A 55361-nucleotide genomic window follows, 5' to 3' on the forward strand; every position below is an offset into this window, starting at 1 on the left:
CGCGTCCTCACCAATCGCGAGCGGTCCGGCCATTTTTACCTCCAATGAACGTTAATTTTGTAATTTTACCGCGCCGAAAGGTCGATGTCATCAGGAGCCTTGTCGCAAGGTGGCCTGTCACCTCGTTGACACAAGCTAGGCGCGACCCGATGATGCGCGCGTCTTGCCGGGGTGCCCGAACGGGGCTGAGAGGCGCGTCAGCGTCAACCCGACGAACCTGATCCGGGTCATGCCGGCGGAGGGAGCGCGAGACGACGCCTCAGGCATCGGCACGTCCCTCTCCCGTCCCGCTTCGACCCTGCGGAGGATATGTGATGCGCCTGATTGCCGCCGTCCTGCTGACGGCCCTGACCTCCGCCGTCGCCGGGCCGGCCGCGGCCGAGACCCCTGTGCTGAGGGTCTACACCTATGAATCCTTCACTGCCGACTGGGCCCCCGGCCCGCAGGTGAAGAAGGCCTTCGAGGCTGAGTGCGGCTGCACGATCGAGTTTACCTCGGTCGAGGACGGCGTCGCCCTGCTGTCGCGGCTGAAGCTGGAAGGCAAGTCGAGCCAGGCGGACATCGTGCTCGGCCTCGACACCAATCTGACCGCCGAGGCGACCGCGACCGGCCTGTTCGCGCCGCACGGCCAGAAGCTGGACGGCCTGTCGCTGCCGGTCGCCTGGACCGACCCGGTCTTCGTGCCCTTCGACTGGAGCTATTTCGCCTTCGTCTATGACAAGACCAAGGTGCCGAACCCGCCCAAGAGCCTGCACGACCTGGTGGAGAACAGCGACCTGGAGCTGACCATCCAGGATCCGCGCACCAGCACGCCGGGCCTCGGCCTGCTGCTCTGGGTCAAGCAGGTCTACGGAGACAAGGCGCCGGAGGCCTGGGCCAGGCTGAAGCCACGGATCCTCACCGTCACCCCGGGCTGGAGCGAGAGCTACGGCCTGTTCCGCAAGGGCGAGGTGCCGATGACCTTCAGCTACATCACCTCGCCGCCCTATCACGTGATCGCTGAGAACGACAGCAATGTCGGCGCCGCGGTGTTCAGCGAGGGCAACTACCTGCAGGTCGAGGTCGCGGCCAAGCTGGCGTCGTCCCAGCACCCCGAGCTGGCCGACAAGTTCCTCGCCTTCATGCTGACCCCGGCCTTCCAGGACCTGCTGCCGACGACCCAGTGGATGTATCCGGCGGTGACGCCGAAGGCCGGGCTGCCCGACGCCTACAAGGCCCTGCCGGCCCCGGCCAAGGCGCTGCTGTACCCGCCGGAGGAGGTCGCCGCCAACCGCGCCGCCTGGATCGCCGAATGGCTGCAGGCGACCAGCAAGTAAGACAGAGCCTTTGGGCCGAGCATCCCCCTCACCCTCCCGGCCTAAGCGGGCCGGGCCCCTCCCTCTCCCCGAGGAGAGGGGAAGCGCGGCGCGGTCTCACCTCTCCTTGGGGAGAGGTCGAAATCGCATCGCGATTTCGGGTGAGGGGGAAGCCGGACATGTCCGTCCCCCTATCCGGATGAGCTCCCTCCCCGGCCTGCTGGCGCTGCTCGCCATCCTGGCGCTGATCGGCACCGCGGCGACCGGCCTCCTCCGCGCCGCGTCGGAGCTGGACCTGCTGTCCGTCTGGGCCGATCCCTATCTGTGGTCGGTGCTGCGCTTCACCGCGCTGCAGGCCGGGCTGTCGGCGCTGATCAGCGTCGCCATCGCCATCCCGGTGGCCCGCGCCCTGTCGCGCCGCCGCTTCCCCGGCCGCACCCTGCTGCTGCGCCTGTTCGGCCTGCCGATGATCGTCCCGGCGGTGGCCGGCGCCTTCGGGATTCTCACCGTGTTCGGCCGCTCCGGCCTGCTCGCCGACCTGTTCGCGGCGCTGGGGTTGACGATCCGGCCCAACATCTACGGGCTGACCGGCATCCTGCTGGCGCATGTGTTCTTCAACATGCCCTTCGCCGTGCGCGTGCTGCTCGCGGCCTGGGGCACGATCCCAGCCGAGAGCTGGCGCCTGGCCTCGATGCTGGGGCTGCGCGGCGCCGACCTGTTCCGGCTGGTCGAATGGCCGATGCTGCGGCACCAGCTGCCGGGCCTGGCCGCCCTCGTATTCCTGCTCTGCTTCACCAGCTTCGCCGTGGTGCTGACGCTCGGCGGCGGTCCGGCCTCGGCCACCATCGAGATCGCGATCTACCAGGCGCTGCGCTTCGATTTCGATCCCGGCCGCGCCGTCGCCCTGTCGCTGCTGCAGGTCGCCCTCTGCGCCCTGCTGGTGCTGGCGGCGATGCGGCTGACCGGCCGTGTCGCCGATGAGGGTGGCCTCGGCCGCCCGGTGCTGCGCGGCGATGGCCAGACCACGGCTGCCCGCACGATCGACACGGTGGTGCTGGTCCTGGCCGGGGGCTTCGTGCTGCTGCCGCTGGTCGCGATCCTGGTCGAAGGCCTGGGCGGCATCGGCAAGCCGATTCTGCTCAGCGCCGCTTTGTGGCACGCCGCCGGGCGCAGCCTGGCCGTGGCCCTCGGCGCCGCGACGCTCGCCCTGGTGCTGGGCTGGGCCCTGGCGCACAGCATCGCCGCGCTGCGCATCGGCCGCCGGAGGAGGCGGCTGGCGCGGCTGTTCGAGCTGAGCGGCACGGTGGTGCTGGTGGTGCCGCCGCTGGCGCTCGGCGCCGGCCTGTTCGTCACGCTGCTCGGCACCGCCGACCTGCGGCGCTGGGCGCTGCCGATCGTCGCCATGGTCAACGCGCTGATGGCCCTGCCCTTCGTGCTGCGCCTGCTGGTCGGGGCCGCCGAGCTGGCGCAGCACCGCCACGGCCGGCTGGCCGACAGCCTGGGCCTGTCCGGCTGGGCCCGGCTGCGGCTGGTGGAATGGCCGCTGCTGCGCCGCCCGGCCGGCTTCGCCCTGGCGATCGCGGCGGGGCTGGCCTTCGGCGATCTCGGCGCCGCCGCGCTGTTCGGCGGCGACGGCAACCAGACCCTGCCGGTGCTGGTGGCGCAGCTGCTCGGCGCCTACCGGCTGCAGGAGGCGTCGACCGTCGTGCTGCTGCTGGTGCTGATGGGGCTGGCCCTGTTCGGCCTGATCGAGAGGATCTTCGGTGGCCACACGCGCGATTGAGATCGAGGCCCTGGCCTATCGCTACGAGGCGATGGAGATGCGCTTCGACCTGGCGGTCGAGGCCGGCGCCTTCGTCGTGCTGTTCGGGCCCAGCGGCGCCGGCAAGAGCACGCTCTTGAACCTGATCGCCGGCTTCGAGGTGCCGCTGTCCGGCACTTTGCGCCTGCTCGGCCGCGACGCGCTGGGCCTGTCGCCGGCCGCGCGGCCTGTCACCACCCTGTTCCAGGACCACAACCTGTTCCCGCATCTCACTGCGGCGAAGAACGTGGCACTGGGCCTGCATCCCGGGCGGCTGAGCCCGTCCGAGGCGGCGCGAGTGCAAGAGGCGCTGGCCCATGTCGGCCTGGACGGGCTAGAGGCACGCCGGCCGGCGGAGCTGTCCGGGGGCGAGCGCCAGCGCGTCGCTTTGGCCCGCAGCCTGGTGCGCGAACGCCCGATCCTGCTGCTGGACGAGCCTTTCGCCGCGCTCGGCCCGGCGCAGCGGCGCGAGATGGTCGGGCTGGTCGACCGGCTGCGGCGGGAGCGCGGCCTGACCGTGCTGATGGTCAGCCACCAGCTCGACGCCCTGCCCGGCATCGACGCGCAGGCCGCCTTCATCGCGGATGGCCGCGTCGCCGCCACCGGCCCGGCCACCGAGCTGCTGACCCGCCCGCCCCTGCCGGAGATCGCCGACTATCTCGGCTATGTCGGGCCGAGTTCCTAGCCTGCCCGGTCGCAGACCAGCGTGGCGTGATCCCACCACGGGTTGACCGCGACACGGCAATCCCGGGCGGCGAAGCCCGCTCCGGCCAGCTCCGCTTGCAACGCCGCCAGGGGCTTCAAGGTGCGGTAGGGATAGCCGTCCCGCATCAGACAGTGGTTCTGCGGGTCGAAACTGGCCCGGTCGTCGGCGGAGCTTGGCTCGCCGCACATGCTGCTGACCACAAACACGCCGCCAGGCTGGAGGATGCGGCGAACCTCGGCAAGGCAGGCCTCCCGATCGCCACCGATCAGGCAATGCAGGCAGCTGCCGTCGAACACGATGTCGAAGCTGTCGTCGGCGAAGCCGAACATCCGGCAGACGGTGCCCTGATGGAACGTCCCGCGCAGCCCGGCTGCCGCGAAGCGCTCTCGCGCCCAGGTCACGGCGGTGCCGGAGATGTCGATGCCGTGGACCTCATAGCCCTTCCCGGCCAGCAGAAACGACGACAGGCCGTTGCCGCAGCCGAGCTCGAGCATCCGGGCCGGAGGCTTCGGCAGGGCGCCATCGCGCTCCAGCTGATCGAGCGCTTCCTTCACCCCGGCCATCGCGCGATCATACTGGTCGCCAGCCCACCCGGCGTGGCCCGCATCGCGCAGGCGCCGGTATTTGGTCTCATAGTCATAGGCAGGCACCGGCCGCCCTCCGTCAGCCGCCGGCGTAGAACAGCAGCGACACCACGACGAACAGCGGCAGCAGGATGCCGCAGGACCAGGCCATGTAGCCGAAGAAGCTGGGCATGGCGACGCCGCGCTCCTGTGCGATCGACCGCACCATGAAGTTCGGCGCGTTGCCGATATAAGTGTTGGCGCCCATGAACACGGCGCCGGCGGAGATGGCGCCCAGCGTCGTGGCCAGCGGCCCCATCAGGTGCTGCGCGTCGGCCCCGGCCATGTTGAAGAAGACGAGATAGGTCGGCGCGTTGTCGAGGAAGCTGGACAGCGCCCCGGTCAGCCAGAAATAGGCCAGGTTGTTCGGCGCGCCGGTGCCGCCGACGAGATCGACCAGCGGGGCCAGCGCCCCGTCGCGGCCGGCGCGCAGGATGGCGATGGCCGGCACGATGGTGACGAAGATCGCCGCGAACAGCTTGCCGACCTCGATGATCGGGAACCAGTTGAAGTCGTTGAGCCGCCGGCTGTCCTGCGACGTCAGCACCCAGGACAGGCCGATGATCGCCACCAGGGCCAGGTCGCGGACCAGGTTCTCCAGCGCCACCGGCACGTGATAGACGGTCAGCTCGACGCCCGGCTTCCACACCCCGCTGAGCAGGACGGCACCGATGACGCCGACGAGCAGCAGCAGGTTGATCCCGCCCTCCAGCCCGAACGGCATGCGCGGCTCCGGCGGCACCTCGCGCAGCCCGTGCTCGCGCCGGAACAGCACGATATCGATGACCAGGTACAGCGCCAGCAGGATCGCCGAGCACACCAGCATCGGCAGCAACAGGTGCTGCGTCGGCCAGAAGAACGACACGCCCTGCAGGAAGCCGAGGAACAGCGGCGGGTCGCCCAGCGGCGTCAGCGCGCCGCCGATATTGCCGACCAGGAAGATGAAGAACACCACGGTGTGCACGCGGTAGCGCCGGTTCTCATTGGCGCGCAGCAGCGGCCGGATCAGCAGCATGCAGGCGCCGGTGGTGCCCATCCAGCTGGCGATGGCGGTGCCGACGAACAGGATGCCGAGATTGACCGCCGGCGTGCCGACCAGCGTGCCCTTCAGCCGCACCCCGCCGGCGACGACGAACAGGGCCGCCAGCAGGATGATGAAGGGCAGGTACTCGGTCAGCGCCACGGTCAGCACCTCGTACAAAGCGAGGTCGGCGCCGTGGATCGCGGCGAACGGCACCAGGAACGCCAGGCCCCAGAAGGCGGCGACCTTGCCGAAGTGATGATGCCAGAACTGCGGCCGGACCAGCGGGAACAGCGCGATCGACAGCAGGATGCCGATGAAGGGGATGATCCAGGCCAGACCGAGCTGGGATCCGTCGAGATGTGGCGCCCCCTCGGTGGCGGCCCGGGCCGGTACGATCGACATGACGAGCGTGGTTCCGACCGCAGGTCCGAGGCGGCGGGCATGTCGAATGACCGGCATGAGCATCCTTTCAGGATCTGCGATTTCGGGCGGCCGGAGTATGGCGATCGAAGCGAAGCCGGCCAACCTTTTCCGGGCAGCCCTCACGCCCATTGCACTTGCCCGACCCAAGGTAGGGTTGTCGCATCCCGCGGCGCACACTAGCTTCCAATGAATCGCGCCTGCCGGCGCAGGACGGAGGGACCGTGCCATGGAGATGACGGGCGAGCATCGGATCGCGGCGCCGCGGTCGGTGGTCTGGGAGGGGCTGAACGACCCCGAGGTGCTGCGCCGGTCGATTCCCGGCTGCGACACCCTGGAGAAGACCTCACCGACCGAGATGACGGCGACCGTCACCGCCAAGGTCGGTCCGGTCAAGGCCAGCTTCGGCGGCCAGGTCACCCTGTCCAACCTGAACCCGCCCGAGAGCTACACCATCTCCGGCGAGGGCAAGGGCGGTGCGGCCGGATTCGCCAAAGGCGGCGCCGACGTCAAGCTGGTCGAGGACGGCGACGGCACCCTGCTGCAATACGCGGTGAAGGCCAATATCGGCGGCAAGCTGGCGCAGCTCGGCGCCCGGCTGATCGACGGCACCGCCAAGAAGATGGCCGACGACTTCTTCACCCGCTTTGCCGCCGAGATGGAGCAGCGCGCTGCCGCCGCCCCCGTGCCGGCCCCGACTCCGGCAGCCGAGCCCGTGGCACCGGCCGCGGCCGAGATCCCGGTGCCGACTCCGGTCCCGGCCGAGACGGTGGTGACGCCGCCGAGCCCGGCCGAGGCCCCGAGCTTCGCCACCGCCGAGCCGATTCCCGCCCCCCAGCCGGTGCCCGCAGCCGAGCCGGCGCCGAAGCCCGCGCCGGCGGTCGCGCCATCGCCTCGCCCCGCCCCGCCACCCGTGACCGAGGAGCGCCGCGGAGGCCTGAGCCCGGCGGTCTGGATCACGGCCCTGGTCGTGATCGTGCTGGTGCTCCTGTACCTCTATTTGTGACTGCGTTTGTAACGCAGGCGGGACCGTACTCTCGGCCCGCTTGACCGATCGTCAGACCAAACCTAGCCTTCCTTCCGGGTGGCCTGATCGGGCACTGCAAGCGGTGTGCAACAGCCGCAGCCGGTGCCCGGCGGCCCGACGCCAGCTTGGGAGGATTCCATGACCACCACCGTGACCCTGACGGTGAACGGGAGGTCGGTGACGCGGCAGGTCGAACCGCGCACACTGCTCGTACAGCTTCTGCGCGAACACCTGCAGCTGACCGGGACGCATGTCGGCTGCGACACCAGCCAGTGCGGCGCCTGCGTCGTCCATGTCGACGGCCGGTCGGTCAAGTCCTGCACCCTGCTGGCCGTCCAGGCCGAGGGCAGCACGGTGACCACGATCGAGGGCTTGGCCGCGGCCGACGGCACGCTGCACCCGATGCAGGAAGCCTTCCGCGAGAATCACGCCCTGCAATGCGGCTTCTGCACGCCCGGCATGGTGATGAGCGCGGTCGACCTGCTGCAGAATAATCCGAACCCGACCGAGCACGAGGTCCGTGACTGGCTGGAAGGCAACATCTGCCGCTGCACCGGCTACCACAACATCGTCAAGGCCGTCCTCGACTGCGCCGCCAAGTCCGGCGGCCAGCGCGTCGCGGCCGAATGAGGGGGGCGCGGTCATGGCACAAGACGGCATCGGCGCCCCGCTGCGCCGCAAGGAGGATTATCGTTTCCTGACCGGCAACGGTCACTACACCGACGACATCGATCGCCCCGGCCAGGCCTATGCCTATTTCCTGCGCTCGCCGGTGGCGCATGCCCGGATCCGCGGCATCGACACCAGCGCGGCCGCGGCGGCGCCCGGCGTCATCGCCGTGTTCACCGGCGACGACCTGGCGAAGGACAAGGTCGGCGGGCTGATCTGCGGCTGGCTGGTCAAGTCGAAGAACGGCGACCCGATGAAGGCCGGGCCGCACCCGGCCCTGGCCCAGGGCAAGGTCCGCTATGTCGGCGACCATGTCGCGGTGGTGATCGCCGAGACCAAGGACCAGGCCAAGGACGCGGCCGAGAAGATCAATGTCGACTATGAGGAGCTGCCGGCGGTCGTCGCCACCGACACGGCCCGCAGCGCGTCCTCTCTGGTCCATGACGACATCCCGGCCAACACCGTGTACGAGTGGGAGCTGGGCAACACGGCCGATGTCGAGGCCGCCTTCGCCCGCGCCGCCCATGTCACCAAGCTGGACCTGCAGAACAACCGGCTGATCCCGAACGCGATGGAGCCGCGGGCGGCGATCGGCGAATACGATCGCGGCTCGGACAGCTTCACCCTCTACACCACCAGCCAGAACCCGCATGTGGCGCGGCTGGTGCTGTCGGCCTTCATCGGCATCGCGCCGGAGCACAAGCTGCGGGTCATCGCGCCCGATGTCGGCGGCGGCTTCGGCTCGAAGATCTTCATCTATGCCGAGGAGACGGTCTGCGTCTGGGCGGCGAAGAAGGTCCGCCGGCCGGTGAAGTGGACCGGTGAGCGCAGCGAGAGCTTCCTGGCCGACGCGCATGGCCGCGACCACGTCACCCATGCCGAGCTGGCGATGGACCAGGACGGCAAGTTCCTGGCGCTGCGCGTGCACACCACCGCCAATCTCGGCGCCTATCTCTCGACCTTCGCCAGCTGCGTGCCGACCTTCCTCTACGCGCCGCTGCTGTCGGGGCAGTACGCCATCCCGGCGATCTACTGCGAGGTCGACGGGGTCTACACCAACACCGCGCCCGTCGACGCCTATCGCGGCGCCGGGCGGCCGGAGGCGACCTACGTCATCGAGCACATCGTCGAGCTGGCGGCGCGCGAGCTGAAGCTGGACCCGGCGGAACTGCGCCGCCGCAACTTCGTCCAGCCGACCCAGTACCCGTACCAGACGCCGGTGATCATGACCTATGATTGCGGCGACTATCCAAAGGCGCTGGATGAGGCGCTGAAGCTGGCGGATTACAGCGGCTTCCAGGCCCGCAAGGCCGACAGCCAGGGCCGCGGCAAGCTGCGCGGCATCGGCTTCTCCAGCTACATCGAGGCCTGCGGCATCGCGCCCTCGGCCGCGGTAGGGTCTCTGGGCGCCGGCGTGGGCTTGTGGGAATCGGCGAAGATCCGGTTCAACCCGACCGGCAACGTCACCGTCCACACCGGCAGCCACAGCCACGGCCAGGGTCACGAGACGACCTTCGCCCAGCTGATGTCGAGCTATCTCGGCGTGCCGGCCGACCAGGTCGAGGTCGTGCACGGCGACACCGACAAGACGCCCTTCGGCATGGGCACCTATGGCTCGCGCTCGCTGGCCGTCGGCGGCTCCGCCATCGTCAAGGCGGCGGAGAAGATCATCGCCAAGGGCAAGAAGATCGCAGCCCACCAGCTCGAGGCGGCCGAGGCCGATATCGAGTTCAAGGATGGCAAGTTCACCGTCGCCGGCACCGACCGGGCCAAGACGATCCAGGAAGTCGCCTTCGCCGCCTATGTCCCGCACAACTATCCCGCGGGGGTCGAGCCAGGGCTGGAAGAAAGCGCCTTCTACGACCCGATCAACTTCACCTTCCCGGCCGGCACCCAGATCTGCGAGGTCGAGATCGATCCCGACACCGGCGTCGTCACCGTCGCCAACTACACGGCGGTGGACGATTTCGGCCGGGTGATCAACCCGATGATCGTCGAGGGCCAGGTGCATGGCGGCGTGGCCCAAGGCCTGGGCCAGGCGATGCTGGAGAACTGCACCTATGATCCGGAGAGCGGGCAGCTCCTGACCGGATCCTTCATGGATTACTGCATGCCGCGGGCCGACGACCTGCCGAGCTTCAAGATCGGCATGATCGAGACCGTCAACCCCTCCAACCCGCTCGGGGTGAAGGGCTGCGGCGAGGCCGGGGCGATCGCGGCGCCGGCGGCGCTGATGAACGCGATCACCGATGCGATCGGCCGAGACATGAACATGCCGGCGACGCCGGAGCGGGTGTGGCGGGCGATCCACACGCCCGTCCTGGCGGCCGAGTGAGGAGATAACGACGATGTATGCCTTCAACTACCACAAGGCCTCCTCCGCGGCCGACGCGGTGGCCAAGCTGACCGCCGCCTCCGACGGCAAGTTCCTGGCCGGCGGCATGACCCTGATCCCGACGCTGAAGCAGCGCCTGGCCTCGCCCTCCGACGTCGTCGACCTCGGCGGCGCGGCCGAGCTGAAGGGGATCAAGGAGGAGAATGGCGGCCTGACCATCGGCGCCATGACCACTCATGCGACGGTCGCGGCCTCCGATGTGGTGCAGCGGGTGATCCCCGCCCTTGCCGCCCTGGCCGGCGACATCGGCGACGCCCAGGTCCGCAACCGCGGCACCATCGGCGGCTCGGTCGCCAACAACGACCCCAGCGCCGACTATCCCGCGGCGGTGCTGGCGCTCGGCGCCACCGTGCGCACCACCAAGCGCGAGATCGCGGCGGACGACTACTTCCAGGGCCTGTTCACCACGGTGCTGGACGAGGACGAGCTGATCACCGCGATCCACTTCCCGAAGCCGGAGAAGGCCGCCTACATCAAGTTCGACAACCCGGCCAGCCGCTACGCCATGGTCGGGGTGTTCGTGGCGAAGACCGCCGGCGGCATCCGCGTCGCCGTCACCGGCGCCGGCTCGGACGGGGCGTTCCGCTGGGCCGAGGCCGAGCAGGCGCTGTCCGGCAACTTCTCCGCCGCGGCGCTGGACGGGCTGTCGGTCGATCCCGGCGGCATGAACGGCGACATCCACGGCTCGGCCGAATACCGGGCCCATCTGGTCAAGGTGATGGCCAAGCGGGCGGTCCAGGCCGCCGGCTGACCTGCTGCTCCCGATGGACGGCCTGTCTCCGGGAGACTGGGGGCAGGCCGTTGTCATATCCTGGCGGGGACTCCGCGAGAGAGCGCCATGGCCACAATGAATGTGTCCCTGCCGGACGCCGTGAAGGCATGGTCTGAAAGACAGGCCGAGAGCGGCCGCTATGGGAATGTCAGCGATTACATCCGGAACCTGATCCGCAAGGATCAGGAGCGGACGGAAGCGGTCGCCGCAATGCAAACCGCAATCACGGAGGGTGTCGAAAGCGGGGAGCCCGAACCCCTCGACGCTGCAGCCTTCAAGCGTCGGATGCGCCGACAGCATAACATGGGGTAAGGCACCCAGACAGCGGCCGGCAGGACTGGATCGCCATCCTGAAGGCAACGGATATTTGAGATCCTCGCGTCGCCCCTTCCCGAAACCTCGCCGACATTCCATCCTGGGACCATGCTCGATCCCGACGAGATCATCGGCTGGCTGCTCGGGCCGGCACGGGCCCTGCCCTCGCCGGCCCCGCTGCTGCAGGCGCTGGCGGAGCGGCTGGTCCGGGCCGGCTATCCGCTGTGGCGGCTGTCCTTCCACCTGCCGCAGTTCCAGCCGCAGGTCAGCGCCGCCGCCTATGAGTGGCGCCCGGCGCTGGACGCGGTGCGCGAGATCCGGTTCGAGCGCGCGCTGTCGGAGACGCCGACCTACCACCACAGTCCGATGGGAGAGATGCACCGCACCGGGCAAATGGTGCGCCGGCGCCTGGTCGGGCCGCAGGCCGATCTCGCCTTCCCCGTCCTGCAGGAACTGCGCGACCAGGGTGCCACCGACTATACGTTGCTGCCGATGCGCTTCGGCACCGACCGTTGGACCACCGGCTTCGGCCTGGCCTCGGACGCCCCGGAGGGGTTCTCGGATGAGCAGATCGCCTGTGTCGAGAAATTGCTGCCCGCGCTCGGCGCCGTCTGCGAGATCATGGTCGACCGGCAGAAGATGGGGCAATTGCTGGAGACCTATGTCGGGCGCGAGGCCAGCCGGCGGATCCTGGACGGCGAGATGGTGCGCGGCGGCGCCCGGTCGCTGGAGGCGGTGATCCTGTTCTGCGACATGCGCGGCTTCACCGCCCGGGCCGAGGCGACGCCGCGCGACGCGCTGCTGCAGCTGATGAACGAGTACTTCACCATCGTCGTCGGTGCGGTGCATGGCGCCGGCGGAGAGGTGCTGAAGTTCATGGGCGACGGCATCCTCGCCATCTTCCGCCTCGGCGAGGGCGAGGCCGCGGAGGAGGCCTGCGCCCGCGGCCTGATCGGCGCGCTGGATGCCTTCGCCGGCCTCGACGCCATGAACGACCGCCGCCGCGCCGAGGGGCTGGACGCGATCGATGCCGGCATCGCCCTCCATGTCGGCGAGGTGATCTTCGGCAATATCGGCGCGCCTGACCGGCTGGACTTCACCGTGGTCGGGCCGGAGGTGAATCGGGCGGCGCGGATCGAGCAGATGACCAAGCTGGTCGGCCGCCGCATCCTGACCTCGTCCCGCTTCGCCGAGCTGAGCCCGGTGCGCCTGGTCTCCGCCGGCACCCGCCGGCTGCGGGGTGTGGCGCAGCCGCAGGAGCTGTTCACCCCGGCCCCCGAGCTGCGTGGCGAGACCATCCCGGACGCCGCATAGCCTCAGGAGAACAGCGAGCCGCCGTTGACCGCGACCGTCTGGCCGGTGATGTAGCCATTGTCCACGAGCAGCATGACCGCCCGGGCGATCTCGTCCGCCGTGCCGCTGCGCCCGACCGGAATGCGGGCGGCGACACCAGCCTCGATCAGCGGCTGACCCATCTCCGTGTCGACCAGTCCCGGCGCCACGGCGTTGACCGTCACGCCTTCGGGCGCGAGCCGCAGCGCATAGCCGCGCGTCAGGCCCTCCAGCCCGGCCTTGGAGGCGGCATAGGCGATGCTGACCGAGCCGGAGCCGATGCGGGCGCCGATCGAGGAGATGGCGACGATCCGGCCCCAGCGCCGCGCCCGCATGCCCGGCAGAACGGCCTGGGTGCAGAGGAAAGCGGATTTCAGATTGACCGCGATGGCACGGTCGAAGTCTTCCTCCGTGATGTCGTCGAGGCCGCGTATCGCCGCCATGCCGGCATTGTTGACCAGGATGTCGATCGGGCCGAGGCGTTCTTCCACATCGTGGACCATGCCGGCCACGGCGGCGCGGAGCGAGACGTCGGCACCGAAAGCGGCGGCGCGGCCGCCGCTTTCGCGTATGGCTTCGGCGACAGCCTCCGCCTCCCCGCCGCGCTCGCGATAGTTCACGGCCACGGCCGCGCCCGCCTCGCCCAACGCCAGGGCGACCGCCCGGCCGATGCCACGCGAGCCGCCGGTGACCAGGGCCACCCGGTTCTTCAAGTCGGTCATGCCGTATCTAACACCCAAAGTTACCCAGCGGTCGACCCGGTCACCGCCGCCAGAGCCCGCACCAGCTTGTCCAGGTCGGCCTCCTGGGTAAACAGGCTGGGCGTCACCCGGATGCACTGGCCGGCCGCGACGCCGGCGCGCCGCACGGTCAGCACGCCATGGGTGTCGCGCAGCGTCGCCACGATCGCATCGTTCGCCGCCTTGTCGGTCCGCCCCGCCAGCCGGAACGAGGTGATCGCGCCATAGCTGCCGGCCTCGTCCGGGGTCAGGATCTGCAGGTCCTTGAAGCCCTTCACCCGGGACACCCAATAATCGCGCATGTAGCGCAGCCGCGTCTGCTTGCGCGCGGCGCCGATCTCCTGGTGCAGTGCGATCGCCTGCGGCACCGCCAGAACGGCGGCGAAGTTCACCGTGCCGGTGTGGACGCGGGAGCGGACATCGGCCTCCGGCCAGTCCTCGTCGCCCATATCGCGGTCGATGTCGACTATCCGGTCCTTGCGGATGTACAGGAAGCCGACGCCCAGCGGCGCACCGATCCATTTGTGCAGGTTGAAGCCGACGAAATCGGCGCCCAGGTCGGTCACCCGGAAATCCATCTGGCCCCAGGAATGGGCGGCATCGACGATCACGTCCACGCCGCGCGCCTTCGCCATCGCCGCGACCTCGGCCACCGGGATCACCAGGCCGGTGCGGTGGCTGATATGGGTCAACAGCAGCAGACGGGCCTTGGGGTTCGCGGCCAGCACCTGGGCATAGGCGTCGAGCACGGCCTGGCGCATCGCCGGCTCCGGCAGCGCGAACTTCACCACCTCGACGCCGCGCCGGGCCTTCAGCGCGTTCATCGCATACTGCATCGAATCATAGTCGAGATCGGAATAGATCACCGTGTCGCCCGGCTGCAGCCGGTTGTAGTTGCCGATCAGCAGCTGCAGCGCCTCGGTGGCGCCGCGGGTCAGGGCGATCTCCTCCGGCGCCGCGCCGACCGCGGCCGCCACGGCCTGGCGCACGGCCTCGAGGTCCGGGCCGGATTTGGCGCGGGCGTAGAAGGAGTTGTCGCGGTTCACCATGTCGGTCAGGCGCTGATACTCGCGCCGCACCGGCTCGGCCATGATGCCCCAGTAGCCGTTCTCCAGATTGGTGATGTCGCCGGTCACCGCGTAGAGCTTGCGCACCTCGTCCCAATAGCCGGTGTTGCGGGCCAGGTCGGCCCCTTCGGGCGCGGCCGGCAGCACGGCGGCGCCCGCGGTTCCGGCGCGGGCCAGCGCGGCCGCGGCGACCAGGCCGCCGACCAGCGTCCGCCGGCGGATCGCGAAGGCAATGTCGATCATCGGTCTCTCCCCCTCTTCGAGCGCGCGGAAAGAACCATGCCGATGGCGACGGATTGACGACGGGGCAGTGACAGCTCGGTGAAGGGCCCGCGGCAGCGGTGGCACTGGCCCCTGCCCGTCCATGCCCGTATCCTGCCGGAAAACTGGGATTCGTCCGATGAACGCTCTGCCGTCCTCCGTCGAGGAGACCCTCGCTCTGCTGTCGCGCGGCGACTATGTCGCCGACCGGCCGCTGGCGACCGCACTGTTCCTGGCCCTGCGCTTGAAGCGGCCGCTGTTCCTGGAGGGCGAGGCCGGGGTCGGCAAGACCGAGATCGCCAAGGTGCTGGCGGCGACGCTGGGCCGCCGCCTGGTGCGGCTGCAATGTTACGAAGGGCTCGACATCGCCGCCGCGGTCTATGAGTGGAATTACCAGCGCCAGATGCTGGAGATCCGCCTGGCCGAGGCCGGCGGCGTGCAGGACCGCGACCAGCTGGCCAGCGACATCTTCGCCGAGCGCTTCCTGATCCGCCGGCCGCTGCTGCAGGCACTGGAGCCGGACGTCGCCGGCCCGGCCGTGCTGCTGATCGACGAGCTGGACCGCACCGACGAACCGTTCGAGGCCTTCCTGCTGGAGGTGCTGTCCGACTTCCAGGTGACGATCCCGGAGCTCGGCACCATCAAGGCGGCCGAGCCGCCGATCGTGATCGTCACCTCGAACCGCACCCGCGAGATCCATGACGCGCTGAAGCGCCGCTGCTTCTACCACTGGGTCGACTACCCGAATGCCGAGCGCGAGCGCGCCATCCTGCACGCCAAGGCGCCGGGCACGCCGGAGGCGCTGAGCGCCCAGATCGTCGCCTTCGTGCAGAAGCTGCGCCGCATGGACCTGTTCAAGCACCCGGGCGTGGCCGAGACGCTGGACTGGGCTCAGGCCCTGACCGAGCTGGACGTGCTGGAGCTCGACCCCGACGTGGTGCGCGACACACTGGGCACGATCCTGAAATACCAGGACGACATCGAGCGCATCCAGGGTGCCGAGGCGGCGCGCCTGCTGTCCGAGATGCGGGCGGAGATCAACGCCGCGGCCGCCGCCGCGCTGACGATGCCGGTCTGAGCGGCCCAGAGGACATCGATTGATGGACGCGGTAGAGGCGAGGCGCACGACATTCCAATTCAACGAGGATGACCTGGTCGCCGCGGCAAGACTGCATGTGTGGACAGCCCTCACCACCTGGAAGGCGTTGTTCTTTCTGGTGGTTGTCGTCATCGGCGCCGGCCTGATCGTCAGCACCCTTCTATCCGAGTCCGGAACACCCGATATCTCGGGGATTGTTGCCACAGCGGTGGTCGGCGTCCCTGCCGTCCTCGCCATCCTCCACTACATGGCCCTGCCGCAGAATGCGCGGCGCATGTATCGCCAGCAGAAGTCGCTGCAGGAAACGCTGGCGGTCGAGTGGTCCGACGACGGGATGAGTTGGGATGGGCAGACCGGGCATAGTCGGACCCCTTGGAGCCACTATGTGAAATGGTGCGAGGATCGTCGGCTGTTCCTGCTCTATCACTCGGATCGCCTGCACCAGATCCTTCCGAAACGCGTCCTGTCGTCTGCCGACATCGACTCGATCCGATCGAATCTGGTTCAAGCCGGCGTTCCGCAATTCCGCCGGTTCGGCTGATGATCGACGATTTCGCCCCGATCCGGACCGACCGCCTGGTCCTGCGGCGCTTCGCGGCGCGGGATGCCGGTGCGTTCCGCGCCTATCGCGACGATCCCGAGATCGCGCGCTGGCAGGGCTGGGACGGCTGCAGCCGCGAGGAGGCAGAGGGCTTCGTGGCCGGAATGGCCGTCGCCCCCTACGGCCTGCCGGGCCAGTGGTTCCAGGTCGCCGTGGCCGACCGGGCGGACGACCGGCTGCTCGGCGACATCGGCATCCATGTCCTGGCCGGTGAGCCGCGGCTGGAGGAGCTGGGCGTCACCTTCGCCGGCGCCGCCCAGGGGCGCGGCCTCGCCACCGAGGCGCTGGACGCCCTGATCCGCCGCCTGTTCACGGAGGAGGCCAAGCACCGCCTGCAGGCCTCGATCGACCCGCGCAACACCCGCTCCGTCGCTCTGTTCGAACGGCTGGGATTTCGCCGCGAAGCGCATTTCCGACGTTCGGTCTGGGCCAAGGGCAAATGGTGCGACGACGTCGTCTACGCCTTGCTGGCCGAGGAGTGGACCGGTGCCGCCTGATCCCGCCCCGGCCGAGAAGGGCCGCCTCGCCCTCAACGTCATGCAGTTCTGCCGCGCCCTGCGCGCCGCCGGCCTGCCGGTCGGGCCTGGCCGCACCCTGGCGGCGCTGGAGGCGCTGGAGACGGTCGGCATCGCCAGCCGGCAGGACGTCTACTGGGCGCTGCACGCCACCCTGGTGAACCGGCGCGACCAGCGCGAGATCTTCGACCAGGCCTTCCACCTGTTCTGGCGCAACCCGGACATGCTGAAGCGCGCCATGACGCTGATGCTGCCCCAGATCCGCACCGGAAAGGAAGAGGAGCGCGCGGTCAACCGCCGCGTCGCCGAGGCCTTCGCCGACCGCAACCAGCCCGGCCGCGGCGAGGCGCCCGACGACGCCGAGGAACCGCCGGAGCTGGAGGTCGATGCCAGCCTGACCTTCTCCGAGCGCGAGAAGCTGCAGCACAAGGATTTCGAGCAGATGAGCGCCGAGGAGTTGGCCCGCGCCCGGGCAGCGATCGCGCGCTTCCGCCTGCCGGTGCGCGACGTGCCGACCCGGCGCTATGCCCCGCATCATTCGGCGCCGCTGGTCGACATGCGCCAGACGCTGCGGCAGTCCCTCCGTGCCGGCGGCCATTCTATCGACCTCGCCCGTCGCATCCGCCGCAAACGGCCGCCGCCGCTGGTGGTGCTTTGCGACATCTCCGGCTCGATGAGCCAGTATTCGCGCATGCTGCTGCATTTCCTGCATGCCGTGACCACAGAGCGCGACCGGGTGCACAGCTTCGTCTTCGGCACCCGGCTGACCAACATCACGCGTCAGCTGCGCCGCCGCGACGTCGACGATGCGCTCGACCGCGTCGGCCGGGCCGCCCAGGACTGGGGCGGCGGCACCCGCATCGGCGCCTGCCTGGCCGAGTTCAACCGGGTCTGGGGCCGCCGCGTTCTGGGCCAGGGCGCGGTGGTGATCCTGATCACCGACGGGCTCGACCGCGACGCCGGCGACCGGCTGGAGGACGAGATCGACCGGCTGCATCGCAGCAGCCGCCGGCTGATCTGGCTGAACCCCCTGTTGCGTTGGGACGGCTATGCGCCAAGATCTATGGGGGCGCGTGCCCTGATGCCGCATGTCGACGAGTTCCGACCGGTCCACAGCCTGGCCAGCCTGGCCGCGCTGGTGGATGTGCTGGCCGAGGACCCGATGCGTGGCGATCGGCGCATGGCCAGGTGGCGGCATTTGGCTGCCGCCCAGCAGGAGAGCGTGCAATGACCGATCATGACGATGTGCTGGCCCTGGCCTCGGCCTGGGCCGCCGAGGGGCGTCCGGTGGCGCTGGCCACCGTGGTCTCGACCTGGGGCTCCTCGCCCCGCCCGGCCGGCAGCCAGCTGGTGATCGACGGCGACGGCCGGATGCAGGGCTCGGTCTCCGGCGGCTGCATCGAGGGCGCTGTGGTGCGCGAGGCGCTGGAGGTGATGGAAGACGGCAAGCCGCGCCTGCTCGATTTCGGTGTCACCGACGAGCAGGCCTGGGATGTCGGCCTGGCCTGTGGCGGCAAGGTCCAGGTCTTCGTCGAGCGGTTGTCGTGAAGCGCGAGATCCTCGACGCGCTGCAAGCGGCCCGGGCCGGGCACCGGACCGCCGCCCTGGTCACCGACCTGGCCAGCGGCGCCCAGTCCCTTGTGGTCGAGGGCGCCGTGACCGGCGACTTGCCGGTCGACGCGGCACTGCAGGGCGCCATCGCGGAGGCGCTTCGCCATAACCGCAGCCGCACGGCCGCGGACGGCAAGCTGTTCATCCAGGCCTTCGTGCCGCCGCTGCGGCTGGCGATCATCGGCGCCGTCCACATCGCCCAGGCCCTGGCGCCGATCGCGGCACTCGCCGGCTACGACGTCACCGTGATCGACCCGCGCCGGGCCTTCGCCTCGGATGAGCGCTTCCCGGGCGTCAAGGTCAGCACCGAATGGCCGGATGACGGCCTCACGGCGCTGAAGCCGGACAGCCGTACCGCCGTCGTCACCCTGACCCATGACCCGAAGCTGGACGACCCGGCGCTCGACGTGGCGCTGCGCTCCCCGGCCTTCTACATCGCCGCGCTCGGCAGCCGGAAGACCCATGCCGGGCGGATCGAGCGGCTGACCGCGCGCGGCCACGGGGCCAGCGCGCTGGCCCGGATCCACGGGCCGGCCGGCCTCGCCCTCGGCGCCGTGTCCCCGGCCGAGATCGCGATCTCGGTGATGGCGCAGATGACCGCGGTGCTGCACGGCGCCGAACCGCTCGGAAAGGCCCCCGCGTGATCTTCGGCTCCCTGCCTGTCGCCGAGGCCGCCGGCGCCATCCTGGCCCACACCGTCGCCGCCGCCGGCACGCTGTTCCGCAAGGGCCGGCGGTTGAGCGAGGCCGACATCGCGGCGCTCAAGGCCGCCGGTGTCGAGGAGGTGCAGGCGGCGCGGCTGGAGCGCGGCGACATCCATGAGGACCAGGCGGCGGAGCGCGTGGCGGCCGCCGTGCAGGGGCCGGGGCTGAGCGCCAGCGCCGCCTTCACCGGCCGGGTCAACCTCTATGCCGAGGCCGCCGGCGTGGTCGTGATCGACCGCGAGCGGATCGACCGGCTGAACCGGCTGGACGAATCGATCACCATCGCCACCCTGCCGGAATGGGCCGAGGTCGCGCCGAAGCAGATGGTGGCGACGATCAAGATCATCCCCTTCGCTGCGCCGACCGACGCGGTGTCGCTGGTCGAGGTCATGGCGGTGCTGCCCGAGCGCGGGCCGGCGCTGCGCCTCGCGCGCTACCGCCCGCTGAAGGTCGGGCTGATCCAGACCAAGCTGCCGACCACCAAGCCGAGCGTGCTGGACAAGACCGCCCAGGTGACGGCGGAACGGCTGGCGCGGCTGGGCGGCACGCTGGTGCGCGAGCGCCGGTCGGACCACAAGGCGCCGGCGCTGACCAGCGAGATCCGCATGGTGCAGAATCTCGGCCTCGACCTGCTGCTGATCGCCGGCGCCTCGGCCATCACCGACCGGCGTGACGCGCTGCCGGCGGCGATCGAGGCCTCGGGCGGCATCGTCGAGCATTTCGGCATGCCGGTCGACCCCGGCAACCTGATCCTGATGGGCCGCATCGGCGCCATGCCGGTGCTGGGCCTGCCCGGCTGTGCCCGGTCGCCCAAGCTGAACGGCTTCGACTGGGTGCTGCAGCGCATCGCCGCAGGGCTGACCGTCACCCGCCTCGACGTCATGGCGATGGGCGTCGGCGGCCTCTTGGCCGAGATCCCCAGCCGCCCCCTGCCCCGCGACCGCGCCGCCGACGGCAACGGCATGCCGCATGCGCCGAATGTCGGGGTGGTGGTGCTGGCCGCCGGCCAGTCGCGCCGCATGGGCGAGCTGAACAAGCTGCTGGCCCCGGTCGAGGGCAAGCCGATGCTGGCGCATGCGGTCGACGCCGTGCTGGGCACCAAGGGCATCGGCCCGGTCGTCGTCGTCACCGGGCATGAGCGCGAGCAGGTCGAGGCGGCGCTGGCCGACCGGCCGGTCACCTTCGCCAGCAACCCGCGCTATGCCGAGGGGCTCAGCACCTCGCTGGCCGCCGGCCTGGCAGCGCTGCCGCACGAGACCGATGCCGCGCTGGTCTGCCTCGGCGACATGCCGCGGATCAGCCCGAAGCTGATCGAACGGCTGGTCGCCGCCTATGCGCCGACGGAGGGCCGTTCGATCGTGGTGCCGACGCATCAGGGCAAGCGCGGCAACCCGGTGCTGTGGGACCGCCGCTTCTTCCCGGCCATGGCCGCGGTCGCCGGCGATGTCGGCGCCCGCCACCTGATCGGCGAGCATGCCGACGAGGTGGTCGAGATCGAGGCCGGCGACACCGCCGTGCTGTTCGACGTCGACACGCCCGAGACGCTGTCGACCCTCACCAAGGCCCCGGCACGATGATCGATGCGCTGTACGACCAGGCGATCCTGCAGAAGGCGCGGGAGGCAACCGGCGCCGGCCGGCTGGCCGAGCCGGACGGGTCGGCGATGATCGACAACCCGCTCTGCGGTGACCGGGTCACCATCGACCTGACCCTCGCCGACGGCAAGGTGGCGACGCTCGGCCATCTGGTGCGCGGCTGCGTGCTGTGCGAGGCGTCGGCAGCGCTGATCGCCGAGCAGGCGATCGGCCAGGCCCCGGCGGCGCTGCGCCAGGCGGCGGCCGCGATCAGGCCGATGCTGCGCGAAGGCGCCGCCCCGCCCTGGCCGGAGCTGGAGATCTTCACCCCGGTCCGCGCCGTGCGCAGCCGGCACGACTGCGTCGAGCTGCCGTTCCGGGCGCTGACCGCGGCGCTGGACAAGGCCGGGGCCTGACGGCCGGCCACCGCCGCCCATCCTGATTTTCGAGCCTGCGTCCGCCGGTGGTCCGTCCGTGCTTTACACTTAATACGTCCGTACGTATTGTAAATGCATGGCTAGACCCTCCCTCCGCGACTCGATACTCGACGCCGGCCTCAAGGTCATGTTCCGCAAGGGCTATGTCGGCGCCAGCGTGCGCGACATCGTAGCCGAGGCGCCGGCGCCGCAGGGCTCCTTCACCAACCACTTCCAGTCGAAGGAGGCATTCGCCCAGGAGGTGCTCGACCGCTACTTCGATGACGTCAAGCGGCTCGTCGCCAGGACGCTCGGGGATGGCGGCCTCGCGCCGCACCAGCGCCTCCGGCGCTATCTCGACGCCGTCACCGACCGCCTCGCAGGGGACGGGTTCATCCGCGGCTGCCTGATCGGCGATCTCAGCCTCGAGGCAGCGCCGCAAAGTGAGCCGCTGCGCGCTCGGCTGGGCGAGATCTTCGCCGAGTGGCGCGGATCCTTCGCTGCCTGCATCGCCGAGGGCCAGGCGGTCGGCGAGATCGCGACAGAATTCGCGCCCGACGATCTTGCCGAGTTCCTCCTCTCCTCCTGGGAGGGGGCGATCCTCCGCATGAAGGTCACGCGCGACGCCGAACCGCTCGAGCGCTTCAAGCGCATCGCTTTCGCCACGGTGTTCAAGGAGTCGTCACCATGATCCCGGACATCACATTGCCGAAGCTCCGGGTGCTGGAGTCGGAGATGGCCTATTGCGAGGCGGCCAGGGGCGGCGCCCCGGTCGCGCTGTTCCTGCACGGCAACCCGACCTCCTCCTATATCTGGCGCAACATCATCCCGCATGTCGCCGGGGTGGCGCATTGCATCGCCCCGGACCTGATCGGCTTCGGCCAGTCGGGCAAGCCCGACATCGCCTATCGTTTCGAGGACCATGTGCGGTACCTCGACGCCTTCATCGCAAAGGCCGGGATCGGCTCGGCCTATATCGTCGCGCAGGATTGGGGAACGGCGCTCGCCTTCCACCTCGCCGCCCGCCGCCCGGACTTTGTCCGCGGCCTGGCCTTCATGGAGTTCATCCGGCCGATCCCGAGCTGGGAGGAGTTCGTGAGGGGCGTTCCGGCCCGCGAGATCTTCCGCCGGTTCCGGACGCCCGGCGAAGGGGAGAGCCTGATCCTGGAAGGCAACGCCTTCGTCGAGCGGGTGCTGCCCGGCTCGGTCCAGCGCAAGCTTACCGACGGCGAGATGGCCGTCTACCGCACCCCCTTCCCGACGCCGCAGTCGCGGCGGCCCACCTGGCGCTTTCCGAACGAGCTGCCGATCGCCGGAGAGCCCGCCGACGTCACTGCGATGATCGAGAGGGCGCATGCGGCGCTCGCCTCCTCGACCTATCCGAAGCTGCTCTTCGCCGCCGACCCGGGCGCCCTCGTTTCTCCGGCCCAGGCTGAGGACCTTGCCGGCAGGTTGCATGACTGCAGGCTGGTCAGGCTCGGCTCGGGCCTGCACTATCTGCAGGAAGATCACCCCGAAACCATCGGCCGGTCCGTCGCCGCCTTCATCGCCGAGGTGGAGGGCCGCCGCGCATCGCCGATGCCGTGAACCAGGTCGCCCTGGCCTTGCCAAGGCCGGCGCTTGACCCGGGGCAGCGGTGGGCACACTTAGGTCTATCTCCGCTCGGCACCCGATCAGGCTCATGAAATCCTCCGACGCCCATATCCTCATGGTCCCCGGCCTGGCCTCGCCGGACGAGGGCCATTGGCAGTCGCGCTGGCAGTCGCGGCTGAAGACCGCGCGCTGGGTCGGCAGTGCCGATGACCCTGCCGACCGGGACAGCCGGGTCGAGGCCCTGGTCGCCGCGGCCGACGCCGGCGACAAGCCGGTGGTGCTGATCGCCCATGGCCTGGGCGTGCTGGCCGTGGCCTTCGCCGCCGCGCGGCTGAATGGCCGCGTCGCCGGAGCGCTGCTGGTGGCGCCGGCAGACCAGGCCGGCGCGCCCGGCTACGAGGCGGTGCCGCGCGACCCGCTGCCCTTCCCGTCCCTGCTGGTCGCCAGCGCCAGCGATCCGCGCTGCGCCCTGGCCGTGGCCGATGATCTCGCGGCGGCCTGGGGCAGCCATTTCGTCGATGCCGGCGACGCCGGCGGCCTCGACAGTGCCAGCGGCCACGGCCCCTGGCCGGAGGGCCTGACCCGCTTCGCCATGCTGATGGCGCGGCTGTGACGCGCCGCTGCGTCGAATTGTCTTACTTAATGATCGCATCCCCGCTGGCTGTATAGGCGAACAGGCTCGGAGGCCCAGGGCCTACCTCAGACACAGCCACGAGCAACCAGATGACGATCCTGCCGGCCGCCGCAACCGCGGCGCAGACCGACCAGACGGCGAGCCGCTACGACCGGACCACCATCGCCCTGCACTGGCTGACCGCCGGGCTGGTGGTCACGCTCTTCCTGCTGGCGGAGGGCTGGGGCTTCGTCCCGCGCGACGTCCGCAAAGCCGGCCAATCGCTCCATATCTCGCTCGGCATCCTGCTGGCCGTCGTGCTGGTCACGCGCCTGCTCTGGCGCGGCAGCGCCGGGCGACGCCTGCCGCCGCCGAACACCGGCCTGCTGCATCTGGCGGCCAAGGTGGCGCATCACGCGCTGTACCTGCTGCTCGCAGCGCAGGTGACGCTGGGCTTCCTGTTCCGTTGGGCCCAGGGCGAGCCGTTCCACTTCTTCGGCCTGTTCGCGGTGCCGCCGGCCTTCGCACCTGATCCCGACTTGGCGAACCGGATCGGCGGGCTGCACAACCTCGTCGCCTGGACCATCATCGTCCTGGCCGGCCTGCACGCCGCCGCGGCGCTGGTCCATCACTACGCCCTGCGCGACGGCGTGCTGCGCCGGATGCTGCCAGGCTAACCCTTCGCCACGTCGAATGCCTTGACCAGCCGCTTCGGCGCCACCGCGCGCCAGCGCCGGAGCAGCAGGGCCTCGACCGCACGTGGATCGGCCTTCGCCAGATGCATCAGCACGATCGGCCAGTCGCGGTAGTGCGAAGTGAGGTGGAAGATTTCGGGCTCGGCCTCGATCAGCATTTCGCGCTCGTCGAAGCCGACGCCCAGCACCACCAGTGTCTCGCCATCCTCGCGCAGCCGGGTCAGCAGCTTGCCCTTCACCTTCACCGCCGGCGTGCCGTAGGAGGTCCCCCGTTCGACGCCGGGCCAGGCCAGGGTGATGTCGCAGACATCGTCGAAGGTCATCGCCGCCCTTCCCGTCCTCAGGCCGCCTGCCGGCCCTCCGCCCGGGCCCGCACCATGTCCATCCAGCGCAGCCCGACCTGGCGGGCGAAGACCGCCGCGCCGGGCAGGCCGTTCGCCAGCTGGTCGTGATAGCTGGCGAAGAACTCCGGGAACCGGTCGCGGGTCCATTCCGCGAAGGCATCGACCCAACCCTCGACGATGTCCGCCGAGACCTCGAGATGGAACTGCAGCCCGTACAGGCCCGGCCCGGCGATGAAGGCCTGGTTGGCGCAGACGGCATTGGTCGCCAGCAGCGTCGCGCCCTGCGGCAGGTCGAAGGTGTCGTAGTGCCAGTGCATCAGCCGCGGCAGCGGCGCCAGGCCACGCAGCAGCGGGTCGGCCTCGGCCGCTGCGGTCGCCTCGATCGCGGTGAAGCCGACCTCCGGCGTGTGGTGGCGGCGCACCGTCCCGCCCAGCGCCCGGGCCAGCAGCTGGGCGCCGAGGCAGATGCCCAGCACCGGCTTGCCGGCACCGGCGAAGGCCCTGATCGCCGCCAGCTCGGCCGGCAGATAGGGGTGGGCGTCATCGTCGCCCGCGAACTGGGCACCGCCCAGCACCAGCAGCCCGTCATGGCCGGAGGCGTCGGCCGGGACGGCGTCGCCATGCTCCGGGAACCGCGTGTCCTCGACCCCGCCCGCCTCCGCGATCGCCGCGCCGATCAGGCCCGAGGGGGTGCGGTCGTTGTTCTGCAGCGTCAGGATGTTCACGGCGTCGATCCCCCAAAGGCCAATCCGAAGCAAGGCTACGGGCAGGCCGGCCGCATCGCCAAGTGCGCAGAATGCGGGGCGGCCCCGGCGTCAGAGGAGATCCTGGACCATGAACTTCAGATAGGCCGCCTTCAGCAGCCAGCGCCGGTGCGCGCCCAGCGGGAAGCGGGTCGGCGGCGTCGCCATCAGCGCCGGGATGCCGACGCCCGGCAACGGGCTGCCGGTCATGGCATGGGCGACGGCGCGGCCGGCCCAGCCGGCGCTGGCCACGCCGTTGCCGTGATAGGCCAGGGCGTACCAGACGCCGGGGTCGTCCGGCACCTGTCCCAGCATCGGCGTCAGATTGGCCGACAGGCAGACCAGGCCAGACCAGAAATGCGTGGTCTCGACGCCGCGCCAGGCCGGATAGGCGGTGCCGATCCGGCCTTCCAGCCAGCGCCTGTACTGCGCGGATGCCGGCGGGCTGCCCCAGGTGCCGCCGCGGGCGCCGAGCAGCAGCCGGCCATCCGTCAGCAGCCGGAAATAGAACAGCAGGTTGCGGGTGTCGGACAGCGGCGTCCCGGTGGTCCAGCCCTGGGCCGCCCGCTCCGCCTCGGTCAGCGGCCGGGTGACGACGATGTTGGACAGGGCCGGCAGGAAGGTGCCGGCGAGATAGGGATGCAGCCCATCCGTCGTATAGCCGTTGGTGGCGATCAGTACCCGCTTGGCCCGCAGCGAGCCGCCGGCGCTGACCAGCCGGTGGCCGCCGCCCTCGCGCCGCCAGCCGGTGACACGGCTGCGGTCGTGGATCCTGGCGCCGCGCGCCAGGGCGGCGCGGGTCAGGCCGCGATGGTATTTCAGCGGATGCAGGCCGAAGCCGGCGGCGTGGTGCAGCGCGCCATGCGCCTCCGGCCCGGCATGGCCGCGCTCGCGCAGCTCGTCCCGGCTCCACAGCGTCGAGGTCAGGCCGGAGACCTCACGATCCCAGCGCGCATCCTCCTCCAGCTCGCGCATGCGGCTCGGCTTGTGGGCGACGCTGATGACGCCGTCGCCCTGGCGGTCGAGATCGATGCCCTCGTCCCGCGCCAGCGCCGCCACCAGCTCGGTCGCCTCGACCTGGGCGGCGTAGTAGCGGCGCACCTCGTCGCGGCCGACCCGCTGCAGCATCGCCCCACCGGACAGCTTGGCGGCGCCGACGCAGTTGAAACCGCCGTTGCGGCCGGAGGCGCCCCAGCCGATCGGCCCCGCCTCCAGCACCCGGACATCGACGCCGAGGTCGCGGGCCAGGTGCAGCGCCGCCGACAGGCCGGTGTAGCCGCCGCCGATCACGGCGACGTCGCAGGCCTCGTCGCCGGCCAGCGGCGCGCAGCCCGCGGGCGCGGGACCGGCAGTGTCCTCCCAGTAGCTCGGCACGGTGCGGGCGGTGTCGACGGTGGCCGGATGGTAGAGGCTGTCCTGGGTCATCCGGTCGCTCGCATGTCACCGATCCGCAACGCCGCGGAGGATGACACCGGGCCGCGGGCCGGTCCATTCTGGCACCATAATTCGGAGGGAGATCCAGCCATGCAGGGCCCGTCGCGCCGCCAGGTCATGCTCGCCACCGTGTTCGCCGCAGCCCCCCTGCCCGGATGGGCGGCCGCCGCCCCGCTGCGCCTGACCTTCCTGCACGTCAACGACGTCTACGAGATCGGCCCGGTGCGCGGCCAGGGTGGCTTCGGCCAGTTGGCCACCCTGCTGAAGCAGGCCCGCGCCGAGAACCCGCACAGCATCACCACCTTCGGCGGCGACACGCTGTCGCCCTCGGTGATGTCGGGCCTGACCAAGGGCTCGCAGATGATCGACCTGTTCAACGCCGTCGGCGTCGACTACGCGGTCTGGGGCAACCATGAATTCGACTATGGGCCGGAGCTGGCGTCGCAGCGCATCGGCGAGTCGAAATTCCCCTGGCTCGGCGCCAACGTCCTGGGGAAGGACGGCAAGCCCTTCGGCGGCGGCGTCGCCACCGCCACCCGCAAGGTCGGCGACTACACCATCGGCTTCCTCGGCATCCTGACGCCGGATACGGCGGTGCTGTCGAGCCCGGGGCCGGATGTCAGCTTCCCCGACATCATCACCACGGCGAAACAGGCAATCGAGGCGCTGAAGGCCGAGGGCGCCAACATCCTGGTGGCGCTGACCCATCTCGGCATCGCCCAGGACCGGCAGCTGGCGCAGTCGGTCAAGGGGCTGCACCTGGTGCTGGGCGGGCACGACCACGACCCGATCATGTTCTACGAGAACAACGTCCTGATCTTCAAAGCCGGCTACGATTCGCATTATCTCGGCGTTGTCGAGCTGGAGATCTTGAGCCGCGACACCAAGGACGGGCCGGTGATCGCCGTACTGCCGAGCTGGGAGGTGCGCCCGACCGCCGGGGTCGAGCCCGACCCGCAGATCCAGGGCAAGGTCGACGCCTTCAACAAGGCGCTGGACGACGCGCTGGGCATCGTCATCGGCACCACCTCGGTCGAGCTCGACAGCCAGCGCGGCGCCGTCCGCACCGAGGAGACGACGATGGGCAACCTGATCGCCGACGGCGTGCGCTGGGGCACCACCGGCGCGCAGATCGCCATCATCAACGGCGGCGGTATCCGCGGCGACCGGCTGATCGCCGCCGGCACCCAGCTGACCCGCAAGGACATCCTGACCGAGCTGCCCTTCGGCAATGTCGCGGTGCTGCTGGAGCTGACAGGCGCCGAGATCCGGGCGGCGCTGGAGAACGGCGTATCCCAGGTCGAAGCCGTCGCCGGCCGCTTCCCGCAGGTCTCCGGCCTCGCCTTCGTCTGGGATCCGGCCAAGCCGCCCGGCAGCCGCGTGCTCTCGGTCACGGTCGACGGCAAGCCGCTGGACGATGCCACGATCTATCGCGTCGCCACGAATGACTACATGGCCGGCGGCGGCGATGGCTATGCCGCCTTCACCAAGGGCAAGGTGCTGGTCGACGCCTCGGCCGCGCGGCTGATGGCGACGGTGGTGATGGACTACGTCACCGCGATGAAGACCGTGGCGCCCAAGGTCGACGGCCGCATCCGGCGGGTCTCATGACCGTGGATGCCGGCGGCACGGCCCCGCCGGTTCTGGGGCTGGCGCTCGGCGGCGGCATCGCCCGCGGCTGGGCCCATATCGGCGTGCTGCGGGCGCTCGACGCCGCCGGCATCCAGCCGCAGGTGGTGTGCGGCACCTCGGTCGGCGCCCTGGCCGGCGCCGCCCATCTCTCCGGCCGGCTCGACATGCTCGAATCCTGGGCTCGCGGGCTGGACCGGAAGCGGATGGTCTCCTATCTCGATTTCGGCCTCGGCCTGCCCGCCCTGATCAGCGGCCGCAAGCTGGGACGGCTCCTGGACCAGAGCTTCGGCGACCTCAGGATCGAGGATCTCGGCGTGCCTTTCGGCGCGGTCTGCGTCGACCTGTTCACCGGTCACGAGGTCTGCCTGCGCGAGGGCCGCGTGTCGGAGGTGCTCCAGGCCTCCTACGCCCTGCCCGGCGTGTTCCCGCCGCGCCACATCGGCCGCCACATGCTGGTCGACGGGGCACTGGTCAACCCGGTGCCGGTTTCGTTCTGCCGCGCGCTCGGGGCCGAGGTGGTGATCGCGGTCAACCTCAACGGCGACATCATGGGCCGGACCCGGGTGCCGGAGGGCGGCTATGCCCGCATCGCCGGCTTCGACATCCTCGAGCTGATGCCGGGCGGCAGCCTGCTGGGCGGCCTCAACGGCGTCGCCCGCAAGCTGTTCCGACGCGACCCGGACATGCCGAGCCTGTTCGGGGTAATGATGGCCTCGCTCAACATCATCCTCGACCGCATGGGCCGCACCCGCCTGGCGGCGGAGCCGCCGGACGTGGCGATCGACCCCAAGCTCGGCCATATCGGCGCCGCCGAGTTCGACCGGGCAGCGGAGTTGATCGACCTCGGCTATGCGGCGGCAGAGGCGGCGGTCCCCGATATCCTCGAGGCGCTGCGCGTCACCTCCTACGGGCTGGGGCCGGAGGCACCGGCCCCAGCCGCGAAATAGCGGCTGGGCGGCGCGCCGAGCAGGCGCTTGAACATGGTGGTGAAGGCGGCGGCGCTGTCATAGCCGAGGTCGAGGGCAACTGTCGTCACCGCCTCCCCTGCCGCCAGCCGCGGCAGGGCCGCGAACAGGCAGGCCTGCTGCCGCCAGGCGGAGAGGCTCAATCCGGTCTCCTGACGGAACAGCCGGGTGAAGGCGCGGCGGCTCATGCCCAACGCGCCGCACCAATCGTCGATCGTGTCATGCGGCGTCGGCCCTTCCAGGAACCGCCGGCAGCGCGCCGCCAGCGCCGCATGGCCCGGCAGCGGCAGGTTCAGCGGCAGCACCGGCATGCGCGCGATCTCCTGCAGGATCAGCGCCATCACCAGCCCGTCCCGGCCGTCGAGATCGTATTCGAGCGGCAGGTTCACCGCCTCCATCAGCAGGCTGCGCATCAGCGGCGAGACGCCGACCACGCGGCATTCGGTCGGCAGGCCGGGAACGGCGTCGGGCTCGACATAGACGCTGCGCATGCTGACCGCGCCGATCGGCTGCACGTCATGGATGATGCCGCCCGGGATCCACACGGCGCGCTCCGGCGGCACCACCCAGCGCCCCTGCTCGGTCCGCGCCATAAGCACGCCGTTGCTGCCGTACAGCAGCTGCGACCGCCGGTGCCGGTGCGGCAGGATCACGTAATGCGCGGGATGGTCGTTGCCGAGAGCGACGATGGCTCGAGGCGTGGCCTCATAATCGAAAATGGTGGCTTGGAGGACCATGGCCCACTCTCAAAACTAATAGACCTAAGCACGAAAGCAGGTCGGTCCGGAAGGCGTATTCTTGCTCGAGCCGGCGGCACTCCCGCCGCCGGGTGCCTCTTGGATGTGCCGCTCAGTGGCCCATCGGGACTCCTGGAATGACGAGTGGAACCCTGGGCGGCAAGCCCGACACCGACGGAACGGTGTTCACCATCCTGGCCGCGATCAGCTTCAGCCATCTGCTGAACGACATGATGCAGTCGCTGCTGCCGGCACTCTATCCGATGCTCGCCTCGGATTTCGGCCTCGATTTCGGCCAGGTCGGGCTCATCACCCTGGTGTTCAACCTCACCGCCTCGATCCTGCAGCCGGCGATCGGCCTCTACACCGACCGCAAGCCGCAGCCCTATTCGCTGCCGCTCGGCATGGGCTTCACCCTGATCGGCCTGGTCATCCTCTCGGTCGCCACGACCTTCCCGCTGCTGCTGCTGGGCGCGGCGCTGGTCGGCATGGGCTCGGCCGTTTTCCATCCGGAATCCTCGCGCATCGCCCGGCTGGCCTCGGGCGGGCGGCACGGGCTGGCGCAGTCGGTGTTCCAGGTCGGCGGCAATATCGGCTCGGCGATCGGGCCGCTGCTCGCCGCTTTCATCGTGCTGCCGCGCGGCCAGGCCAGCATCGGCTGGTTCTCGGCCGCCGCCCTGCTCGCCATCCTGGTGCTGACCGGCGTCGGCGCCTGGTACCAGCGGCACCGGCGTAGCATGGCGGCCAGGCCGCGCCGCCCGATGGAGCCGATCGCCCTGTCGCGCGGCAAGGTGGGGCTGTCGCTGGGCGTCCTCGGCCTGCTGGTGTTCTCGAAATACGTCTACATGGCCAGCCTGACGAGCTACTTCACCTTCTACCTGATCCAGACCTTCGGCGTGTCGGTGCAGCAGGCGCAGATCCACCTGTTCATCTTCCTCGGCGCCGTCGCCGTCGGCACAGTGGCAGGCGGTCCGATCGGCGACCGCTTCGGCCGGAAGGTCGTGATCTGGGGGTCGATCCTGGGCGTGCTGCCCTTCACCCTGGCCATGCCCTATGTCGGGCTGACCGGCACCGTGATCCTCAGCATCATCATCGGCCTGATCCTGGCCTCGGCCTTCTCCGCCATCGTCGTCTATGCGCAGGAGCTGGTGCCGGGCAAGACGGGCACCATCGCCGGGCTGTTCTTCGGGTTCGCCTTCGGCATGGGCGGCATCGGCGCCGCGGTGCTGGGCGAGGTCGCGGACCTGACCAGCATCGGCTTCGTCTATCGCCTCTGCGCCTTCCTGCCGCTGATCGGGCTGCTGACGGTCTTCCTGCCCGACCTGGAGCGGCCGCGACGGGTGGCCGCCGCACCGGCTGAATAGCGACGGGCTCGGCGAAGCGGACGCGGGCGGCTGTGCCGGCGTCCGCTTCGGCCTATCTTGATCCCTGGTGGGTCCGCTGATCAGCGGATGGAGGGATCCGGATGGGCCTACAAGAGCACCGGCGGCGAGCGCCGGCATGGGTGATTCTCGTGGCGGTTGGCCTGGGGCCCACGGTGGCCTCGGCGCATGACAGCTGGATCAACCGCGGCCGCTACCTCGAATACGGCACCGTCAACCATTGCTGCGGCGACCACGACTGCTCGACCTGGCCGCGTTCCGATATCGAGGAGAATGCGGACGGCTACCGAATCCGCTCGACCGGCGAATTCGTGCCGCGCTTCAAGGCCCAGAGCAGCGAGGACGGCGAGTACTGGATCTGCCGCAAATCGACCCACGCGATCCGCTGCTTCTTTGCGCCATCGCCAGGGGCGTAGGCCTGTGCGACCGCAGTCACCGCTGCGATCGTCAAGGTCTTGATGAAGAAGAGAGAATGGTGCCCAGGGACGGAGTCGAACCGCCGACACGGGGATTTTCAATCCCTTTATTCATCAAACAATATCAATAAGATATAGATGTATGTGGAGTTTTATGTGGAGTTCTGGTCTCCGCCGCTCAACAGAAAGGCCGCCACGAGGCGGCCCAGGTTGCTCGGTCCGGCCGATGAATTCAGGCCTGGACCACCATGCCGCGGCGCACCAGTTCGTCGCGCACCGCCCGGCGCTGGCCCGGCGCGGCGGCCAGGACGCTCCGCAGCGCAGATTCCTGCAGGCGCTGTGCCGGCGTGATGCTCATCGGCTCGCGCTCCCACCATCGGCCGGGCGGCCCGGCCACCAGCTCGAACCCAAGGGAGGTCAGGCCGTCGATATAGTCTCGGGCGGCGCGCCGCGGATCATCCCTATCACCCGGCCCGGCCGCCCTGGTGACGCCCGGCGCGCCCGCGACGACCACGGCGGCAATGCCTGCGAGCAGGCGTCGGCGGGTGATCCCCCCATCAATCTGGACAATTTTATCTATAACACTAGAATCCTCTCCCACCTCATCAATCCTCCCCATGGGTTGGTCTGGTTGGTGGCGCCGGGTTCGCGTCGGCAAAACAAGGACCCGGCGCCGCTGTCTTAATCTAGGACTATCCGGATATTCGCAGCAAAGGGCCGCGCATCTTTGCATCGCCTGTCCGGTTCGTTCCGATCCGCTACATGACCATAAATTTCCCCTTGCGAGTACATAACTTTCTATGAGTATGCACATGTTTTTAAAGGATCAAGCGCATTCTGCGGCACAGGTTTCACCGCTACGTTGCGCATATGAAAGACTTGAAAACAGAGCGGGTTCACCTGCTCGTCTCACAGGCAGAATTAACTGCCGTCACCAAGTGGTCCGCGAAGAAGCATTTGCGGACCCGGGCGCAGGGTATCCGGAGGCTGATGAGGGCCGCGATGGCCGTCGATGACGGATACGCCAGGTTGCAGGAAGCCGAGCGTCTGCTTCGGGATCTGCGGTCCTATGTCCACAAGGCGGTGCAGATCAGGCTGGCGAAGCTCGAGCCCGGCCGGGATGACCCGGCCGAGCTCGAAGCCCTGCTGGCGGACCTGATCAAGCATTACCCGGATATCGATCGGTCGACCGACAAGCTGGCCGAACTGCTGCGCACGATCGGCGAGGAGTTGAAGGCGGAGGGCGAGGATGGCGACTAAGCGTCCTCCTCCGGTTTGAGCGAGTAGAACAGCAGCACCGCGTTCATCGCCACCCGCAACGTCGTCTGCACGAGGCTCGCGCTCTGGCCCTCATCGGCCTGCCTCTGCGCCTCGGCCAGCGCCTCCTCCGCAACCGCCTTCCCGGTCTTGATCGCCTCCAGCGTGGCCGGCATCGTGCAGAACGGGATCCGCAGCACGACGCAGGTATCGGCCGCGGCCTCGGCCAACGTCACATACGTCCGGGCGGTGGCGATGTGCTGGGAAAGCGCGGCGTTCGGCGCAGGCGGAAGGCCAGGACGAGCAGCAGGCGCACAGCCAGAAAGAAAGAAGATCACCGCCAGGGCGCCGCCGAACGCGAGCGCAGTCGCCACGGGCGGGCTGCGCAGCACCGATCCGCTCTCCGGCTTCATCATCGCGGTCGGCGCCAGCTTCTCCTTCGGCAGGTAGCCGCCGATCGCCGCGCCCAGCACGGTGCCGATGATGGTGGCGACCGTGGCCGGCATGTCGGGCAGCGCCGGCACGATCGCCTTGAAAACGCTCCAGAACCACAGGATCACCTGGTCCATGCCGGACGCGGTGGCGGTGCCGGCGGCGATGGCGCCGACCACGGCAAAGATCACCTTTCGGCTGATGTCGCTCCACTTGCGGGTCACAGTCTCCATGCGGATTGCCCCTCCTTCGGGCATCAAAAAACCCGGCGCGAAGGCCGGGCGGACGGTGGTTCGGGGTGGAATCTGTCAGGCATCAAGCTGGGCGATCGCATCCTCGATCGCCGCCCAGGTCTTTGGGCCGGCGATGCCGTCGGCAACCAGCCTGCGCAAGGTCTGGAACTTGCGCACGGCCGCAGCGGTCAGCGGCCCGGCATGGCCGTCGACCTTCAGCTGCGGGTCCGCGCCGAGGCGGTTGAGCGCGCGCTGCAAGGCGGCGATCCTGTCCACTGCCAGGCGGTCCGGCCTTGACGAATCGGTCCAGACCGCCTTGGCCCGGGCCAGCGCCGCCTTGCGGTCCGCGAGGCCGTTCTCGCCACCGTTGATCAGGCGGGTGACGGCAACGACGTCGTCGCGCTGCGCGGCCGCGGCAATATGCCGGGTCACCCAATAGGCAACGGCGATCTCCACGGCGGTGTCCGGCTCGGCCGCCAAGTCGGGGTTGTGCAGCAGGTCGATGCCGGACGACTTCGACGCGCGGGCATAGTTGAAGCGGCCCGTCGTCTGTAGGAACCCGCGGCCGCGGAACCGCCAGCCATCGCCGGGCTCGGTGTTGCCCAGATCCTTCCGGCCGTCGTAGCGCTCGAAATACTCGGGATCGCCATCCTCGACGAGGGTACGGAAGCGTGCCGTCTCATGGCAGCCCTGGGCCAGGAAATGTACCAGCTGCAGCCGGTCATCCAGGATGCCGGCCTCGTACAGGTATCGATTCAGGGGCTCGACCAGCGCGTGCATCAGGGCGTTGGCCGGGCGCAGTGCGATCGCCGCCAGGCTGGCGGCGCCAATGGTGAAGTGCGGCATGGGATCAGTCCGTCGTGAGGGGGACGTTGCCAGGCACCACTTGGTTGGCGGCGGCCCAGTCGTTCAGCTTCTTCAGCCGATAGGCACACTCGGCACGCGCCTTTTCGGTGCGGTCCTGGGCAGCGCTGACCGCGCGGGCCCAATCAACCACCTGCTCGACGGTCCGCGGCGGTGGCGGCGCGGACGGCACGTCGCCGCCCTTCGGACAGGTGCGAAGAATCTCCGGCACGTCGAGGGTGGCGATCGCTGGCGGGCTGTCGCCAGCACCGGCGGCGCAGCCGGCCAGCACCAGGGCGAGGAGCGTCGCGCGGATCATCGCCGCACCCTCCCAGGCGGGTCGCCCGGCAGCCGGGCGGACGAGGCCCGGTCGATGCTCTCGACGGTCGAGGCGATCACCGCGAGCGTCCGCCGCACCTCCTCGAGCGTGCTGTTAACCGCCTCCAGCTTGGCGAACAGCGCGCTCTGATCCTGCTGCACCCGCTTGATGTCGCCGCCCTGCTCGATATCGCTGCGCTCCAGCGTTCCGACCCGGGTCTGGATGCCGACCCGGAACTCGTCATAGGCCTTCTTCGCTTCGCCTAAAGCGAGCTGCTCCTGCAACTCCTTCTCCGCCGCAGCCTTGCGATCCTGCGCCTGGCCGGCGGCGATGCTGCTGATCTCTCCCTTCAGCGCCATGTAAGCGCCGCCCCACGACGCGCCCGCGACCAGGATCAGGCCGAGCACGAACATGGGCACCCGAACCGGCCGGCTCGGCGATACGTCCAAGGTCATCCCTTCCCCTCCAGGCATGAAAAAGCCCGCGCGAGGCGGGCGTGACAGAACAGGACGGCGGCCCTATGATCCCTCCATTGCGAAGGGGATTTTCATGGCAACCGATTACGCCGGTGCCGACGGCAGCACGACCAAGCACCGCCGCTCAGCGCGCCGGGCCCTGCAAAATTGGCTGTTGCCGATGTTGACATGGCTGCCCAGCGAGTTGCTGCGGGTGCGACTATTCCGCTTCATGGTGTGCGCCGTCCGCTATGTCTGGTTCGTCTTCATCCTGCGGCGGCTCCGCACCACAGCCGGGACCGACGGCGTCGCCAGGACCACCGTCGCCCACAACCTGCGCGGCATGCTTGACCTGCACGTTGAGCGGTCCCTGCGCCTTATCTGGCCACTGGCCGCCCAAGCCGCCGGCGATCGGGTCGACCTGCGCGATCAGCAGGTGCTGTCCATCGGGCCGCGGACCGAAGGCGAGTTGTTCAACCTCGTCGCCCACGGCTTCCGGCTCCGCAACATCACCGGCTTGGACCTGATCACCTATTCGCCGCGCATCCAGCTCGGCGACATGCACGCGATGCCCTACGCCGCCGCCTCATTCGACATCATCCTGGCCGGCTGGGTCATCAGCTACAGCGATCACAAGCAGCGGGCCGCCCATGAAATCCTCCGCGTGGCCAAGCCAGGCGCCATAGTCGCGATCGGCGTCGAATGGGGCCGCAAGACCCCTGAGCAGGTCGCGGCAGAGCGGGCCGGCTACATCGTCGGTTCAGCGGAGAGGTTGCCGACCGTCGATGCGATCCTTGATCTGTTCGGAGGCCGGGTCGATCGCGTCTACTTCCGGCAGGATGACCAGGACATCTCGACCAACGAAGTCGGCGATCTCCTGGTCGTGTTCCGGCTGAGGTGAATCCCTAGAACGCGCCCGGCATGATCGGCGCCACGACGTCTACAAGATGGCCGAGCTGACCATGCGCACCGGTGATGTCATCGCGGTAGACCGTATTGCCGCTGCGCGCCAGGTTTCTCGCCGAAATGGTGCACGGGTTGCCGGATGTGCCGCCTGTCGGGCTGTCGTTGCGCAGCCTGAAAAGAGCCTCGGTCGAGCCGATGCAGGTGCCGCCCAACACTTCCAACACGGCAGTGTTCTGACTGCTGTCGCCGTTCACGTCCGGCGTGACGGCCGAGAACCCAACCGCATTGCCGGACAAATGGCAGTCCCGCACAGAGACCACCGCTGAGGCCGCGCCAGGGGCGTTGCTGACCAGCACGCCAATGCCCTCCGTCGCGTTATCGGACACCTGCGCCCCGACGATGGTCGCGTTTGCCACCGGCACGATGCCGCATTTTCCGTTACGGCTGAAGCTGCCGCCGATGACCACGACGTCCTGCGACGAATGGTTCGACAGGCCATCGCCCACCGCCATGTCCGTCATGTCGCAGCCAATCACCCGCAGCTGCGCTATGCGCTCCGGCGACGGGTTTGGGTCGGCGAAGTCGAGCGGCACCGTATGGTTGATGCCGTCGTTCCAGCAGCGCCAGCCGCGGCAGCTGGCGATCTCGCCTGTCATCATGTTCGGCGAGAAGGCGTTCAGCGCTGCGACTCCCTTGACGAAGCAGTCCTCGATCACGCCGCGCACCCGTCCGGCCAGGATGCCGTGGGCGTATGGCATCTCGATGTCGAGGCCAGCGATATAGATGTCCGTCATGCCGGCGAGGATGGCTGGGGCTGGCATCAGGTTGACGCCGGCCGTCCACTCCGCACGGAAGATCTGCAGCGTGTTCGGGCTGACGTTGCCGATGCACTTGATGTAGGCGATGCCGGTCGCCGCATCGATCCAGTAGCCGCCCACGCCTGTTGCGAGTGCCTCAAGGGCCGCCACCGAACCGGTCAGGGGTGGCTGCCTTTCATAGAAGGTGAAGCCCCAGTCCCCGTCATGGTTGGACAGGTCGAGGAATGCACCGCTGGCGTTGAGTGCCCCAGTGGTGCCGCCGAAGACGTGTGAGCGGGCATAGACCTTGCTCGATCCGCCAGCCAACCCCCACCCGCTCGTCAGGACCGTGCCGGGGCGGATCAGCGGACGCTTGCCCTGGTCCCCGACGATGCGGATGCTGTCGTACCGGTTGGTCTGGATTTCCGGGCCGGCGAGGTAGACACCGCCCTTCAGCACCATGTCGAGACGCCGGCCGCTCTCGTTCACATAGAGCAGGCCGTCGCTGATCGTCTTGAAGGGATTGGCCTCGGTGCCGATGCTGGACGCGCCGACATTCGGGTTGATGTAGATCCGCTTTGCGGCCTGCTGGATCCGGCTGACCAGGACCGGACCGAAGGTGCCGGTGATGCCGCTCGTCGTGTGCCGGCCGGTGGCCCCGATGTAGCCGACCGGCAGCCCGACAACCCGGAACGATGCGGCGACGGCGCCGTTCTTGAAGGTCGTGAATGCGCCGGTCGTCCCATCGGCATCCAGCACCAGGGTCATGTCGAGGACGTCGCCCGTGGTCCAGGAGACCCGCGGCACTGACGCATCAATGACCACGCCGCTCCCTGCCCCGGGCGCCGTCAGGCTGGCGACCACCGTCGAGCCGTCCTGCCGGTACGCGAGGATCAGGCCGTTACTGGCGCGCCAGATGATCGACACGTGGTTGGTCGGGTCGATGACGCTGCCGCCGGACGGGTTGATGCAAATGCCGAAGCCGGACGCGGCGTCGACGGCATCGACCACATAGCGGCAGGAAAAGCTTCGATTTTCGATCCCTGTGTAGTTGGTCAGGAAGCCGATCAGCAGGAGGACGCTGGCTGTCTGGTCGATCACCAGCTTCCCGTCGACCACCGACCAATTGTAGCGGGTGGACGGGTTCGAGATGCTGGTGTTGATGATCTCGAACTGATCGGTGGCGCCGAAATCGACCGGCAGGCTGTCGTTCTCCAGATCGGTGATCCGCCGGCCATCTATGAGCTGCTGGTTGCGGATTTGCGTGATCCGGTCGGCCGTCTTGACCCACCCCGCCGGCGCGGGTGGGTTGGCCGGAGCCGCGGCCTTGCGCTTGTAGACCCCGTTCACGTCGCCGGTGCCATCGTCCGAAGGATCGTTGGTGACCGGGACCAATATGCCATCGTCCGGCATCGGGCTCAGAGTGGTCAGCTCGGCCACCGTGTCGACGGCGGGATGAAGTCCAGACGCAGCCGCCACCGTCAGGTCTTCGATCGCCTCGGTCAGCAGCGGATAGCTGCCGTCCGGCGTCATCACATGCATCAAGGCCCCAGCCTGGTCTGCCGCGTCCTGCGGCACCTGGTTCCGGCTGTTTCCGCTGGGGTCGACCACGCGGTAGTACTGCGCCAGGCCGGTCGTCGGGCGATCTCTTTCCTTGCTTCCGAAGGTCATCGTGTTTCCCTTAGAGAACCGTCCAGCCGCTCTTGGTCTGGATCGCCGCGTTTCCGGGCTTCGCCGTGCCCCATTTTACTTGCTCGATCACGCCATTCAGCGGCGCGGTGACGTTGATGCTGACCGTGATCTTGGCGGGCGTGCCGGTCGGCAGGGCACCGGACACGTCTGTCAACGTCGTAAGGCCGTTGGCCGAGAAGCCGAAGTCGTTCGCCTTGTAGCCATAGACGCCCGTCGTCATGTTGGTCGCCGTCAGCGCCTGCGTCGGCACGGCCGTAGCGGCTCCGGCCACCTGGGTCAGGCCGCGCAGGCTCGCCGATGTCACAAACTGCAGCACGTTCGCGTCGCTGATCGTGGTCTGGAGCGAGCCGAAGGCGACACCGCTGTTGGTGACCCCGGACACGACTTTTGCGCGAACCCCGAGGAACCCTTCCGTCGCATTGAAGTCGGCCCCGACCGTCCGCTGGATCTGCGGGGCATTGCGGGTCGCGATGGCGGCGTTGACCACGATCGGCGCAGTGTCGAAGGCGCCAGCCTCCAACTGGTTCAAGATGAAGTAGACGACGGCGCCGGCCGGAGCGGCAACGCGCAGCTGCTCGGTAGTGGCCGCCGCGGTCCTGCTGCCTCCGACCCGGACATAAGGCGTCGAGGCGCCGAACGACACCGCCGTCGCGCCGCCGATCTCGATGCGTCCGGCCGAGCCCCGGTAGACGATGGAGCCGCGGCAGGCGCCCGTCGCCGAGATAGTGCCGCTGATGGTCGCGAAGGCGTCCGTCGATCCGGCCGAGTTGTCGAGCTTGTAAACGAAGCCGTTGATCGTGGTCGCCGTCAACAGGGCCGCCAGGATTCCGCCGGGCATGCTCGCGCTGTCGTCGACCCGCGTCAGCGTGGCCAGCACGTCGCCACTGAGTGTGACGCCGGTCAGGTCAGTCGGGTTGGCGTTGCGGTTCGTGCAGCGGTTGGTCCGGTTCTCCCACAATTCCAGGCCGCGGTCGCACAGCGGCGCCGCGTTGGCGGCAACCGGGTGCAGCGAGCCGTCCGCATTGGTGACGATCTGCGCCGACGTCGTGATGGTGTCGAAAATGCCGGCCAGGGTCGACCCGGCTCCGTTCAGCCGGTAGTTGCCGCCCTTGAAGTCGGCGTGGCCGGAGGCGTCCGGATCGTACCAGACCACCGTGAGCGTAATGGCGCTGGACGCGGCAGAGGTCTGGCCGTTGACCGTCTGCGTCGCGGTGATGCTGCGCGCGCCGGCGGTCAGGCCGGCCAGGGTCGCGCTCCAGTTGCCGGACCCGTCCGCCGTCACGGTCTGATTCAGCACCCCGTCGACCAGGACGCCGACGCTGGCGCCGGCCATTGCCGTGCCGACCACCTGCGGGTTGGTGTTGCCGATGGTGGCCGACGCGGTGCTGATCGCCGGCGCCAGCGGCTTCACGTTCAGCGTCACCGCCGTGCTGGCCGGCGACGGGTTGCCCGCCGCGTCGGTCTGGATCGCCGTCAGGCTGTAGCTGCCGATGGCCTGGGTCGCCATGTCCAGCGTCCACGCGCCGGCGGTGACCGGCACGGGCGACCCGGCCGCGACCCCGCCCTTGTACAGCTGCAGCGAGCATCCGGTCTCGCCGGTGCCGGGGATCGTCGGTGTCGTGTCGGTGGTGTTGATCGTCGGGCCCCCGCTGATCACCGGCGCCGCCGGCGCCGTGGCGTCCACCACCACGACGATCGGGTCCGTCGATGCGCTCGGGTTGCCGTCGGCGGCCAGGGCGCGGAAAACGGTCGACCGCGACCCGTCCGCCACCGCCGGGCTGGTCACCGACCAGGCCGTGCCGACCACCGCCTGGTTCGCCACGTCGACCCCGTCGACATACATGTGCACCGCGGTCCCGGCATCGGCGGTGCCGCCGAAGGTCATGGTGGCGTCGTTGGTCGGGCTCGGCGGCTGGGTCAGCACCGCCGGCACGTTCGGCGCCACGCCGTTGGCCAGGGTCAGCGTCACCAGCAGCGGCGAGCTCTCCAGCCGGCTCCAGTTCTTGGTGACGATGCCGAAGGTGTAGACGCCGCCCAGCTGCGGCACCGTGGTCTCATAGGGCGAGGAGACCAGCAGCCCGACATGCAGCGGGTCCAGGTCGGCCCAGGCGTGGCCGGTGCCGGCCCTGTAGCGGATCTCATAGCCGGCCAGGTCCAGCGGCGTGCCGCTGCCGTCCGGGTCGGACAGCACCCATTCATAGTGCCGCAGCCCGCTCGACAACCGGGACGAGCCGAAGCTGGCCACCGGCGGCGGCGCCAGGGTGCGGTCCAGCACGGTGTGGCTGACCGGCGGGGTCGACCAGGCGCTGACCTTGACGCCGGTGCTGGCCCTCACCTGCAGCTCGATCGCCTCGCCCACCTCATATCCCAGGATGCGGAACGCGCCCTGCGCCGCCGCCACCGTCGCCGTCAGCCAGGGCGCCGTGCTGCCCGCCGGGCGGTGCCGCAGCTCGAATGTCACCGCCGCCACCTTTCCGCCGCCGCCAGGCGCCACGCCGACGGTGACGGGCGACAGGATCGACCCGTCCTCGCCCACCGTCTGCGCACCGTCGCCGGAGCTCACCGAGATGATGCGCGGCACCGCCGGCGTGTCCTGGTCCCGCTGCGGCTGCCGCGGCACCCAGGACGGCGGCGTCAGGTCCTCGACCTCGTGGATCTCCGGCGCCTCGTCCACGAAGGCCAGGCGCGCCGAGAGCTTCGCCGCCGTCTCGATGTTCTTGACGATCAGTCGGCGGGATTCCTTGCCGGCCTCGCCGAACAGGAACAGGTCGCCCTCATCCGGCATCTCGCCGGTGCCGGCCACCCACACCACATCGGTGGTGCCCGGCCGCGTCGCCACCATGCGGAGCAGCGTCGCGCTGGTCTTGCGCCGGAACCGGATGACATAGCTCTTGCCGGCGGCCATGGTCACGGCCTCGTCCAGCCCGATCGCCACCAGCGATCCCTGCGCCGTCACCGCCTTGACGCGCCCCTGTGCCAGGCCGACGCCAAGCACGGGGTGCGCGCCCAGCACCAAATTGCCGCGCTGCGCCACCAGATATTCCCAGGCGGCGTTGGTGGAATGGGCCAGGAACCGCGTGCGCCACTCGACGAAGCGGCGCTTCGCCTCCTTCCACACCCGGCCGGCCTCGGTCACCCCGGGGAACTGGATCTCCTCGTACAGGGTGGCGTTCGTCTCGTCGTAGCCGTCGTCGAACACCAGCCGCTCGGCATTGACGTCCCAGTCCGCGTCACGGTCTACGAAGCGGGCGCGGTAGCAGTGCGGGATCTCGCCGAACAGCGGCTCGGTGGTGAAGCCCCAGCTGTTCCGCGCCGTGAAATGCGCCCGCACCTCGGTCTGCGGCCGGTCGATCGCCACGCTCCAGCGCCCGTCCGGCATCGACCGGAACGCATGCCCGGTCGAGGCGATGTCGTCCAGCACCGCCGGCAGCGTCGCCTCGAAGTCGCGCACCATGTTGAACTCAAGGCCCAGCGCGACGCAGTGCTCGTGCCAGTCCTGCAGCACCGGCAGGTTGATCAGGGCGTCGGCCCGCGGCTGGGCGCAGCCCGGTCCCTGCAGCACATAGCGGAACAGGCTGGCCGGGTTGCTGGTCTCGCGCTCGATCCAGGTGTCGGTGCCGGTGTCCCAGTCGAGGCACCGGCTGTTCACGATCCCGGTCAGGGTGTCGATCACGCCCTGCAACTGGTCCTGCGCGCGGATCCGCACCACGGTCACGGCCAGAGGCTTGCGGAAGGTATAGGGCGCGCCGACCTTGATGCTGCGCAGCGCCGTCCATTCCGTGCGATCCGTGCCGGTGTCGCTCTCCTCGTCGGTGCGCTGCAGCCGGACGTCGTACTGCCCCTTCGGCACCACCCAGCGATAGCCACGGCGGAACGGCTCCTGCCGCTTCTCCGTCGTCTCCAGCTCGGTCACCGGCACCCAGGCCACGTCGCCCACCTTGCGCATCTCGATCGCGACGCTGGAGCTGATCTCCTTCTTCTTGCCCTTCTTGCTGTAGTCGATCAGCCCGCGCGGGAAACTCAGGTCGATCGAGATCTCGTCCGTGTCCGCCTCGGTGCGGCGCACCACCCAATCCGCGCCGCTCTCCAGGTACAGCGACAGCGCCTCCTCGAACACTCGGCTGGGATACAGAGTGATCGGCGGATCGCCGGGCAGGCCTTCACGATCCTCGATCTCGATATCCTCGAAGTCGCCGATCAGGGTCTCGCCGATGCGTTTGTCCTCGAGCCGCAGCGGGCCGTACCCCCACAGGAACATCGCCCGCAGATACTGGTCCGACCCCACCACCTCGGTGTAGGGCCGCGCCAGATAGATCGGAGCCATGCGGTGCCGGCCCAGCACCCAGGGGATCACGCTCCAGGCGCCGCCGCTGTTGCGCGTCCCGCCGATCGAATAGGTCGGGCTCGGTGCCGCCCCGCCCAGCGTTGGCGACCGCAGCGGGATCAGGGCATTCAGCGCGATGCTGCCGCCGATCGCCACGACAGCCGAGGTGGCGGCGGAGATCAGGGCCCCGGCCGTCGTCGCCGTCGCCGCCGCGCCGGTGGTGCCCAGAGCCAGGCCGGCGGCCAGCGGGCCCAGATAGGCGGCAGCCACGACGATCGCCAGGGTCAGCACGATCCGCAGCGCGCCGTCCTGCGGCACCACCCGCACCAGCACCGTGGTGCCCGCCTTCGGCCGGATCCGGGACCACTGCCCGGGCAGCACCGGGTCATCGCCGATCGTCACCCGAACCTGGGCCGCCATCTCCGGCGTCACGGGCAGGCCCAAGGCGTCCTCGACCAGCTGCGCCACGGTGCGCCCCGCTATGCCCACGCGCTCGACCACATCGGCGCGGAACGGGTTCGGGGCGCCGATCAGGCGCACCCCCGCTGCCGCGGGCGCCGATGGCGTCAGCTGGGTCGGAAGCGTCATGCCTCGGTTCCTGCTACGGGGTCGGCGGCAAGCCGGGATCGGGCTCCGGTGCCCGGAAGAAGCCGACGATCCGCCGGCACCACAGCGGCCCGTCATACGGGTCGCACACCGATTCGCTGTCGCGCAGCACATGCAGCATCAGCCCGGGCCGCACCACCACGCCAATATGGTCGGGCAGCAGCCGGTTGCGCAGCAGCACCAGGTCGAACGCCCGCTCGTCCCCGGCCGCCACCGGCCGCACCAGGTCCAGCGGCCGCCGCGCGATCAGTGCCGCGATCTCCTCGCGCTCGAGGGCGTCGGTGTAGTCCTCGGCATAGCTCGGCAGCTCGATGCCGCGCTGCTCCGCCAGCACCAAGGTCACCAGGCCCCAGCAGTCCAGCCCGGCGCGGGTCCGGCCGCCGCTGCTCCAGGGCAGCCCAACATAGGCGTCGCTCCAGGCCATGCGCGTCACGCCGAGAACAGCGTCGGCGCCACGCCGGGGGTCAGGCGGTCGCACGGGCAGGGCTCGCGCTCCATGGTCATGGCCGACAGCTCGATCGAGATCGCGCCGTTGGCGATCGGCGCCCGGCTCATTTCCAGCTCTGGCCAGCTCTGCTCCACCACATCCGGGGTCGCGGCCCGCACGATCTCGAACAGCAGCTTGGCGCTGGCCGGCGACAGCCGCAGCAGGTCGCTGGCGCGCACCAGGTTGCCGTCCGGGTCCGGCCCGGCCACGTCATCCAGCACGATGCGGCCGCGCGGCGCCGCGCCCTCCTCGTCCCCCGGCAGCAGCACCTCCATCGGCAGGAACCGATGGACCTGGCCGCGGCTGGTCAGCCCATAGGTCAGCGGCTCCAGCGACAGGCGCTGCAGCGGCACCGTGCAGAACCGCAGCGGCTGCGGCAGCGCGGCATGGGTGAAGGTCGTCAGCACGATCGCCGTGTCCGGCGACTGCTGCGCCATCATCTGCTCGACGATCGCCGGCGACAGGGTCATGGCAGCACCTCCAGCTGCAGCGGCATGATCCAGCCCAGCTTCGGCCGGGCCAGCGGCGTGAAGCTGGGCTGGGCGGCGAACCGCACCAGCAGCAGGCTGCTCATCAGGATCGGCTGGTCATCCTCGTCCAGGATCTGCGTCACGCCGTCCTCGGCCAGCAGAGGATAGCCGTCGACGCCGGGCTCAGGCAGCCACCACGGGGTGGTGCGGCCCTTCACGTCGTCGCGGTAGAACCGCTTCGCCCGCTCCTTCTGCCAGTCCGTCACCTTGAACGACAGGCTGATCAGGTAGGGCGCGGCAGTGGTCTCGCGCCGGATCATGGCCGGCCCGATGTCCGGCTGCGACACCAGGTCCAGGTCCGGCAGCGTCTCGTTGTAGCCGTCGACGAGGGGCCGCTGCGGCAACTCGGCCGGCCAGGTCCACAGCGTCATCGCCGCTTCGGCCCCTGCAGCGCCTGCGAGACGCCGCGACTGGCGGTGGAGCCGGGCCGCGCCGCCTCCTGCGCGAACATGTCGCCGACCGCCACCTCGAGGCGGCGGCCGCCGCGGCCGTCACGGGATTCCTTGGTTGTCACCTTCTCCCCCGTGTTGTTGTTGATGACCACGCTGACACGGTCGCCGCCGGCGGCGTTCTCGTTGGCGGCGCCGATGCCCAGGTTGCCGTTTGGCAGGCGGATCAGCGGCATCACCGCCTCCGGCCCCGCCTCGCCCAGGCGCCCGATGCCGCCGGCATGCTGGAACAGCGTGCTGCGGTCGAACACGTCGCCCATGGCATAGGCTTTGACCCGGCCGGCCCAGTCGAAGGCGTTGCCGGTGGCATTGGCCAGGGGCGTCACGCCGATCGTGCCCGGGCTGGTCGGCAGGGTGATTGCCGGCCCGGTGCCGCCGCCGCCGAACAGGCCGCCGATCCAGCCGAACGCCTTGCCCAGCAGGCCGCCGACGCCGCCCAGGGTCGGCAGCTCGGTGCCGCCGTTCAGTCCCAGCATGTTCTTCAGCGGGTTCAGCAGCGCCAGGCGGAACAGCGACTGCTGCAGCTCCGAGATCGCGCCAGCCCACAGCGATGTGAAATCGATCACCGTATCCTCGTTGGCCATCGCCAGCGTCGTCAGGGCCGTGCCGATCCGGTCGACCGAGCTGCTGGCCATGTCGCCCAGCTCGCTGTACAGGTCGCGCTGCTGCGCCACCTTGGCATTGGTGTCGGCCAGCGTGCCGGTGCTGGCGATGATGCGCCGCGCCTCCTCGGACGACAGGTCGACACCCTGCTTCTGCAGGTCCAGCTTCGCGCGCAGGATGGCCAGTTCCCGGTTCCGCGCAGCCTCGGTCTCGCCGGACAGGTCCAGCTCCTTCTGCGCCAGCGCGACCTGGCTCTCCATGTCGGCCGCCTTCTCCAGCGTCTTGCCGCGCAGTTGCTCGTCCTGCAGCGCGCGCAGCCGCTGCTCGACCTGGGCCTTCTGGTCCGGCGTGTACTTCGCCGAGATCTGGTTGATCTTCTGCTGCAGCTCCAGCTCGCGGGTGATGCGCCCCACCGCGGCGCCGCCGTCCAGATAGGCCGCGTTCAGTTTCTGCTGCACCGCCAGCGAGGCCTGCAGGTCCCGCATCTGGTCGCCGAACGGGTCGCCCTTTTCCTTCGTGGTGTCATCGCCGCCCAGACTGCCCAGCCGTCTCGGCAGGCCGCGCGGGTTGGTCGTGCCGCCGATCGGCGTCGGGGTAATGCCGCCGGACGCCGGCGGCGCGATGCCGCTGGCCGGCGCCGTGCCGGTGACCGGCGCATCGGTGCGAGACGGGATCCCACCGGCCTGCGCCACCCGCTCATCCGCCAGGCGCAGCGCCTCGAGCGCGCCGGCGAGGCCGGCGGAGGTGGTGCTTTCCCGCTCGGCCGCCGCGTCCAGCTCGCTCTGCAGCTTGGGATCGGCCACCACGATCGGGTTTCCGCCTTCGCCGACGACGGCCCCGAACTCCTTGCGCACATCGATCGTCTTGGCCTGCGCCGCCTGCTGCGCGCTGGACAGCTTCATGTAGGCGTCGGCCCACAGCGACCGCGCAGCCTCGGCGTTCGTCGCCGCGATCTGTCGCGCCAGCTCCGCCTGCGCCTTAGCCTGCTCGCGGGTCTGGTCCGTGTTGTCCTTGCTCTTGTCGGTCAGCTCGCCCATCAGGCGCTTGGTCGTATCGGTGACCTTGTTCAGGCCGTCCTGCGATCCTTCCAGCTGGTCGACCGCCGTCTTCATGCCGTAATAGCCGCCGGCCAGCGCGCCGATGATGGTGCCCAACGGGCCGAGCGCGGAGCCGATCAGGCCCCCGGCGATGGCGCCAGCGGCCGTGGCCGCGACCTCGGCCAGGCTGACCAGGTTGTCGCTCAGCCACTTCACCGCCTCGGCGCCGCCGCGCACCAGCTTCGGCAGGTTCTCCCCCACCATCCGGGTGAAGGTCACGATCTGCGGCCCCACCTCCAGAAAGCCGCGAACCAGTTGGGCCTTGATGACGACGGCCAGGTCGTCCAGCACCTGCTGGAACTCTCCGGCCCGGGCGATGTCCTCGTCCAAGATCAGGCCGCCCATCTCGCGCAGGCGATCGCCGGCCTCCTTCAGCGCGGGCGATCCGTTGCGGAACACCGTCACCATGTCGTCGGCGGCGTCGCCGAACAGCTTGGTGGTGATCGCCAGCTGCTCTTCAGGGCTCTCCAGCGCCGCGATGTGGTCGGCCACGTCGGACAGCAGCGCGATGTTAGACTTCCAGCGCCCGTCGCCGTCCTTCAGCTCGACATGCAGGGCCTTGAAGGATTTCAGCGCCTTCTCGTTGCCGGCCTGCGCCAGGCCAATCGACTTGGTGAAGGTGCCCAGCGCGGCGTCCACCACCTGCGGATCCACCACGCCATTGAAGGCGAAGCGCGTCTCCTGCAGCTGCTCGCCCGTGATCTTCAGCTTGTCGGCCACGTCTCCGATGTCGTCGGCGAAGCTCAGCGCCTCCTTGCCCTTGGTGTACAGGATGCCCAGCGCCGCGACCGCCGCGGCGATGCCGGCGGCGGCCCCGATTCCCAACGGCCCCAGCGCGGACAGGCCGGAGCCGAGCGGCCCCAGCCTGCCGGTCAGGTCGCCGATGTTCCCTTTCAGGTCGCCTGCTACGGCGTTGACCGCCAGCAGACCGCGGCTCGCCGGCGGCGCGCCCTGTTCGATCTTGCGCAAGGCCGACTGGCCGTCCTTGCCCAGCCCCTCCAGGGCGCGCTTGACGGTGTCGGCATCCTTGACCGACAGGCGGATCGACAGGTTGCGCTCAGCCATCGCCATCCTCCTTCGATCCGGAGCGGTTCTTCGCCCGCTCGTTCAGGGCCTCGATCGCCGCGGCCTCGGCCATCGGCAGCAGCACGGCCAGGGCCCGGCGGTCGTAGCCCAGGTCCTCGCCGATGGTCAGCGCCGCCGACAGGTCCAGCCCGACCGCCACCCCGGCCATGCCGGCGTAGCGGACCTGGCCGCCGCAGCGCTGCAGCACGTCCCAGGCCGCGCGGCCTTCCTCGGTCAGGGGCTCGTGTTCGATGTACGGGCAGCGCTGCGCTTCGCCGTCGACCTCGACGGCCTCGCCTTTCGCGCAGGCGAGCCCTTGGTCCCGGCACCCTCGGCAATAATCGGAGCCTCCCCGGTAGTGCCACCCGGCGAGCTCCGCGATCCTTTTCCCTCGACGATGGCCTCGCGCATCGGCGCCGTGTACTGCACCGTGAAGCTGTCCGCGATCGCCGGGAAGAAGGCGAACACCTCCGCCACCTTCTCGTCGGACACCGGGGCCGGGTCGTCGCTGTCCTGCTCCAGCACGCCTTCCCATTCCAGGATGGCGGCCTGCGCCAGGCCCTGGACATACAGCATCTGCGACATGCCGGCCCGCGCGTCCGGGTCCAGCAGCTCGGGCAGACCGACCACGGCGCCGCCGGCCTGCTCCACCGCCTCGGCATGCTGGCCCAGCTCGGCCGCCAGGCGCAGGCCCCGGGCCACAGCCTGCTCGCGGATCGCCGTCGTCATCGGCCGCACCCGCACCCGCACCCCGAAGGGCAGGTCGATCCAGTACGGCCCGCGCGGAAGGTTGAGGCGGATCATCAGTAGGCCGCCACGTCGTTGAACAGCTCGACCTGCATGGCCCGGCCCAGCGCGACGGCGCGGCTGCCGCGCGCGTCCCAGGTCATCTCGATCCCGCCCGGGCCCGAGATCTCGTTGCGCGGCTTCGGCAGCTGCACCTGGTGCGCCGTGAACAGCAGCTCGGCGCCATTGGCCGGGGACCGGAACCCGAACTGCAGCTCCGCCGCCTCGCCCGCATCGGCCTTCGCCTTCAGCGTGGTGGACGACAGGCGGCCGGTCAGGCTGAAGCCGATCGTGGTCTGGCCCGGGTCCAGGCCGCCGATCAGCCCGTCATTGTCGATCACCGGCACCGCATCCAGGTTGTTGCCGAAGGCGAAGTTGCCGGCGGTCAGGTTGGCGCTGCCCTCGCCGGCGAAGCGGATCGAACCCTGGAACTGCGAGAACAGGTCGACCGGCAGCTGCACCGGCGTGCCGGCCTGGCTGGTCGTGGTCTTGGTCTCGCTCTGGCCGATCAGGCCCAGCTGCGCGCGCACCGACCCGGCCCGGGTGCGGTCGATCTGCAGCGTGTTTCCGCCGACGCCGAGCCGCTGATAGAAGCGCAGGTCGCCCGGCGTCAAGTCGCGGTGCTCGGTCTCCAGCGACATCGACGGCAGCGACGCCGCGCCGCTGTACCACAGGTGCCGGTACAGGCCGCCGCCGGCCAGCGTGGCGCCGCTGACCTTGCCGTTGCTGGTGGCGCCCGCGGCCAGGGTGAAGCTGTTGCCGGCCGTGGTCGCCGTGTCGTGCTGGATGCGCAGCCGAGTGCCGTCGGCCGTATAGGTCGCGGCCGAGATCGCCGGCACCGCCGAAGCGTTCAGGTCGCTGGCCAGCTGCGTCACCGTCGCCGCCACCGAGGCGCCGATGTTGGTCTGCGGGCCGGTCGCCCCGCTGGCCACGAAGGTCCAGGCCGTGCCGGCCAGCGTGATGGTGCTGGACGCGGCCGGCAGCGCCGAGAAGTCGATATAGCCGCGGGACCCGACCTGGGTGTCGGACTGGGCGGTGCCCAGGAAAAGCTTGAGCCAGTGGCCGAACAACCGCTGGTCCACCGGCACCACGACGTTGCCCAGCACGTCGATCGCGCCCAACTGGTAGGCATCGGGGTCGCGGCCCGCGCCGAGCAGCGGCTCGTCCAGCAGGTCCTGCCCGGCGGCCAGGCCGTAGCTGTAGGCGCGCAGGCCGTTCCAGTTGCCGGTCGCCTGGGTGCCGTAGGCGGCTTCGAAGGCGCCGTTGATGTAGACGTTCGCGCCGGTGGCGCGACGCGGTGCAGTGGCCATCTCGGGCCTCCTTTCTAAAGCCGCGTGTCGGACTGGTACTCGACCGTCACCTCGAGGACGGCCGCCTTGATCCCGGCACTGCCGGGGAATGCTTCCGCGTCGATCGCGGGGCGGGCATAGGTCATGCCGAACACCGCGCCGCCCAGCGTCAGGTCGGCCGACAGCACGGCGTCGACCTCGGCCAGTAGCGCGTCGAAGCCGGCGTCCCGCGCATCGGCGTTGCCGGCCTCGACGGCCAGGCCGAGCACGATCGGGTGCTCGACATACCAGGGGCCCTCGGTGCCCAGCATCTCGTCGGGGTCTGTGTCCCGGTCCTCGAAGATCAGGATCATGCGGCCGCCGTCCAGCCGGGTCGGCCAGCCATCGGCGCGCTTGACCTTCGCATCCGGCACCCCAGCGGCCAGCGCCGCCTTCAGCGCCTGGACCACGCTCTCGCCCTTGGTCATGAGCGCACTCCTCCATCGGGCGGGAAGGCGGCCAGGATCAGGCTGGCCAGCTTGCCGATCCACACCTGCCCCACCCGGTCGACGTCGAGCCGCTTCTGCAGCCGGACCTGCGGCACCAGGATGAACATGACCGCGGAGGTGCGGCCGCGCAGCGGCGTGTATTCCGCGCCGCCCTGCGTCCGCCGGTTCGTCTTCGCCGTGCCCCGGCTGCCGATCCGCACGTTGTCGAACACCAGCAGGCCGGGCTTGCCGGGCCGGTAGATGAAGCGCAGCGGCTGGCCAAAGCGCTTCTCCACCTCCAACGGCGTCATCCGCCGGCCGCCCCGGCCTCGAGGCGTGGCGGCGGTCGGAATCGCCAGCCAGAAGCCGTCCTTCGACCGGATCACCGCGCCTTCGTCGAAGGCCCGGATGATGGTCGGCGCCTTGCTGTAGACCAGGCCCGCGGCGCCGCGGCTCTTCCGCCCCTTCGGATAGACCTTGTTCTGCCAGGTCTTCGCCATCCGGTCGCCCAGCCCGGCGCCGCGCACCTGCTGCCGCAGGTCCTCCTTCGCGCCGTCGGATGCCTGGGTGACGCCCGCGGTCACCGCTATGGCGATGTCGGCGCTCTCCTGGGCCAGGAACTTCTCCAGGTCCCCGGTCAGCGCCGCGCCGATCCGCATGCGTCAGATGCCCTGCGGCCGGGTGTCGAGGGTCCAGACGATGCGCAGGTCGTCCAGCTTCGGCTCGCCCTGCACGATGTAGCGGCCGGTCTCGCCGCCGGCGGCGTCGAGCGTCACCACCGTGTCGCCGGCCTGCGGCGACGGAATCTCGCTGCGGCGGACCTCGACGATGGTGGTGTCAGCCGCGATCTCCATGCCGGCGACGCCGAGCACCTCGGTCGGCTGCGACAGGATCGCCCGGCAGGCCATGGCAACGCCGCCGCCGAAGGGCTCGACCATGGCGGCGACCGCCATGTTCGCGTCTGCGAACAGCGCGTCGTGCATGGCGTCGAACGCCGTCACGCGCCCTTGCCCTTCCGGCCGGTCGGCAGCATCTCAGCGTCGCCGGTCGGAGCCTCGGGCTTCGGCGCTAGCGCGCCCTGCTCCCGCAGCGCGGTGGCAACATCGTCGGCGACCTCATAGGTGCCGGGCAGGTAATGGATGTCCGGGCTGCCGTCACGCTTGACGATGCCCAGCGACACGACCTCGATCTTCATGGCGTCTCTCCCGAAAACGGCGACGGGCCGCCGAAGCAGCCCGTCACCATCCCACCAAACGATCTTTGCTGGTCTGCTAAGCCCCAGCCTTGGTGAAGTCGAGGTAGTATTCCTCGCCCTCGGCGAACTTGCCGATCAAGGCCGGATTGGCGACGGTCAGAGAAAGCGTCCCGGACGGCGAGAACTTCGCATAGGTGTTGTTCTCATCGCTGCCGTCGGCAGGATAGCCGTCGGAGCGGCACACAGCATGGAAGTGCAGCGTCTCGCACTCAGAACTGTGCTTCTCGACACGAGCGATCTTCATCTTGGCGCGCATGGCACTCATTTGACATTCTCCCGTATGGCAAGGGCTGACGTCGCGCTTAACGATGCCCAGTTCCCCGAAAACGGCGACGGGCCGCCGAAGCAGCCCGTCGCCATCCCCCCTCCGCAACCTCAAAGCCTGGGATCAGGCCCCGATCTTGCCGCGCTGCAGTGCACCGGGCGTGGTGCAGATGAACAGCGGGTAAGAATAGACCTCGACGTCGACGAACATGTTCCGCTTCTGGTCCGGCACGATCATCGAGTATTCTGGCATGCCCGGCGTGTTGACATATTCGAAACTCTCCGCCGGGGAGTTGATCTCCTCGAACACGCCGGGAGCGTTGTCCGGGAAGAACTTCACCTTGTCGGTCGCGACCGCGACGGTGGTGCCGTCATCGGTGCCGCGATAGTTCTCCCAGCTGATGCCGCCGAAGTTGAAGGCCTGCCAGGCGGTGCCCTCGCGCAGATTCGCCGCCGCTTCCCAGTTCAGGTAGGTCTTCTCGACATCCGGATGGGTGATCAGCGCGTCCCAGAAGTCGTCGCCGCAGAGGGCGTGGACGCCGCTGCCCTGGACCATCATGCCCTTGGCGCCGCGGGTCACCTTGCGCACCACGTCGTTGCACTTCTTGCGAAGGGCCCCGGGCGTCGGGCTGGCGTTGTTGAGATCGAAGGCGACTTCGGCCGGCTGGGACACGCCCCACTCGGTGAACCAGTTGTAGATGACCGACCCGTCGGCATCGAGAACGATGCCTTGGACCGCACCCAGGCGCATGTTCTCCTTGGTCAACTCGACGTCACGGCGGATGCCGACAGGACCGTCCAGCCGACGGGCGACCTCGGCCTGCACCTGCATCAGCTCGGTCTCGCTGCCAAAGGCGCGGATGCCCTGGATTTCCTCGGCGCGGATCGTGTCGCCCTTGGCGATCCGACGCGTGCCGAAATAGCGCAGGTTGCGCTTCTCGGCGCCGCGCTGCTGGATCGGAGCGCCGCGCTGATCGGTCTGGATGACCTTCAGCGTGCCGTTCATCTCCTCGATCGCCGCGGCGGTCGTGGTGATCGGATGCGGCGTGAACAGACCCAGCGCGCCCAGCCGTCGCGGCTGATAGGGCGTGCGGGTGATCGCCTGGGTCATGGACACCATCGAGAAGGCGTCCTGGTTGAAGATGTCCATCGTGGCCATTGTTGCGCCCTCCTCGGCGCGCGCTGTTGCCGGCGCTCGCCGGCTGCGTGTGGGGAGGGCGCCTCAGCGCCCGATGATGCCGGCGGGTGCGGCCAACTGCAGCAGGGCTGCGGCCTTCTGGTTGGTGGTGGCGCCGGTGAAATACACCAGCTCGGCGGCGTTCACCTCCGCGTCGCGGACGATCGCGACACCCGGTGTGTCGGCCGCGGTGGCATCCACGGCATCGAACAGGATCGCCGCGGCATACTGCGACCCGTCGGTGTTCGCCGGGTTCCACTCCTTCAGCTTGCTGGAGCCGGAGACCGTGATCCGGAACTGATCGCCGGCGGCGAAGTCGGTGGCACCATCGGCCAGGGTGAAGGCCAGGCCGCCGCCGGAGAAGGCGACCGCCACGGTGCCGTTGCCGACCGTGACGCCGTCCGGGTCCTCGACCACGAACTCGCCGGCATTGGCCGCGGCGGCGACGATGGTCAGGACATAGACGCCCAGCTTGGCGGCGCCGCTGACCGTCACCGTGCCCATGGTGCCGTTGCCGGTGTTGCCGGCGGCGGCGGCCGAAGCGGCGGTGCCGCTGGTGACCTTGCCGACGACGTGGCCGGCCTTCAGGTCCTGGCCGGACAGGACAATCACCGCATCGCGGCTGCGGCTGCCATTGGCCTCGCTGACGATGAACTCGCCGGCGTGGGTGCCTTCCGTAAGAACCGTCATGGTTCCCTCCTCAGTTCTTGCCGCTGGCGCGGGCGGGGCCGCGGACCTTGGCGAAGGCGCGATCCCAGCCGCCGGTGGCGGCAGCCGCCTCGGCCGCGCCGGCCGGGGCGTGGTGCGGGTCGATCGGCGCGTCCTTGCCGACCTTGGCGTCGCGGCGCTGCAGCAGCTCCTTGCGCGCGCCGGCGACGTCGAGGCCGCGGCGGACCATGTCCTGCGCCAGGCTCAGCGGCTCGTTGGCCAGCTGGCACAGGTCCATGATCTCCAGTGCCGCGGCGCGGCCGTCGGCCGGGGCGGCAGCGGCAGGCTGGGCCGGGGCCGCCGGGGCGGCCGGAGCCGCAGGCGCGGCCGCGGCCGGTGCTGCAGCCGGGGTCGCAGGCGCATCGGCATTGCCGCTGCCCTCGCCCCCGTCCTGTCCGTCGTCGGGATTGCCCGGCTCGACGGTCGCCGGGTCCTTCTGCTTGTCGGCGGTGGGCTGCACCGCCGCTTTGCGGATCGCCATCTGGTTGCTCCTCGTGGCGGTGGAGCGCGGCACCGAAGCGCCGCGCGGGGATGCCGCCGGCGAGATCTCGGCCGACAGCAGGGTGATGGTTTCCTCGAAGGTTGCGACCTGGTCGGCCAACCCAAGCGCGATCGCCTGGTCCGGACCGAAGCACCCGGCCTCGGTGGCGCGCACCGCTGCCGGCGTCATCCCGCGATTCCGGGCCACGGTCTCGACGAACAGGTCGTAGATGCGGTCGACCTCGGCCTGCTCGTCCGCGCGGGCCCGGTCGCTCAGCGGGGCGTGCGGCCAGAAGTCGATCTTCTTCGCCCCGGCGAAGATGGGCGTATAGGCGTAGCCGAGCGCCTCGTCCTCGCCGCTGATGTCGACATGCACGGCGACGACGCCGATCGAGCCGACGCCGGACACGCGCGGCATGCAGATCCGCTCGCAGGCCGACGCGATGGCGTAGGCGGCGGAATAGGCCGAGCAGCTGGCGACCGCCCAGATCGGCTTGTCGCCCCGGCCGGCATGGATCTCGTCGACCAGGTCGAACACGTCGTCCGCGGCGCCGCCGCCGGAATCGATGTCCAGCACGATGGCCTGCACCGTGGCGTCGCCCCGGGCGGCCCGCAGGTCGTCCGCGATGTCGGCATAGCTGCGCAGGCCGGACAGCGCGTCGAGGCCATAGGCCCGGGCCACCAGGCTGCCATGCACGTCAATGACGGCGATGGTCGGCGCCCCGTGCATCGCGATGCTACCGGCATCGGCCCGGGGGCCGGGCACCGGATCCTCCACCCCGGCCAGCACCGGCAGGCCCATGCGCGGGGCGACGACATTGACGATGGTGGCCAGCTTGCGCGGGTGGATCAGCAGCGGCGCCCCGAACAGCCGGGTCGCAATCTGCGGATAGGCCAGCAGTCCCTTGCTCATCGCGATCCTCCCTGCCCATCGGGCACATCCGGGCTCGGCAGCACGGTCCCGCCCGGCCGGGCCTGGGTCAGGCCGGCGGCGCTGGTCTTCCGCGCGTCCGTGTCGAGCACCAGGCCCAGCTTGTCGGCACGAGCGTTGTCGGCCGCGATCTCGCGGTCGACCCGCTCGACGTCGTCGCCGCGCTCGCTGACCACCTGGCGCCGGCTCTTGGTGCCGCCGCGGATCGCGGCCTGGTCGGCCGCCTCCTCCTGCGCCGGGTTGACGTAGCGCCAGCCCGGCGCGACCCAGGCCACGCGGCGGAATGGCCGCGGGTTGGCGGCATAGCCAGGCGCGGCCAGGGCACCGGCCAGCACCGCCTCATCCATCCAGCGGGCCCAGATCGGCCGGCACAGCTGGAAGGCCAGGG

At 69.8% G+C, this 55361-nt stretch carries 58 protein-coding genes, 1 tRNA gene and 1 riboswitch (1 of these 60 running past the window's edge); of the genes, 27 read left to right on the forward strand and 32 right to left on the reverse strand.

Translation table 11 applies throughout. The annotated features are described in order from the left end of the window. The first annotated feature begins 157 nt into the window (after positions 1–157). A riboswitch (TPP riboswitch) is annotated at positions 158–261 on the forward strand. Between the two features lie 53 nt (positions 262–314). The 3 genes from thiB (at position 315) to thiQ (ending at position 3781) form a co-directional block, all read left to right on the forward strand. Then, entirely contained in the window at positions 315–1316 is a 1002-nt protein-coding gene (gene thiB / locus FFK22_RS08560; protein WP_138886088.1) for a thiamine ABC transporter substrate binding subunit, read from the forward strand. Between the two features lie 178 nt (positions 1317–1494). After that, a complete protein-coding gene (gene thiP, locus FFK22_RS08565) occupies positions 1495–3078 on the forward strand; it encodes a thiamine/thiamine pyrophosphate ABC transporter permease (protein ID WP_138886087.1) in 1584 nt (527 codons plus the stop codon). Next, positions 3059–3781, forward strand: coding sequence for a thiamine ABC transporter ATP-binding protein (thiQ, locus tag FFK22_RS08570; protein WP_221938481.1), 723 nt, complete (start codon positions 3059–3061; stop codon positions 3779–3781). The genes thiP and thiQ overlap by 20 nt, the downstream gene beginning before the upstream one ends. Here thiQ and FFK22_RS08575 read toward each other — a convergent pair. Together FFK22_RS08575 and FFK22_RS08580 are read right to left on the reverse strand one after the other, a co-directional pair. Further along, positions 3778–4452 carry a class I SAM-dependent methyltransferase gene (locus FFK22_RS08575; RefSeq protein ID WP_138886086.1) on the reverse strand — a complete coding sequence of 225 codons (675 nt, stop codon included), beginning with the start codon at positions 4450–4452 and terminating at the stop codon, positions 3778–3780. The two genes, thiQ and FFK22_RS08575, sit on opposite strands and share 4 nt — an antisense overlap. Positions 4453–4465: 13 nt before the next feature. Beyond that, positions 4466–5851 carry a sodium:proton antiporter gene (locus FFK22_RS08580; protein ID WP_221938482.1) on the reverse strand — a complete coding sequence of 462 codons (1386 nt, stop codon included), beginning with the start codon at positions 5849–5851 and terminating at the stop codon, positions 4466–4468. A 247-nt stretch (positions 5852–6098) separates the two neighbouring features. Between FFK22_RS08580 and FFK22_RS08585 the strand changes: the two genes are divergently transcribed. The 6 genes from FFK22_RS08585 (at position 6099) to FFK22_RS08610 (ending at position 12361) form a co-directional block, all read left to right on the forward strand. Next, positions 6099–6875 carry a carbon monoxide dehydrogenase subunit G gene (locus tag FFK22_RS08585; protein WP_138886084.1) on the forward strand — a complete coding sequence of 259 codons (777 nt, stop codon included), beginning with the start codon at positions 6099–6101 and terminating at the stop codon, positions 6873–6875. Between the two features lie 159 nt (positions 6876–7034). Further along, positions 7035–7526, forward strand: coding sequence for a (2Fe-2S)-binding protein (locus FFK22_RS08590; RefSeq protein ID WP_138886083.1), 492 nt, complete (start codon positions 7035–7037; stop codon positions 7524–7526). 13 nt (positions 7527–7539) lie between these two features. After that, positions 7540–9900, forward strand: a complete 2361-nt coding sequence (locus tag FFK22_RS08595) for a xanthine dehydrogenase family protein molybdopterin-binding subunit (RefSeq protein ID WP_138886082.1) — start codon at positions 7540–7542, stop codon at positions 9898–9900. A gap of 13 nt (positions 9901–9913) precedes the next feature. After that, on the forward strand, positions 9914–10711 hold the full coding sequence (locus tag FFK22_RS08600; RefSeq protein ID WP_138886081.1) for a xanthine dehydrogenase family protein subunit M: 798 nt from the start codon (positions 9914–9916) through the stop codon (positions 10709–10711). An 87-nt stretch (positions 10712–10798) separates the two neighbouring features. Continuing rightward, positions 10799–11044, forward strand: coding sequence for a type II toxin-antitoxin system ParD family antitoxin (locus FFK22_RS08605; RefSeq protein ID WP_138886080.1), 246 nt, complete (start codon positions 10799–10801; stop codon positions 11042–11044). Between the two features lie 111 nt (positions 11045–11155). Next, positions 11156–12361: an adenylate/guanylate cyclase domain-containing protein gene (locus FFK22_RS08610; protein WP_138886079.1), complete on the forward strand. Its 1206-nt coding sequence runs from the start codon at positions 11156–11158 to the stop codon at positions 12359–12361. 2 nt (positions 12362–12363) lie between these two features. On the opposite strand, the gene FFK22_RS08615 is transcribed toward FFK22_RS08610, so the two are convergent. After that, complete coding sequence (locus tag FFK22_RS08615; protein WP_138886078.1) at positions 12364–13101, reverse strand: SDR family NAD(P)-dependent oxidoreductase; 738 nt, start codon at positions 13099–13101, stop codon at positions 12364–12366. 20 nt (positions 13102–13121) lie between these two features. Continuing rightward, complete coding sequence (locus FFK22_RS08620) at positions 13122–14429, reverse strand: aminotransferase class V-fold PLP-dependent enzyme (protein ID WP_138886077.1); 1308 nt, start codon at positions 14427–14429, stop codon at positions 13122–13124. Positions 14430–14586: 157 nt separating this feature from the next. Here FFK22_RS08620 and FFK22_RS08625 point away from each other — a divergent pair, with 157 nt between their 5' ends. The 12 genes from FFK22_RS08625 to FFK22_RS08680 all read left to right on the forward strand — a co-directional run bounded on the left by FFK22_RS08625 (position 14587) and on the right by FFK22_RS08680 (position 23850). Beyond that, on the forward strand, positions 14587–15525 hold the full coding sequence (locus FFK22_RS08625) for a MoxR family ATPase (RefSeq protein WP_138886076.1): 939 nt from the start codon (positions 14587–14589) through the stop codon (positions 15523–15525). Between the two features lie 22 nt (positions 15526–15547). After that, the gene (locus FFK22_RS08630; RefSeq protein WP_138886075.1) at positions 15548–16087 is read left to right on the forward strand and encodes a YcxB family protein; all 540 of its coding nucleotides are present in this window, start codon (positions 15548–15550) and stop codon (positions 16085–16087) included. Then, positions 16087–16644, forward strand: coding sequence for a GNAT family N-acetyltransferase (locus tag FFK22_RS08635; protein ID WP_186002378.1), 558 nt, complete (start codon positions 16087–16089; stop codon positions 16642–16644). The genes FFK22_RS08630 and FFK22_RS08635 overlap by 1 nt, the downstream gene beginning before the upstream one ends. Next, positions 16634–17893 (forward strand): VWA domain-containing protein, encoded by a 1260-nt coding sequence (locus tag FFK22_RS08640; protein ID WP_221938483.1) that lies wholly within the window; start codon positions 16634–16636, stop codon positions 17891–17893. Before FFK22_RS08635 ends, FFK22_RS08640 begins: the two co-directional genes overlap by 11 nt. Beyond that, positions 17890–18210 (forward strand): XdhC family protein, encoded by a 321-nt coding sequence (locus tag FFK22_RS08645; protein WP_138886073.1) that lies wholly within the window; start codon positions 17890–17892, stop codon positions 18208–18210. Before FFK22_RS08640 ends, FFK22_RS08645 begins: the two co-directional genes overlap by 4 nt. Next, positions 18207–18917: an XdhC family protein gene (locus tag FFK22_RS08650; protein WP_138886072.1), complete on the forward strand. Its 711-nt coding sequence runs from the start codon at positions 18207–18209 to the stop codon at positions 18915–18917. The genes FFK22_RS08645 and FFK22_RS08650 overlap by 4 nt, the downstream gene beginning before the upstream one ends. Further along, positions 18914–20554 (forward strand): NTP transferase domain-containing protein, encoded by a 1641-nt coding sequence (locus FFK22_RS08655; protein ID WP_138886071.1) that lies wholly within the window; start codon positions 18914–18916, stop codon positions 20552–20554. The genes FFK22_RS08650 and FFK22_RS08655 overlap by 4 nt, the downstream gene beginning before the upstream one ends. After that, entirely contained in the window at positions 20551–20967 is a 417-nt protein-coding gene (locus FFK22_RS08660) for an iron-sulfur cluster assembly scaffold protein (RefSeq protein ID WP_138886070.1), read from the forward strand. Before FFK22_RS08655 ends, FFK22_RS08660 begins: the two co-directional genes overlap by 4 nt. 97 nt (positions 20968–21064) lie before the next feature. Then, entirely contained in the window at positions 21065–21658 is a 594-nt protein-coding gene (locus FFK22_RS08665) for a TetR/AcrR family transcriptional regulator (RefSeq protein ID WP_138886069.1), read from the forward strand. Further along, on the forward strand, positions 21655–22554 hold the full coding sequence (locus FFK22_RS08670) for a haloalkane dehalogenase (protein WP_138886068.1): 900 nt from the start codon (positions 21655–21657) through the stop codon (positions 22552–22554). Before FFK22_RS08665 ends, FFK22_RS08670 begins: the two co-directional genes overlap by 4 nt. Positions 22555–22648: 94 nt before the next feature. Next, positions 22649–23173 (forward strand): alpha/beta hydrolase, encoded by a 525-nt coding sequence (locus FFK22_RS08675; RefSeq protein ID WP_138886067.1) that lies wholly within the window; start codon positions 22649–22651, stop codon positions 23171–23173. 110 nt (positions 23174–23283) lie between these two features. Continuing rightward, positions 23284–23850 (forward strand): cytochrome b, encoded by a 567-nt coding sequence (locus FFK22_RS08680; RefSeq protein WP_138886066.1) that lies wholly within the window; start codon positions 23284–23286, stop codon positions 23848–23850. Here the strand turns inward: FFK22_RS08680 and FFK22_RS08685 are convergent. From FFK22_RS08685 to FFK22_RS08695, 3 genes are all read right to left on the reverse strand, one after another. Further along, entirely contained in the window at positions 23847–24191 is a 345-nt protein-coding gene (locus tag FFK22_RS08685) for an MmcQ/YjbR family DNA-binding protein (RefSeq protein WP_138886065.1), read from the reverse strand. The genes FFK22_RS08680 and FFK22_RS08685 overlap by 4 nt on opposite strands. A 17-nt stretch (positions 24192–24208) precedes the next feature. After that, positions 24209–24937, reverse strand: coding sequence for a type 1 glutamine amidotransferase (locus FFK22_RS08690; protein WP_186002379.1), 729 nt, complete (start codon positions 24935–24937; stop codon positions 24209–24211). Positions 24938–25027: 90 nt separating this feature from the next. After that, complete coding sequence (locus tag FFK22_RS08695) at positions 25028–26380, reverse strand: FAD-binding oxidoreductase (protein ID WP_138886063.1); 1353 nt, start codon at positions 26378–26380, stop codon at positions 25028–25030. Positions 26381–26479: 99 nt separating this feature from the next. On the opposite strand from FFK22_RS08695, the gene FFK22_RS08700 reads away from it, so the two are divergent. Together FFK22_RS08700 and FFK22_RS08705 are read left to right on the forward strand one after the other, a co-directional pair. After that, positions 26480–28000, forward strand: a complete 1521-nt coding sequence (locus FFK22_RS08700) for a bifunctional UDP-sugar hydrolase/5'-nucleotidase (protein ID WP_138886062.1) — start codon at positions 26480–26482, stop codon at positions 27998–28000. Beyond that, the gene (locus FFK22_RS08705) at positions 27997–28968 is read left to right on the forward strand and encodes a patatin-like phospholipase family protein (protein ID WP_138886061.1); all 972 of its coding nucleotides are present in this window, start codon (positions 27997–27999) and stop codon (positions 28966–28968) included. Before FFK22_RS08700 ends, FFK22_RS08705 begins: the two co-directional genes overlap by 4 nt. Here the strand turns inward: FFK22_RS08705 and FFK22_RS08710 are convergent. After that, positions 28926–29723, reverse strand: a complete 798-nt coding sequence (locus tag FFK22_RS08710) for a helix-turn-helix domain-containing protein (protein WP_138886060.1) — start codon at positions 29721–29723, stop codon at positions 28926–28928. The genes FFK22_RS08705 and FFK22_RS08710 overlap by 43 nt on opposite strands. Before the next feature lie 137 nt (positions 29724–29860). Here FFK22_RS08710 and FFK22_RS08715 point away from each other — a divergent pair, with 137 nt between their 5' ends. Then, complete coding sequence (locus tag FFK22_RS08715) at positions 29861–31087, forward strand: MFS transporter (protein ID WP_138886059.1); 1227 nt, start codon at positions 29861–29863, stop codon at positions 31085–31087. Between the two features lie 149 nt (positions 31088–31236). After that, a complete protein-coding gene (locus FFK22_RS08720) occupies positions 31237–31521 on the forward strand; it encodes a hypothetical protein (RefSeq protein ID WP_138886058.1) in 285 nt (94 codons plus the stop codon). A 57-nt stretch (positions 31522–31578) separates the two neighbouring features. On the opposite strand, the gene FFK22_RS42805 is transcribed toward FFK22_RS08720, so the two are convergent. Both FFK22_RS42805 and FFK22_RS08725 read right to left on the reverse strand, forming a co-directional pair. Beyond that, positions 31579–31646, reverse strand: a tRNA-Phe gene (locus FFK22_RS42805). Between the two features lie 107 nt (positions 31647–31753). Further along, on the reverse strand, positions 31754–32035 hold the full coding sequence (locus FFK22_RS08725; protein WP_138886057.1) for a hypothetical protein: 282 nt from the start codon (positions 32033–32035) through the stop codon (positions 31754–31756). A gap of 488 nt (positions 32036–32523) precedes the next feature. Here FFK22_RS08725 and FFK22_RS08730 point away from each other — a divergent pair, with 488 nt between their 5' ends. Further along, on the forward strand, positions 32524–32781 hold the full coding sequence (locus FFK22_RS08730) for a hypothetical protein (protein ID WP_138886056.1): 258 nt from the start codon (positions 32524–32526) through the stop codon (positions 32779–32781). Here FFK22_RS08730 and FFK22_RS08735 read toward each other — a convergent pair. From FFK22_RS08735 to FFK22_RS08750, 4 genes are all read right to left on the reverse strand, one after another. After that, a complete protein-coding gene (locus FFK22_RS08735; RefSeq protein ID WP_143956806.1) occupies positions 32778–33443 on the reverse strand; it encodes a hypothetical protein in 666 nt (221 codons plus the stop codon). The genes FFK22_RS08730 and FFK22_RS08735 overlap by 4 nt on opposite strands. A gap of 75 nt (positions 33444–33518) precedes the next feature. Next, positions 33519–34289 (reverse strand): peptidoglycan-binding protein, encoded by a 771-nt coding sequence (locus FFK22_RS44385; protein ID WP_138886054.1) that lies wholly within the window; start codon positions 34287–34289, stop codon positions 33519–33521. 4 nt (positions 34290–34293) lie between these two features. Continuing rightward, entirely contained in the window at positions 34294–34605 is a 312-nt protein-coding gene (locus FFK22_RS08745) for a hypothetical protein (protein WP_138886053.1), read from the reverse strand. Beyond that, positions 34602–35060, reverse strand: coding sequence for a hypothetical protein (locus tag FFK22_RS08750; protein WP_186002380.1), 459 nt, complete (start codon positions 35058–35060; stop codon positions 34602–34604). The genes FFK22_RS08745 and FFK22_RS08750 overlap by 4 nt, the downstream gene beginning before the upstream one ends. A 94-nt stretch (positions 35061–35154) precedes the next feature. Between FFK22_RS08750 and FFK22_RS08755 the strand changes: the two genes are divergently transcribed. Beyond that, the gene (locus FFK22_RS08755) at positions 35155–35961 is read left to right on the forward strand and encodes a class I SAM-dependent methyltransferase (protein ID WP_186002381.1); all 807 of its coding nucleotides are present in this window, start codon (positions 35155–35157) and stop codon (positions 35959–35961) included. A gap of 4 nt (positions 35962–35965) precedes the next feature. On the opposite strand, the gene FFK22_RS08760 is transcribed toward FFK22_RS08755, so the two are convergent. The 18 genes from FFK22_RS08760 to FFK22_RS08840 form a co-directional block, all read right to left on the reverse strand. Beyond that, positions 35966–38434 carry a hypothetical protein gene (locus FFK22_RS08760; protein ID WP_138886050.1) on the reverse strand — a complete coding sequence of 823 codons (2469 nt, stop codon included), beginning with the start codon at positions 38432–38434 and terminating at the stop codon, positions 35966–35968. Between the two features lie 10 nt (positions 38435–38444). Beyond that, positions 38445–43367, reverse strand: a complete 4923-nt coding sequence (locus tag FFK22_RS08765; RefSeq protein WP_138886049.1) for an Ig-like domain-containing protein — start codon at positions 43365–43367, stop codon at positions 38445–38447. A gap of 13 nt (positions 43368–43380) precedes the next feature. After that, positions 43381–43809, reverse strand: coding sequence for a C40 family peptidase (locus FFK22_RS08770; RefSeq protein WP_138886048.1), 429 nt, complete (start codon positions 43807–43809; stop codon positions 43381–43383). A gap of 5 nt (positions 43810–43814) precedes the next feature. After that, positions 43815–44342 carry a hypothetical protein gene (locus tag FFK22_RS08775; protein ID WP_138886047.1) on the reverse strand — a complete coding sequence of 176 codons (528 nt, stop codon included), beginning with the start codon at positions 44340–44342 and terminating at the stop codon, positions 43815–43817. Further along, entirely contained in the window at positions 44339–44773 is a 435-nt protein-coding gene (locus FFK22_RS08780) for a hypothetical protein (protein ID WP_138886046.1), read from the reverse strand. The genes FFK22_RS08775 and FFK22_RS08780 overlap by 4 nt, the downstream gene beginning before the upstream one ends. Further along, positions 44770–47616 (reverse strand): phage tail tape measure protein, encoded by a 2847-nt coding sequence (locus FFK22_RS08785; protein WP_138886045.1) that lies wholly within the window; start codon positions 47614–47616, stop codon positions 44770–44772. The genes FFK22_RS08780 and FFK22_RS08785 overlap by 4 nt, the downstream gene beginning before the upstream one ends. After that, on the reverse strand, positions 47609–47824 hold the full coding sequence (locus FFK22_RS08790) for a hypothetical protein (protein ID WP_221938484.1): 216 nt from the start codon (positions 47822–47824) through the stop codon (positions 47609–47611). Before FFK22_RS08790 ends, FFK22_RS08785 begins: the two co-directional genes overlap by 8 nt. Positions 47825–47850: 26 nt before the next feature. Next, positions 47851–48420, reverse strand: a complete 570-nt coding sequence (locus tag FFK22_RS42810; protein WP_186002391.1) for a hypothetical protein — start codon at positions 48418–48420, stop codon at positions 47851–47853. Beyond that, the gene (locus FFK22_RS08795; protein WP_138886044.1) at positions 48420–49712 is read right to left on the reverse strand and encodes a phage tail tube protein; all 1293 of its coding nucleotides are present in this window, start codon (positions 49710–49712) and stop codon (positions 48420–48422) included. Before FFK22_RS08795 ends, FFK22_RS42810 begins: the two co-directional genes overlap by 1 nt. Before the next feature lie 14 nt (positions 49713–49726). Continuing rightward, positions 49727–50158 carry a hypothetical protein gene (locus FFK22_RS42815; RefSeq protein WP_186002382.1) on the reverse strand — a complete coding sequence of 144 codons (432 nt, stop codon included), beginning with the start codon at positions 50156–50158 and terminating at the stop codon, positions 49727–49729. Beyond that, a complete protein-coding gene (locus FFK22_RS08805; protein ID WP_138886043.1) occupies positions 50155–50817 on the reverse strand; it encodes a DUF6441 family protein in 663 nt (220 codons plus the stop codon). The genes FFK22_RS42815 and FFK22_RS08805 overlap by 4 nt, the downstream gene beginning before the upstream one ends. Positions 50818–50820: 3 nt before the next feature. Next, positions 50821–51159 (reverse strand): hypothetical protein, encoded by a 339-nt coding sequence (locus tag FFK22_RS08810; RefSeq protein WP_138886042.1) that lies wholly within the window; start codon positions 51157–51159, stop codon positions 50821–50823. Then, positions 51156–51353 carry a hypothetical protein gene (locus tag FFK22_RS08815; RefSeq protein ID WP_138886041.1) on the reverse strand — a complete coding sequence of 66 codons (198 nt, stop codon included), beginning with the start codon at positions 51351–51353 and terminating at the stop codon, positions 51156–51158. The genes FFK22_RS08810 and FFK22_RS08815 overlap by 4 nt, the downstream gene beginning before the upstream one ends. 76 nt (positions 51354–51429) lie before the next feature. Next, positions 51430–51678: a hypothetical protein gene (locus tag FFK22_RS08820; protein WP_138886040.1), complete on the reverse strand. Its 249-nt coding sequence runs from the start codon at positions 51676–51678 to the stop codon at positions 51430–51432. 123 nt (positions 51679–51801) lie between these two features. Continuing rightward, entirely contained in the window at positions 51802–52836 is a 1035-nt protein-coding gene (locus FFK22_RS08825; protein WP_138886039.1) for a major capsid protein, read from the reverse strand. 63 nt (positions 52837–52899) lie between these two features. Next, on the reverse strand, positions 52900–53544 hold the full coding sequence (locus FFK22_RS08830) for a head decoration protein (protein WP_138886038.1): 645 nt from the start codon (positions 53542–53544) through the stop codon (positions 52900–52902). A 10-nt stretch (positions 53545–53554) separates the two neighbouring features. Next, positions 53555–54955, reverse strand: a complete 1401-nt coding sequence (locus tag FFK22_RS08835; protein WP_138886037.1) for a S49 family peptidase — start codon at positions 54953–54955, stop codon at positions 53555–53557. Continuing rightward, a protein-coding gene (locus FFK22_RS08840) for a phage portal protein (RefSeq protein ID WP_186002383.1) crosses the window boundary here: on the reverse strand, positions 54952–55361 show its 3' end. Its footprint extends 1102 nt past the window's final position; 410 of the gene's 1512 nt are visible here — the last part of the coding sequence; its start codon lies off the right edge, out of view; its stop codon occupies positions 54952–54954. The genes FFK22_RS08835 and FFK22_RS08840 overlap by 4 nt, the downstream gene beginning before the upstream one ends.

This window comes from Mycobacterium sp. KBS0706 (genome assembly GCF_005938675.2).
Lineage (GTDB): Bacteria > Pseudomonadota > Alphaproteobacteria > DSM-16000 > Inquilinaceae > Inquilinus.

Coding starts and splice junctions, on each gene's coding strand:
- thiB (WP_138886088.1), top strand. CDS start 315: ATGCGCCTGATTGCCGCCGTCCTGCTGACGGCCCTGACCTCCGCCGTC.
- thiP (WP_138886087.1), top strand. CDS start 1,495: ATGAGCTCCCTCCCCGGCCTGCTGGCGCTGCTCGCCATCCTGGCGCTG.
- FFK22_RS08580 (WP_221938482.1), bottom strand. CDS start 5,851: ATGTCGATCGTACCGGCCCGGGCCGCCACCGAGGGGGCGCCACATCTC.
- FFK22_RS08585 (WP_138886084.1), top strand. CDS start 6,099: ATGGAGATGACGGGCGAGCATCGGATCGCGGCGCCGCGGTCGGTGGTC.
- FFK22_RS08590 (WP_138886083.1), top strand. CDS start 7,035: ATGACCACCACCGTGACCCTGACGGTGAACGGGAGGTCGGTGACGCGG.
- FFK22_RS08595 (WP_138886082.1), top strand. CDS start 7,540: ATGGCACAAGACGGCATCGGCGCCCCGCTGCGCCGCAAGGAGGATTAT.
- FFK22_RS08600 (WP_138886081.1), top strand. CDS start 9,914: ATGTATGCCTTCAACTACCACAAGGCCTCCTCCGCGGCCGACGCGGTG.
- FFK22_RS08605 (WP_138886080.1), top strand. CDS start 10,799: ATGGCCACAATGAATGTGTCCCTGCCGGACGCCGTGAAGGCATGGTCT.
- FFK22_RS08610 (WP_138886079.1), top strand. CDS start 11,156: ATGCTCGATCCCGACGAGATCATCGGCTGGCTGCTCGGGCCGGCACGG.
- FFK22_RS08615 (WP_138886078.1), bottom strand. CDS start 13,101: ATGACCGACTTGAAGAACCGGGTGGCCCTGGTCACCGGCGGCTCGCGT.
- FFK22_RS08620 (WP_138886077.1), bottom strand. CDS start 14,429: ATGATCGACATTGCCTTCGCGATCCGCCGGCGGACGCTGGTCGGCGGC.
- FFK22_RS08625 (WP_138886076.1), top strand. CDS start 14,587: ATGAACGCTCTGCCGTCCTCCGTCGAGGAGACCCTCGCTCTGCTGTCG.
- FFK22_RS08630 (WP_138886075.1), top strand. CDS start 15,548: ATGGACGCGGTAGAGGCGAGGCGCACGACATTCCAATTCAACGAGGAT.
- FFK22_RS08635 (WP_186002378.1), top strand. CDS start 16,087: ATGATCGACGATTTCGCCCCGATCCGGACCGACCGCCTGGTCCTGCGG.
- FFK22_RS08645 (WP_138886073.1), top strand. CDS start 17,890: ATGACCGATCATGACGATGTGCTGGCCCTGGCCTCGGCCTGGGCCGCC.
- FFK22_RS08660 (WP_138886070.1), top strand. CDS start 20,551: ATGATCGATGCGCTGTACGACCAGGCGATCCTGCAGAAGGCGCGGGAG.
- FFK22_RS08665 (WP_138886069.1), top strand. CDS start 21,065: ATGGCTAGACCCTCCCTCCGCGACTCGATACTCGACGCCGGCCTCAAG.
- FFK22_RS08670 (WP_138886068.1), top strand. CDS start 21,655: ATGATCCCGGACATCACATTGCCGAAGCTCCGGGTGCTGGAGTCGGAG.
- FFK22_RS08675 (WP_138886067.1), top strand. CDS start 22,649: ATGAAATCCTCCGACGCCCATATCCTCATGGTCCCCGGCCTGGCCTCG.
- FFK22_RS08680 (WP_138886066.1), top strand. CDS start 23,284: ATGACGATCCTGCCGGCCGCCGCAACCGCGGCGCAGACCGACCAGACG.
- FFK22_RS08685 (WP_138886065.1), bottom strand. CDS start 24,191: ATGACCTTCGACGATGTCTGCGACATCACCCTGGCCTGGCCCGGCGTC.
- FFK22_RS08695 (WP_138886063.1), bottom strand. CDS start 26,380: ATGACCCAGGACAGCCTCTACCATCCGGCCACCGTCGACACCGCCCGC.
- FFK22_RS08700 (WP_138886062.1), top strand. CDS start 26,480: ATGCAGGGCCCGTCGCGCCGCCAGGTCATGCTCGCCACCGTGTTCGCC.
- FFK22_RS08705 (WP_138886061.1), top strand. CDS start 27,997: ATGACCGTGGATGCCGGCGGCACGGCCCCGCCGGTTCTGGGGCTGGCG.
- FFK22_RS08710 (WP_138886060.1), bottom strand. CDS start 29,723: ATGGTCCTCCAAGCCACCATTTTCGATTATGAGGCCACGCCTCGAGCC.
- FFK22_RS08715 (WP_138886059.1), top strand. CDS start 29,861: ATGACGAGTGGAACCCTGGGCGGCAAGCCCGACACCGACGGAACGGTG.
- FFK22_RS08730 (WP_138886056.1), top strand. CDS start 32,524: ATGGCCGTCGATGACGGATACGCCAGGTTGCAGGAAGCCGAGCGTCTG.
- FFK22_RS08735 (WP_143956806.1), bottom strand. CDS start 33,443: ATGGAGACTGTGACCCGCAAGTGGAGCGACATCAGCCGAAAGGTGATC.
- FFK22_RS44385 (WP_138886054.1), bottom strand. CDS start 34,289: ATGCCGCACTTCACCATTGGCGCCGCCAGCCTGGCGGCGATCGCACTG.
- FFK22_RS08745 (WP_138886053.1), bottom strand. CDS start 34,605: ATGATCCGCGCGACGCTCCTCGCCCTGGTGCTGGCCGGCTGCGCCGCC.
- FFK22_RS08750 (WP_186002380.1), bottom strand. CDS start 35,060: ATGACCTTGGACGTATCGCCGAGCCGGCCGGTTCGGGTGCCCATGTTC.
- FFK22_RS08755 (WP_186002381.1), top strand. CDS start 35,155: ATGGCAACCGATTACGCCGGTGCCGACGGCAGCACGACCAAGCACCGC.
- FFK22_RS08760 (WP_138886050.1), bottom strand. CDS start 38,434: ATGACCTTCGGAAGCAAGGAAAGAGATCGCCCGACGACCGGCCTGGCG.
- FFK22_RS08765 (WP_138886049.1), bottom strand. CDS start 43,367: ATGACGCTTCCGACCCAGCTGACGCCATCGGCGCCCGCGGCAGCGGGG.
- FFK22_RS08770 (WP_138886048.1), bottom strand. CDS start 43,809: ATGGCCTGGAGCGACGCCTATGTTGGGCTGCCCTGGAGCAGCGGCGGC.
- FFK22_RS08775 (WP_138886047.1), bottom strand. CDS start 44,342: ATGACCCTGTCGCCGGCGATCGTCGAGCAGATGATGGCGCAGCAGTCG.
- FFK22_RS08780 (WP_138886046.1), bottom strand. CDS start 44,773: ATGACGCTGTGGACCTGGCCGGCCGAGTTGCCGCAGCGGCCCCTCGTC.
- FFK22_RS08785 (WP_138886045.1), bottom strand. CDS start 47,616: ATGGCTGAGCGCAACCTGTCGATCCGCCTGTCGGTCAAGGATGCCGAC.
- FFK22_RS42810 (WP_186002391.1), bottom strand. CDS start 48,420: ATGATCCGCCTCAACCTTCCGCGCGGGCCGTACTGGATCGACCTGCCC.
- FFK22_RS08795 (WP_138886044.1), bottom strand. CDS start 49,712: ATGGCCACTGCACCGCGTCGCGCCACCGGCGCGAACGTCTACATCAAC.
- FFK22_RS42815 (WP_186002382.1), bottom strand. CDS start 50,158: ATGACCAAGGGCGAGAGCGTGGTCCAGGCGCTGAAGGCGGCGCTGGCC.
- FFK22_RS08805 (WP_138886043.1), bottom strand. CDS start 50,817: ATGCGGATCGGCGCGGCGCTGACCGGGGACCTGGAGAAGTTCCTGGCC.
- FFK22_RS08815 (WP_138886041.1), bottom strand. CDS start 51,353: ATGAAGATCGAGGTCGTGTCGCTGGGCATCGTCAAGCGTGACGGCAGC.
- FFK22_RS08820 (WP_138886040.1), bottom strand. CDS start 51,678: ATGAGTGCCATGCGCGCCAAGATGAAGATCGCTCGTGTCGAGAAGCAC.
- FFK22_RS08825 (WP_138886039.1), bottom strand. CDS start 52,836: ATGGCCACGATGGACATCTTCAACCAGGACGCCTTCTCGATGGTGTCC.
- FFK22_RS08830 (WP_138886038.1), bottom strand. CDS start 53,544: ATGACGGTTCTTACGGAAGGCACCCACGCCGGCGAGTTCATCGTCAGC.
- FFK22_RS08835 (WP_138886037.1), bottom strand. CDS start 54,955: ATGAGCAAGGGACTGCTGGCCTATCCGCAGATTGCGACCCGGCTGTTC.